This is a genomic window from Kitasatospora xanthocidica (genome assembly GCF_014656195.1).
Lineage (GTDB): Bacteria > Actinomycetota > Actinomycetes > Streptomycetales > Streptomycetaceae > Kitasatospora > Kitasatospora xanthocidica.
In genome coordinates, this window is record NZ_BNBY01000020.1 from 108,691 (window position 1) to 163,393 (window position 54,703).

General features: G+C 74.9%; 50 protein-coding genes and 2 pseudogenes. 20 read left to right on the forward strand and 32 right to left on the reverse strand.

The genetic code is table 11. From position 1 onward, the window contains the following. Positions 1-129: 129 nt before the first annotated feature. The 3 genes from IE332_RS28710 to IE332_RS28720 form a co-directional block, all read right to left on the reverse strand. On the reverse strand, positions 130-2,364 hold the full coding sequence (locus IE332_RS28710; protein ID WP_229928992.1) for an RICIN domain-containing protein: 2,235 nt from the start codon (positions 2,362-2,364) through the stop codon (positions 130-132). 439 nt (positions 2,365-2,803) lie between these two features. Beyond that, positions 2,804-3,241: a hypothetical protein gene (locus IE332_RS28715; RefSeq protein WP_189921913.1), complete on the reverse strand. Its 438-nt coding sequence runs from the start codon at positions 3,239-3,241 to the stop codon at positions 2,804-2,806. Between the two features lie 177 nt (positions 3,242-3,418). Then, a complete protein-coding gene (locus IE332_RS28720; protein WP_189921915.1) occupies positions 3,419-4,183 on the reverse strand; it encodes a sigma 54 modulation/S30EA ribosomal C-terminal domain-containing protein in 765 nt (254 codons plus the stop codon). 341 nt (positions 4,184-4,524) lie between these two features. Between IE332_RS28720 and IE332_RS28725 the strand changes: the two genes are divergently transcribed. Then, positions 4,525-7,017 carry a cytochrome P450 gene (locus IE332_RS28725; protein WP_189921923.1) on the forward strand — a complete coding sequence of 831 codons (2,493 nt, stop codon included), beginning with the start codon at positions 4,525-4,527 and terminating at the stop codon, positions 7,015-7,017. Positions 7,018-7,104: 87 nt separating this feature from the next. On the opposite strand, the gene IE332_RS41290 is transcribed toward IE332_RS28725, so the two are convergent. From IE332_RS41290 to pdxR (IE332_RS28750), 6 genes and pseudogenes are all read right to left on the reverse strand, one after another. Next, positions 7,105-7,236 carry a DUF6126 family protein gene (locus tag IE332_RS41290; RefSeq protein ID WP_229928993.1) on the reverse strand — a complete coding sequence of 44 codons (132 nt, stop codon included), beginning with the start codon at positions 7,234-7,236 and terminating at the stop codon, positions 7,105-7,107. Between the two features lie 44 nt (positions 7,237-7,280). Continuing rightward, a complete protein-coding gene (locus IE332_RS28730) occupies positions 7,281-7,625 on the reverse strand; it encodes an ArsR/SmtB family transcription factor (RefSeq protein WP_189921925.1) in 345 nt (114 codons plus the stop codon). A gap of 237 nt (positions 7,626-7,862) precedes the next feature. After that, positions 7,863-8,327, reverse strand: coding sequence for a hypothetical protein (locus IE332_RS28735; protein WP_189921927.1), 465 nt, complete (start codon positions 8,325-8,327; stop codon positions 7,863-7,865). Positions 8,328-8,605: 278 nt separating this feature from the next. Further along, positions 8,606-9,247 (reverse strand): annotated as a pseudogene (locus IE332_RS41295) (glycoside hydrolase family 3 N-terminal domain-containing protein); the annotation flags it as partial. Between the two features lie 676 nt (positions 9,248-9,923). Next, complete coding sequence (locus IE332_RS28745; RefSeq protein ID WP_189921929.1) at positions 9,924-10,526, reverse strand: hypothetical protein; 603 nt, start codon at positions 10,524-10,526, stop codon at positions 9,924-9,926. A 401-nt stretch (positions 10,527-10,927) separates the two neighbouring features. Next, the gene (pdxR, locus tag IE332_RS28750) at positions 10,928-12,427 is read right to left on the reverse strand and encodes a MocR-like pyridoxine biosynthesis transcription factor PdxR (RefSeq protein ID WP_229928994.1); all 1,500 of its coding nucleotides are present in this window, start codon (positions 12,425-12,427) and stop codon (positions 10,928-10,930) included. Positions 12,428-12,455: 28 nt separating this feature from the next. On the opposite strand from pdxR (IE332_RS28750), the gene IE332_RS28755 reads away from it, so the two are divergent. Further along, positions 12,456-13,289 carry a methyltransferase domain-containing protein gene (locus IE332_RS28755; RefSeq protein WP_189921933.1) on the forward strand — a complete coding sequence of 278 codons (834 nt, stop codon included), beginning with the start codon at positions 12,456-12,458 and terminating at the stop codon, positions 13,287-13,289. A gap of 10 nt (positions 13,290-13,299) precedes the next feature. Here IE332_RS28755 and IE332_RS28760 read toward each other — a convergent pair whose 3' ends face one another. Next, positions 13,300-13,797, reverse strand: coding sequence for a MarR family winged helix-turn-helix transcriptional regulator (locus tag IE332_RS28760; RefSeq protein WP_189921935.1), 498 nt, complete (start codon positions 13,795-13,797; stop codon positions 13,300-13,302). A gap of 111 nt (positions 13,798-13,908) precedes the next feature. Here IE332_RS28760 and IE332_RS28765 point away from each other — a divergent pair, with 111 nt between their 5' ends. The 3 genes from IE332_RS28765 (at position 13,909) to IE332_RS28775 (ending at position 17,343) form a co-directional block, all read left to right on the forward strand. Next, positions 13,909-14,841, forward strand: a complete 933-nt coding sequence (locus IE332_RS28765; protein WP_189921937.1) for an EamA family transporter — start codon at positions 13,909-13,911, stop codon at positions 14,839-14,841. A gap of 92 nt (positions 14,842-14,933) precedes the next feature. Then, positions 14,934-15,575, forward strand: a complete 642-nt coding sequence (locus IE332_RS28770; RefSeq protein ID WP_189921939.1) for an NAD(P)-dependent oxidoreductase — start codon at positions 14,934-14,936, stop codon at positions 15,573-15,575. A 157-nt stretch (positions 15,576-15,732) separates the two neighbouring features. Further along, on the forward strand, positions 15,733-17,343 hold the full coding sequence (locus tag IE332_RS28775) for an alpha/beta hydrolase (protein WP_268256634.1): 1,611 nt from the start codon (positions 15,733-15,735) through the stop codon (positions 17,341-17,343). Positions 17,344-17,390: 47 nt separating this feature from the next. Here IE332_RS28775 and IE332_RS28780 read toward each other — a convergent pair whose 3' ends face one another. Both IE332_RS28780 and IE332_RS28785 read right to left on the reverse strand, forming a co-directional pair. Next, complete coding sequence (locus IE332_RS28780; protein ID WP_189921941.1) at positions 17,391-17,711, reverse strand: hypothetical protein; 321 nt, start codon at positions 17,709-17,711, stop codon at positions 17,391-17,393. 18 nt (positions 17,712-17,729) lie between these two features. Beyond that, positions 17,730-18,113 (reverse strand): hypothetical protein, encoded by a 384-nt coding sequence (locus IE332_RS28785; protein ID WP_189921943.1) that lies wholly within the window; start codon positions 18,111-18,113, stop codon positions 17,730-17,732. 615 nt (positions 18,114-18,728) lie between these two features. Here IE332_RS28785 and IE332_RS28790 point away from each other — a divergent pair. Further along, positions 18,729-20,174 (forward strand): lytic transglycosylase domain-containing protein, encoded by a 1,446-nt coding sequence (locus IE332_RS28790; protein WP_189921945.1) that lies wholly within the window; start codon positions 18,729-18,731, stop codon positions 20,172-20,174. 133 nt (positions 20,175-20,307) lie between these two features. Here the strand turns inward: IE332_RS28790 and IE332_RS28795 are convergent, their stop codons facing one another. Then, positions 20,308-20,895 carry a TerD family protein gene (locus IE332_RS28795; RefSeq protein ID WP_189921947.1) on the reverse strand — a complete coding sequence of 196 codons (588 nt, stop codon included), beginning with the start codon at positions 20,893-20,895 and terminating at the stop codon, positions 20,308-20,310. Positions 20,896-21,041: 146 nt separating this feature from the next. After that, entirely contained in the window at positions 21,042-21,698 is a 657-nt protein-coding gene (locus IE332_RS28800; RefSeq protein WP_189921949.1) for a class I SAM-dependent methyltransferase, read from the reverse strand. Between the two features lie 307 nt (positions 21,699-22,005). Between IE332_RS28800 and IE332_RS28805 the strand changes: the two genes are divergently transcribed. Further along, positions 22,006-24,366 (forward strand): glycosyl hydrolase family 18 protein, encoded by a 2,361-nt coding sequence (locus IE332_RS28805; RefSeq protein WP_189921952.1) that lies wholly within the window; start codon positions 22,006-22,008, stop codon positions 24,364-24,366. 157 nt (positions 24,367-24,523) lie between these two features. On the opposite strand, the gene IE332_RS28810 is transcribed toward IE332_RS28805, so the two are convergent. Further along, positions 24,524-25,297 (reverse strand): bestrophin-like domain, encoded by a 774-nt coding sequence (locus tag IE332_RS28810; RefSeq protein ID WP_189921954.1) that lies wholly within the window; start codon positions 25,295-25,297, stop codon positions 24,524-24,526. Positions 25,298-25,526: 229 nt separating this feature from the next. On the opposite strand from IE332_RS28810, the gene IE332_RS28815 reads away from it, so the two are divergent. Then, complete coding sequence (locus tag IE332_RS28815; protein ID WP_189921956.1) at positions 25,527-25,832, forward strand: hypothetical protein; 306 nt, start codon at positions 25,527-25,529, stop codon at positions 25,830-25,832. Between the two features lie 1,087 nt (positions 25,833-26,919). Here the strand turns inward: IE332_RS28815 and IE332_RS28820 are convergent. From IE332_RS28820 to IE332_RS28830, 3 genes are all read right to left on the reverse strand, one after another. Further along, complete coding sequence (locus IE332_RS28820) at positions 26,920-28,326, reverse strand: family 2B encapsulin nanocompartment shell protein (protein ID WP_189921958.1); 1,407 nt, start codon at positions 28,324-28,326, stop codon at positions 26,920-26,922. Between the two features lie 534 nt (positions 28,327-28,860). Continuing rightward, positions 28,861-30,315, reverse strand: a complete 1,455-nt coding sequence (pdxR, locus tag IE332_RS28825) for a MocR-like pyridoxine biosynthesis transcription factor PdxR (protein ID WP_189921960.1) — start codon at positions 30,313-30,315, stop codon at positions 28,861-28,863. Between the two features lie 132 nt (positions 30,316-30,447). Next, the gene (locus tag IE332_RS28830) at positions 30,448-31,014 is read right to left on the reverse strand and encodes a universal stress protein (protein ID WP_189921962.1); all 567 of its coding nucleotides are present in this window, start codon (positions 31,012-31,014) and stop codon (positions 30,448-30,450) included. A gap of 475 nt (positions 31,015-31,489) precedes the next feature. On the opposite strand from IE332_RS28830, the gene IE332_RS28835 reads away from it, so the two are divergent. Further along, positions 31,490-31,885 carry a transglycosylase family protein gene (locus IE332_RS28835; protein WP_189921964.1) on the forward strand — a complete coding sequence of 132 codons (396 nt, stop codon included), beginning with the start codon at positions 31,490-31,492 and terminating at the stop codon, positions 31,883-31,885. A gap of 93 nt (positions 31,886-31,978) precedes the next feature. On the opposite strand, the gene IE332_RS28840 is transcribed toward IE332_RS28835, so the two are convergent. Together IE332_RS28840 and IE332_RS28845 are read right to left on the reverse strand one after the other, a co-directional pair. Next, positions 31,979-33,448 (reverse strand): MFS transporter, encoded by a 1,470-nt coding sequence (locus IE332_RS28840; protein ID WP_189921966.1) that lies wholly within the window; start codon positions 33,446-33,448, stop codon positions 31,979-31,981. 83 nt (positions 33,449-33,531) lie between these two features. Beyond that, positions 33,532-34,116, reverse strand: coding sequence for a pyridoxamine 5'-phosphate oxidase family protein (locus tag IE332_RS28845; protein ID WP_189921968.1), 585 nt, complete (start codon positions 34,114-34,116; stop codon positions 33,532-33,534). 131 nt (positions 34,117-34,247) lie between these two features. Between IE332_RS28845 and IE332_RS28850 the strand changes: the two genes are divergently transcribed. Next, positions 34,248-35,144 (forward strand): helix-turn-helix domain-containing protein, encoded by an 897-nt coding sequence (locus tag IE332_RS28850; protein WP_189921970.1) that lies wholly within the window; start codon positions 34,248-34,250, stop codon positions 35,142-35,144. Between the two features lie 208 nt (positions 35,145-35,352). On the opposite strand, the gene IE332_RS28855 is transcribed toward IE332_RS28850, so the two are convergent. After that, positions 35,353-35,787 carry a CBS domain-containing protein gene (locus IE332_RS28855; protein ID WP_189921972.1) on the reverse strand — a complete coding sequence of 145 codons (435 nt, stop codon included), beginning with the start codon at positions 35,785-35,787 and terminating at the stop codon, positions 35,353-35,355. Between the two features lie 230 nt (positions 35,788-36,017). On the opposite strand from IE332_RS28855, the gene IE332_RS28860 reads away from it, so the two are divergent. The 6 genes and pseudogenes from IE332_RS28860 to IE332_RS28880 all read left to right on the forward strand — a co-directional run bounded on the left by IE332_RS28860 (position 36,018) and on the right by IE332_RS28880 (position 40,131). Next, entirely contained in the window at positions 36,018-36,914 is an 897-nt protein-coding gene (locus tag IE332_RS28860) for an AraC family transcriptional regulator (protein WP_189921974.1), read from the forward strand. Between the two features lie 53 nt (positions 36,915-36,967). Then, complete coding sequence (locus tag IE332_RS28865; protein WP_189921978.1) at positions 36,968-37,393, forward strand: VOC family protein; 426 nt, start codon at positions 36,968-36,970, stop codon at positions 37,391-37,393. A 65-nt stretch (positions 37,394-37,458) separates the two neighbouring features. Continuing rightward, positions 37,459-37,794, forward strand: coding sequence for an MmcQ/YjbR family DNA-binding protein (locus IE332_RS28870; RefSeq protein ID WP_189921979.1), 336 nt, complete (start codon positions 37,459-37,461; stop codon positions 37,792-37,794). 107 nt (positions 37,795-37,901) lie between these two features. Beyond that, positions 37,902-38,774 (forward strand): annotated as a pseudogene (gene ligD / locus IE332_RS41300) (non-homologous end-joining DNA ligase); the annotation flags it as partial. 180 nt (positions 38,775-38,954) lie between these two features. Continuing rightward, on the forward strand, positions 38,955-39,809 hold the full coding sequence (locus tag IE332_RS41305) for an ATP-dependent DNA ligase (protein ID WP_229929001.1): 855 nt from the start codon (positions 38,955-38,957) through the stop codon (positions 39,807-39,809). 76 nt (positions 39,810-39,885) lie between these two features. After that, positions 39,886-40,131 carry a hypothetical protein gene (locus IE332_RS28880; RefSeq protein ID WP_189921981.1) on the forward strand — a complete coding sequence of 82 codons (246 nt, stop codon included), beginning with the start codon at positions 39,886-39,888 and terminating at the stop codon, positions 40,129-40,131. A 38-nt stretch (positions 40,132-40,169) separates the two neighbouring features. On the opposite strand, the gene IE332_RS28885 is transcribed toward IE332_RS28880, so the two are convergent. From IE332_RS28885 to IE332_RS28900, 4 genes are all read right to left on the reverse strand, one after another. Next, positions 40,170-40,781 (reverse strand): type 1 glutamine amidotransferase domain-containing protein, encoded by a 612-nt coding sequence (locus tag IE332_RS28885; RefSeq protein WP_189921982.1) that lies wholly within the window; start codon positions 40,779-40,781, stop codon positions 40,170-40,172. A 13-nt stretch (positions 40,782-40,794) separates the two neighbouring features. Further along, positions 40,795-41,091: a PRC-barrel domain containing protein gene (locus tag IE332_RS28890; RefSeq protein ID WP_189921983.1), complete on the reverse strand. Its 297-nt coding sequence runs from the start codon at positions 41,089-41,091 to the stop codon at positions 40,795-40,797. Between the two features lie 4 nt (positions 41,092-41,095). Next, positions 41,096-41,503 (reverse strand): DUF3040 domain-containing protein, encoded by a 408-nt coding sequence (locus IE332_RS28895; RefSeq protein WP_189921984.1) that lies wholly within the window; start codon positions 41,501-41,503, stop codon positions 41,096-41,098. A gap of 65 nt (positions 41,504-41,568) precedes the next feature. Next, the gene (locus IE332_RS28900) at positions 41,569-42,012 is read right to left on the reverse strand and encodes an HAD family hydrolase (protein ID WP_189921985.1); all 444 of its coding nucleotides are present in this window, start codon (positions 42,010-42,012) and stop codon (positions 41,569-41,571) included. 207 nt (positions 42,013-42,219) lie between these two features. On the opposite strand from IE332_RS28900, the gene IE332_RS28905 reads away from it, so the two are divergent. Then, positions 42,220-43,290, forward strand: coding sequence for a hypothetical protein (locus tag IE332_RS28905; protein ID WP_189921986.1), 1,071 nt, complete (start codon positions 42,220-42,222; stop codon positions 43,288-43,290). Positions 43,291-43,297: 7 nt separating this feature from the next. Here IE332_RS28905 and IE332_RS28910 read toward each other — a convergent pair whose 3' ends face one another. From IE332_RS28910 to IE332_RS28925, 4 genes are all read right to left on the reverse strand, one after another. Beyond that, the gene (locus IE332_RS28910) at positions 43,298-44,188 is read right to left on the reverse strand and encodes a DUF2268 domain-containing putative Zn-dependent protease (protein WP_189921987.1); all 891 of its coding nucleotides are present in this window, start codon (positions 44,186-44,188) and stop codon (positions 43,298-43,300) included. A 34-nt stretch (positions 44,189-44,222) separates the two neighbouring features. Beyond that, positions 44,223-44,840: a GNAT family N-acetyltransferase gene (locus IE332_RS28915; RefSeq protein WP_189921988.1), complete on the reverse strand. Its 618-nt coding sequence runs from the start codon at positions 44,838-44,840 to the stop codon at positions 44,223-44,225. A gap of 168 nt (positions 44,841-45,008) precedes the next feature. Next, the gene (locus IE332_RS28920) at positions 45,009-45,683 is read right to left on the reverse strand and encodes a TNT domain-containing protein (RefSeq protein ID WP_229928995.1); all 675 of its coding nucleotides are present in this window, start codon (positions 45,681-45,683) and stop codon (positions 45,009-45,011) included. A 207-nt stretch (positions 45,684-45,890) separates the two neighbouring features. Then, positions 45,891-47,174: a geranylgeranyl reductase family protein gene (locus IE332_RS28925; RefSeq protein ID WP_189921990.1), complete on the reverse strand. Its 1,284-nt coding sequence runs from the start codon at positions 47,172-47,174 to the stop codon at positions 45,891-45,893. A 443-nt stretch (positions 47,175-47,617) separates the two neighbouring features. Here IE332_RS28925 and IE332_RS28930 point away from each other — a divergent pair, with 443 nt between their 5' ends. Then, a complete protein-coding gene (locus tag IE332_RS28930; protein ID WP_189921992.1) occupies positions 47,618-48,628 on the forward strand; it encodes an LPXTG cell wall anchor domain-containing protein in 1,011 nt (336 codons plus the stop codon). A gap of 570 nt (positions 48,629-49,198) precedes the next feature. Here IE332_RS28930 and IE332_RS28935 read toward each other — a convergent pair. From IE332_RS28935 to IE332_RS28945, 3 genes are all read right to left on the reverse strand, one after another. Next, positions 49,199-50,299 carry a calcium:cation antiporter gene (locus tag IE332_RS28935; protein ID WP_189921994.1) on the reverse strand — a complete coding sequence of 367 codons (1,101 nt, stop codon included), beginning with the start codon at positions 50,297-50,299 and terminating at the stop codon, positions 49,199-49,201. Between the two features lie 91 nt (positions 50,300-50,390). Then, on the reverse strand, positions 50,391-51,842 hold the full coding sequence (locus IE332_RS28940; protein ID WP_229928996.1) for a serine/threonine-protein kinase: 1,452 nt from the start codon (positions 51,840-51,842) through the stop codon (positions 50,391-50,393). Positions 51,843-51,991: 149 nt separating this feature from the next. Further along, positions 51,992-52,753, reverse strand: coding sequence for a serine/threonine protein kinase (locus IE332_RS28945; protein ID WP_189921999.1), 762 nt, complete (start codon positions 52,751-52,753; stop codon positions 51,992-51,994). A gap of 342 nt (positions 52,754-53,095) precedes the next feature. Here IE332_RS28945 and IE332_RS28950 point away from each other — a divergent pair, with 342 nt between their 5' ends. Beyond that, entirely contained in the window at positions 53,096-53,503 is a 408-nt protein-coding gene (locus tag IE332_RS28950) for a hypothetical protein (RefSeq protein WP_189922001.1), read from the forward strand. Positions 53,504-53,840: 337 nt separating this feature from the next. Further along, positions 53,841-54,623: a glucosamine-6-phosphate deaminase gene (locus IE332_RS28955; protein ID WP_189922003.1), complete on the forward strand. Its 783-nt coding sequence runs from the start codon at positions 53,841-53,843 to the stop codon at positions 54,621-54,623. Positions 54,624-54,703 lie beyond the last annotated feature (80 nt).

Here is a 54,703-nt window from a genome sequence, read left to right on the forward strand (position 1 = left end):
GGCGTAGGGAGCCGAACGGCGTGCGGACTCATGGGAGCAACGACTCGCGACGCGACGACTCATGGAGCGACGGCTCGTCGGATCACGACGCGCGGGCGCACGGGCCCGCCGTCCGGCTCAGGGGCCGGATCAGGTGGTCTTCTGCAGCGACCAGTTCTGGTACGGCCGTCCGTTCGCCTGCTGCAGCTCCAGCAGCCAACCACCGTAGTACCAGCGGTTGCTGAGCCCCAGGACCAGCGAGCCACCGTCCGCGGTGACGGTGAACCCGCCCTCGGCTGCGTTCAGCTGCCACTTCTGCGCGGCCGCGTCGGAGCACGGCTGCTGGGCGACGTACTGGCCGGCCACCGGGGCGCCGCCGAGCTGCAGGCACTTGCCGGAGCGCGCGGACTTGATCCGCACCGCACCGTTCCCGGCGTCCTCGAACTGCCACTTCTGGTTGGCGTAGCCGGTGCGCTGGTAGGCGATGGCCACGGTGCCGTCGTTCATCGAGCTGCCCCACAGGTCGGCGGCCTGCCCGGTGAGCCCGTTGACCATGGTGTAGTGCGTGCCCGGCTGCGGGCGTCCGGCGTCGGTGACCGTACGGAAGGTGGCGGCGCGGCCGGGCTTGCCGACCGCACCGGCGGCGTCGCGGACGGCGACGGCCACGGTGTACGAGGTGCCGGGGGCGAGGCGGACCACGCCGACCACGGTCGAGCGGACGGTGCCGATCGCCTGGCCGTTCAGCAGGACGTCGTAGCCGGCCGCGGCGGGCGCGGCGGTCCAGCTCAGCATGGCGGAGTTCTGGGTGACCTGGCTGACGCTGACCGCGGGGCCGGTGTCGCCCGTCGTGGGGGTCGCGGTCGGAGTCGGGGTCGCAGTCGGGGTCGCGGTCGGCGACGGGGAGCCGGTCGGCGAGGGGGTGGTGCCACCGGTGGGCGTCGGGGACGGCGAGGGCGTGCGGGTCGGCGTGCCGGTCGGAGTCGGGGTGGCCGTGGGCGTGGGTGTGGGCGTCGGGTTCGGGCCGCTGCCGCCACCGGCGATGAGGAAGCGGTTGTTGGCGACGTTCCAGTGCGTGGTGAGGTAACTGCCCGGCGAGGGGGCGGTGTTGTAGTAGTCGTCGTGGTTGCAGTCGAGCCGGTCGTCATGGGCGCGATCCGGGCAGACGGTCCGCATCTGCGGGTAGTTGGGGGCGTCCGAGTAGCACATGATGTCCCACTCGTCGACGCAGTGCCCGGCCTTGCTGGAGTTGGGCGCGCTGTTGTTCACCGCGCCCAGGTTGTGGCCGAGTTCGTGGGCGGCGGTGCTGCCGCTCCAGCAGCCGGAGTCGGTCCGGCCGTACGAGGGACCGAAGTTGCTCAGGTTGTCCTGGCTGGGGCGCTCGTCGCCGGCGAAGGTGCCGATCCCGCAGTACACCTTGGCGTCGGTGAACATCATGTACTTGCGGTCCTTGCGGTTGAACCCCTGCGCGGCGAGGGCCCGGTTGCTCGCGTTGAAGTCCTGGATCTCGGAGTCGGAGATCTGCACGTTCAGCACCGAGGCGCTGCAGTCGGGTTCGGTGACGAAGCGGACGTGCCGTTCGCCGCCGGTCTCCGCGGCGCTGGCGTTGTAGATGACGTCGACGTCGGCGGCCCACTTCTTGAACGAGGCCAGGTACTGGGCGAAGCGGTCGTTGCCCGGGCCGTGCACGTACACCGCCTGGACGCGGTTGCCGCTGCTGCCGTCGCCCTCGCAGACCAGCTTCGACCCGGCGGGCGCGGCCGCACCGGCCGGCGCGGCGGCGGTGCCGGAGCCGGAGCCGCCGAGCAGCGCCTTCTGGGTGGCGTCCAGGACGGGCGCGACGCCCTTCAGCAGGTCGGCCGCGGCGGGCGGCTGGGCTCCGGCCGCGGGGGTGAGCGAGGGCGCCTGGGCGGCCGGGGCCGCGACCGGCGGGACGTCCTGGCGGATGTCGATGCCCTTGGGCGGCACGTCCGGGCCGTGGCTGCACTGGGTGCTGCCGGTGACCTCCAGCGTGCCGCCGCAGCGGTCGCTGCCCGGCAGGCTCAATCCGGCGTAGACCAGGCCCCGTTCGGGCTCGTCCTTGGGTATCGCCTTGAGCGGAGCGGCCTTCTGGTCCCGCTTCGGGGCGGGCGCCTGGGTGGCCCCCTCGGCGGTGCCGGTCTCCCCCGGCCCGCCGTCGTCGCCGACCAGCCCGGCCTGCGACCCCGAGTTGTCGACCGCGTCGGCCGCGGCCGAAACGGCACTGTGCATGGAGGCCGGCTCCAGCGCGGTGCGGATGCCGAGCGTCCCCGCCACCAGCCCTGCCGCCACCGCTGCGGCGACCAGGGCGCTCCTGCGGGTGAGCCTGCGGCGCTTGCGCCGGCGAAGCTCGCTGCTCCGGTGTCCCATCGCGTTCCTTTCCTCGTGCGATGGCCCGGGCCCTGTGGTGAGGGGGTCCAGGCCTTCCGACACTCCGGAGAGCAAACGGGACGACCGGCGATAACAGAAACCTCTTGCGAAAATCTTCGACGCGTTCGAACCGGGTGGCCGCGGCCCCGAGCGGGCACAGCCGGCGCGACCCTCGGCGGGCGCGGCGACCGGGGCCCGGACACGGCGGAGCCGGGGAGCGCATTCGGGGGGTGTGCGCTCCCCGGCACGGGGGTGGCGGCAGCCACCCGGACGGAGCCCCGGGGCATTGTGACTCCGTCGGCCGTGACGGAATGCTAGACCTCCCCGGAGGCCCTGACCAGCTCTCTGACCAGGCCGTCTTCCGACCCTGACATGCCATCGGCCACCGGCATATGACACACCGTCAGGTCGGTCGACCCCGTCGGATCCGGACCCGGAGTCAGGCCGCGGTCCGCACCGGTCCGGGGCCGAAGGGCGCCGCCGCCCCGGCGGGACCGCAACCGCCGTGCAGCCGGGCCAGCGCGCCCGCCAGGGCGACGCGGTCGCCGGCCAGCCAGAGCCGCAGGGCGGCGGAGAGCGCGGCGCTGGCCGGTCCGGCGGCCGGCCCACCGGTCCGGGCGAGCCGCTCGCCGAGCAGCGGCAGCAGGTCGGCGACCGGCGCGGGCAGCCACAGGGTGAGCGCGAAGGGCGCGGGTCTGGCCAGGACGCGCAGCAGCGGCAGCACGGAGGCGTCGTCGTGCAGCGCGGGGATGACCTCCAGCAGGCCGTCCACCGCCACCTCGGACACGTCGCCGCCGTGCCCGCGCGCGAGTTCGCGCAGCAGCGCCCGCTCGGCGGCGGTGATCCGGACGGTCAGCATGACCTCGTCGCAGTCCATGGTCCCGGCCCCCTGTCGTGGAGTCCGCGGCGTTCGCGGAGTTCGTTTCGTGGAGTACTGGAGTACTGGAGATACGTGGAGTAACTGGAGTACTGGAGCTCGTGTAACGGCGGGGCGCCCGAGTGCCGGAGGACCGACGTTCGTGGCGTACCCGTGTGCGGTCGTGTCGTCGCCGTGTCAGTTCGGTGTCGACAGGGTTCCTGCCCCGATCCGGCCGCCCGACACCGGTTCGATCAAGCCGTAATGGCCGTCGTAGCGGCGGTAGAGCACCCGGATCCGCCCGCCCTCCGGGGCGGTGTGAGCGACGAAGGGGCGTCCGGTGAGCCAGAGCCGGCGGGCCGCCTCGGTGAGGTCGAGCGGGGGCAGGGCGCCGCCGCCCGCCGTGCACGATCGCACGGCGCCGTTCGGCGGGCAGCGCCGCACCAGGCCGTCCCGTCCGGTCTCGCCGTCCGCGAAGAGGTGGAACCGCCGGTCCAGCGCGAGCAGTTCGCGTACGGCCTGTCCGGGGGCGCGGCGGGCGAGCACCACCGCCTTGTGCCGGGCGATCCGGCGCCGCGACAGCGGGCGGTCGGCGAACTGCGGCCGGTAGGCGCTCTCGTACGTGACGGCGAAGCCGATGTCGCCCTGTTCGCGCAGCCGGACGGCCCGCCCGGCGAGAGTTCCCAGCACCAGGTCGACGGACTCCCGCGCCGTCCCGGTGGCCAGTTGCACCCGTACCGGCCCGACGCCGTCCAGGTCGGCCTGCGCCTGGGCGAGCGCGGGCCGGGTGACCGACCGGTCGCGGGTGCGGGTCAGCCGCAGCCGCAGCGCGCGGGTGCCTGGGGCGAGGCCCCGGGCCGTTTCCAGCGCCCGGGCCCTGGCGTACTCGGCGTCCTCCCGGGGCAGTTCGCCGCAGATCTCCACCCGGACGTCGAGCGCGGGCCGGTGGCGCAGACGGGTCATCGGCTTCCTCCTTCTCCGGCACCATGCTGGCCCTCGCGCGGCCGTGCGGCGAGGGTCCAAAGACCCTCCGGTCCGGCCCTGCCGCGGGCCTTACGGCCCCTGACATCCGCGCAGGTCACACCGGCTCTGCGGGCGGGCGCGGACGGGTCGGGAAGTTCCGCCGTTGGAGTGATCCCCGCGCGTTCGGCGCAACGCCCGTGGGACCGGCGCGTTTGCCATGGCGTGCGCCCTCCAGCTGGGGTGCGCGCGGGGTCCGCGCTGGCCGGTCCCCGCCCCGCGGGCCGGCCCGCCGGCGCCCTCCCGGCACCGCCCGCACCGTCCCCTCCGTGAGAGGTAGTGTCATGACCCTGCTGACAGAGACCCGGAAACGGATCGTCCCCCCGAGAATCCCCCCGAGAACCGAGCCCCGCCCCGCCCCCCTGGCCCGCGCGGCCGTCCCCCCGCTCGCCCCCGGTGCGCTCCCCGGCCTCGGGCACGCCGCCGCCCTGCTGCGCGACCCGCTCGGCTTCCTCGGCTCACTCGCCCGCCACGGCGGCGTCGTGCGCATCCGGCTCGGACCGCGCACCGTCTGCGTCGTCACCGACGCCCGGCTGGTCCACACCCTGCTCGTCGCGCTCGCCCACGACTGCCCGCGCGGCGCCGTCCAGGACACCCTCAGGACGGCCTTCGGCGACGGTCTGCTGATGTCCGAGGGCCAGGCCCACCGCGACCGCCGGCGGACCCTCCAGCCCGCCTTCGGCCCGGACCGGATGGGCGAGTACCTGGCCGTGATGCACCAGGTCACCGAGGAGCGGGCCGGGCGCTGGCGCCCCGGCCAAGTCCTCGACGTCGCCAAGGAGATGAACCACCTCGCGCTGGAGATCGTGACCCGCTCACTGTTCGACGCCCGGCTCAGCGAGGACGCCACCCTCGCCTTCCACCGGGCGCTGCCGGACATGGTGAAGGGCCAGATCGTCCAGTCCCTCTACCCCAAGCCCTCGCTCGCCCGGCTCCCGCTGCCCGTCAACCGCCGCTTCGACGCCGCCGTCCGGGTGCTCAACCGGGTCGTCGACCAGGCCGTCGACGGCCGTACGGCGAGCACCCGATCCGAGGACGGCCGCGCCACCCTGCCCGCCCTGCTGCGCGCCGCGACCGACCCGGCCACCGGCCGTCCGCTCACCGAGGCCGACGTCCGCTCCGAGGCGATCACCATGTTCGGCGCCGGCACCGAGACCGTCTCCACCACCCTGACCTGGCTGCTCGACGAACTGCTGCGCCACCCCGAGGTGGAGGCCCGCGTGCTGGCCGAGCTCGACCAGCACCTGCCCGCCGGCACCGTCCCGACCCCCGAAGCGCTGGCCCGGCTCTCCTACACCCGCGGCGTCACCCAGGAGGTGGTGCGGCTGCACGCGCCCAACGCCTTCCTGATGCGCACCGCCCGGGTCCCGGTCGAACTCGGCCCCTACCGGATCCCGGCCGGCACCGAACTGCTCTACAGCCTCACCGCGCTGCACCGCGACCCGGTCCGCTACCCCGAGCCGCTGCGCTTCCGCCCCGACCGCTGGCGGGACGGCGGCGGTGCCGGCCGGCCCTCCTTCCTGCCCTTCGGGGCCGGCAAGCACAAGTGCATCGGGGAGGCCTTCGCCTGGGCCGAGCTGACGGTCGCGGCGGCCGCGATCCTGCGGCGCTGGCGGCCGGAGGCGCTGCCCGGCTCCCGGGCCCGGGAGGTGGTCTGGACGACCGTCCAGGCCCAGGGGCTGCGGGTCCGGCTGGCGCCACGCGAACAGCGGGCCACCGGCGGGGAACGAGCCGCCCGCGCCGACGGTGCGACCCGCAGCAGCGGCACCGGTGAGGCGCCCTCCCGCGACGAACCGGCGGTACCGGGTGGCCGCTGTCCGCTCACCGGCGCCCCCTCCGCCCTCGCGGCCCGGCCCCGGCCACCCCGCCCGGCCGGTGAACTGCGCGCCGCCGCCGACCGGCACGCCGACTGGGTGCTCCGCCACGGCCTGCTCACCCCGGCGGAACTGCCCGGCTACCAGGCCTACGCCCTGCACGAGCTGATCGGCCACTCCTTCCCCCGCGCCCGCGGCGCCGAACTCGACCTGCTGGTCGACGTGCTGGGCTGGTTCACCATCCTGGACGACCGCTTCGACGGCACCCCCGGCGGCCGCCCCGCCGAGGCGCACGCCCTGGTCGACCCGCTGATCGCCGTCCTCGACGACGACGGCACCGGGCCCGGGGGCCCGCTCGTCGACTCCTGGCGGGAGCTGTGGAGCCGCCAGAGCGCGTCGATGTCCCCCGAGTGGCGCGCCCGGGCCGCCCGCGAGTGGCGGGCCTGCCTCGCCACCTTCCCCGCCGAGGCCGACCACCGCGCCCGCGGCACCGTGCCCGCCCACGGCCTCGGCCTCCCCGACACCATGCGGCTGCGCCGGCACGGCAGCTGCCTCTACCCGTTCATGAACATACTGGAACGGGTCCACGGCGCCGATGCCCCGGCCGCCCTGCACGCGGAGCCCGCCCTGCACCGCCTGCGCGCCAACACCGCCGACGCCGCCACGCTGATCAACGACCTCTACTCGCTGGAACGCGAGGAACGGCAGTCGGCGGCGGCCTTCAACACCGTGCTCACCCTGCAGCGGGCCCGCGGCTGCACCCGCAGCCGGGCCGTGCGCGCGGTGCGGGACCGGGTGGCCCGGCTGCGCCGGGAGAACGAGGAGCTGCGCCGCGAGCTGCGGCACCGCCACCCGGCGGGGCGCTGGTACCTGGACGGCACCCGGGAACTCGTCGCGGGCGTCCAGGCCTGGACCAGCACCAGCGACCGCTACCTGGTGCCGGACACCGGGCCGCGCCGCTGAACGGGAGCGCCGTCCCAGGGAGAGCCACCCGGGGGAGAGCCGCCGCGAACGGGAGCGGCGCTTCGGAGCACGCCGGCCCCGGTCGCGCTACTTCCGGTCGCCGAGCGCGAAGAGCAGCAGCACGAAGCCGGCGAACAGGTGCGTGGCGAAGATGTAGATGCCGGCGCGGATCAGCATCGCCTTGCGGCGCCTCTTCTCCTCGTTCGTGCTGTCGCTCATCGCGGGTGGTTCTCCTCGGTTCGGGCGGACGGGACGGGCGCGGCTCAGCGGGCCGGCCGGCCGCCGGCCGCGCGCAGCTCGGTGAGCAGCGCGCCCTGGTCGGTGATCAGCTCGGTCAGGATCCGGCGCGCCGCGCGCAGTAGGTCGGCGACGTCCGGGGTGCTGAGCGCGTACACCACCGTGTTGCCCTCACGGGTGGCCGTGACCAGCTGGGTGCGTCGTAGCACCGCGAGCTGCTGGGAGAGGTTGGACGGTTCCACCTCGATCTCCGCCAGCAGCTCGCGCACCGGCCGGGGGCCGTCCTGGAGCAGCTCCAGGACCCGGATCCGCACGGGGTGGCCGAGGGTGCGGAAGAACTCCGCCTTGGCCTGGTACAGCGGGACCGGCATCGTCCGCGCTCCTCCCTCGAATCCGGCTGGGTGATCGTCCGGGCCGGGCGGGGTCGGTGCCGCGGCCGGTAGGCATCATCGCGACAGATGAAGATTTCTTCAAGTCGTCACAGTCGGGCGGCCCCCGGTGCCCGCGCCCGGGTGACCGGCGTCACAGCCGCGGCCGCGCCGGGGCAGCACGAAGCCGAGCCCGGGACGCTGCCAACTCCCGGGCTCGGCAGTCACGGTGACGAGCCGTCAGCAGACTACAGGCACATCGACCGTCACCGGGGACGGTCCCCGGTAGAACGACTCCACGGAGAAGGACGCGTGCACGGTCGAACCGCACGGCACGGTCGCGGTGATCCCGTCGACCCGCACGGTGCTGACCTGGAACACGGCGCGCCCGCTCACCGCACCGAGCGAGTTGCCCCCGGCCACGTCGGCCGTCAGCCGGGTCAGCAGCTCCTGCGGCGCCGGCGGCCACGGGGTGCCCGGCGACGGCGGCCCGGCCAGCCCGATCTGCCCGTACAGCACGACACTGTTGCCGGTGACGTCGGCGCAGACCTTGGTGGACAGCCCGGCCTGCAGACCGGACCACCCGCAGGTGGTCACGGTGGTGGCGGCAGCAGCGGCCGGCGCCGAGGCGAACGCCGGCACGGGCGCCGCGAGCAGGGCGACGGCACCGGCGGCACCGGCGGCGATCCTGGCGATGCGGTTCATGAGCTCCTCCTTGGGAGGGTTCGAGGACGGTTCAAGGACAGGTGGCGTGGCACATGTGACATTTCACAGGCCCACGACAGAGACTTTGCCATGCGATTCCTATCCCCTGATTCGCTTTTACCCTTGGAAGTGTCGCCTCGACCGAAATCTGACCTTCGATGGCGCGATCGCCCCGGGGCTGCCGAAGCTCCGGGGTCTCCCGGGTGACGTCCACGTCGAGCCCGGGTGAACGCCCGGGTCAGCCCGGGTCAGCGCAGGCCCGCCCAGGTCGGCCGCGGTCAGTCCAGGTCGGCCCGGAGGGCGTCGACGCGGGCCACGGCGGCGGTGAAGGCGGCGCGGTCGAGGCGGCCGGAGTCGAGGGCGGCGGCCAGGGCCTCGGTGGCGTCCTCGGCCTGCCGCGGGTCGCGGGCGGAGCAGAGCAGCAGGTCCATGCCGGCCTCGGCCGCGGCGACCGCGCGGTCGCCGGTACCGCCGTAGGGGGCGAGGGCACCGGCCTCCATGGCGTCCGTGACGGTGACGCCGCCGAAGCCGAGTCGGCCGCGGAGCTCGCCCTGGATGACGGCGGGCGAGAGCCCGGCCGGGCGCTCCGGGTCCAGTGCCGGGTAGACGGCCCAGGAGGCCATCACCAGCCGGACGCCCGCCGCGATGGCGGACCGGTAGGGCGCCTCGCCCCGGGACCGGAGCTGCGCCAGCGGAACGGTGACGGTGACCGGACCCGCGTCGGTGTTCTCGTCGCGGGCGGCGGCGCCGAGGCCCGGGAAGTGCTTGGCGGTCGCGGCCACGCCCAGGCCCTGCTGGGCCGCGAGGAAGGCACTGCCCAACTCCCCCACCCTGGAGGGGTCCTGCCCGAAGGAGCGCTCGGCGTGGTCGGAGAAGTTGTCCGGGGTGTCGTAGACGTCGAGCACCGGGGCGAGGTTGACGTTGAGCCCGGCGTCGGCGAGGGTCCGGGCCGCGTCGGCGCCGGTGGCCGCCGCGGTGGCGACCGGGTCGGCCGCCGATCCGGCGCGGCGGGCGGACCTTGCCGCCCTCCTGGTCGGTCATCAGCAGCAGCGCCCGGGGGTGCGGCGCCTCGGCCGCCGCCCGCTTCAATTCCTCCACGGCCCGCGCGAGTTGCTCCGGACCGGTGACGTTCTCGCCGAACAGGATCACCCCGGCCGCCCGGCCCTCCCGGATCGTCCGCAGCACCTCGGGCGGCGGCGTCGGGCCCGGGTACGAGAGCACGATCCGCCGGCCGGCGAGCACACGGGAGTCCTCCTGCTTCTGGGCGGCCATCGGCACGGTCCTCTCGGGGGTCGGCGTGCGGGAGACGAAGGCCGAGCCGAGCGAGGCAGACCCGAGCGCGGCGCCCAGGACCACCAGCACCGCCCCGAACCGGGCGACTCGTCGGAAGGGGGCCATCACGTCTCCTGGGTCGACAGCGGGCCCGGCCAGGATCCGAGGGGCGGGCCCTACGGGCCGTCAGCGTACCCAGCAGTCCGGTCCGCGAGTCCGCCTCGCACCGGATTCATCCGATATTCCGACATGAACGTCACGACTCCGGGCCGCAGAGGACGCCGCATCACCTATCCGTCGCCTCGGGGGCAGGCCTCCGGGCCCTCAGGACCGACGGAGCTCCACCGGCACGACCAGGCCGGGCAGGCCCTGCGGCTTCCCCTCCCAGTCCACGGCGGTGCCGCCGGGGTAGCGGGCGCACTCCGCGCCCGCGCTGATGCGGAGGTAGCCGCTGGTGTACGAGACGGAGACACCGCCGAGGACGCCGGAGCTCGGCGCCGGCGGCTTCAGGGCGAGAACGGGAGCGCCGAACTCCCGGGACGAGGTGACCGTCCAGCCCAGGCCGGCCAGGGTCCGGCCCGCGCGGTCGAGCGCCGCCTCCCCCTGCGGGTCGGTGAGCCCCTTGACGGCCAGGCGCGAGCGGATCGCCGCGGTGCGGGGCTCGGGCGGGGCGGAGCTGTCCAGGCCGTCGACGGCGTGCGCGAGCCCCCGGCGGTGGCAGCCGTAGACGTCCGCCTCGGTGCCGCCGCTGTCCTGCGGGTCGCGCACCACGGTCTGCGGCAGGCCGAGGGCGGCGTAGACGGCCAGCACCCGGCCGTTCAGCTGCTCGGCGGTGGCGGCCGGGTCGGCCGTCGGGTACAGCTCACCCGCCCAGGGCGTGTCTGACGATTCGCGTCGGATCAGCGTGCGGCGTTGGGGTGCGTGCATCGCAAGGCGGAGGATGGGGGCACCTCCCGGCCGAAGGCTGGGGGAGAGTCCATGCGGTGGGGGTACCTCCCGGCCGAAGGCTGGGGGCCATCGGCGACCGACGACAACGCGACGAGGTGCGTGCCCCGGCGTCGCACGCCCGGCGGGAATCGTCAGACACGCCCTAGGCGCGGCCGAAGGCCACCGCGCCGCAGACCAGCGCGGCCGACAGCCCCAGGCCGGTGAGCAGGTAGGCCGCCTTGCGGCCGCGTCCGATGGTGCGGGAACCGTTCTCCATGACCGGAATCCTGCCGGGGGCGGCCGGCCGCCACATGAGTAGCCGCCCGCCCGTGGCCTGAGTACGCGTACTCGACTCGGCACCCGGCGGGACCCACCGGCCCCGCTCACCCCACCGGCCGCGCTCACCCCGCCCGGCGGACCAGCCGGCCCAGGACGGCGATTCCCTCGGTCAGCTCGGGCGGCGAGCCCGCCGCGTAGCCGAGGACCAGGCCGGGCGGGTACGGGAGGCGGGTGTGCCAGGAGAGGGGCTGGGTCTTCACCCCGGCGGCCAGCGCGGCGGTGGCCAACTCCGTGTCGGTGCAGCCGAGTTCCTCCGGCAGGGTGAGCATCAGGTGGAGCCCCGCGGCCGCGCCGTGGACGGTGGCGCCGGGCAGGTGGGTGCGGATGGCCGCGATCATCGCGTCCCGGCGGCGGCGGTGACGGCGGCGCAGCAGCCGCAGGTGGCGGTCGAGTTCGCCGGATTCCATCAGGCGGGCGAGGACGAACTGCGGCAGGACCGGGTTGCCGAGGTCGGCGAAGCGCTTGGCGTCGAGGACGGCCTCCCGCAGCCGGGCGGGGACCAGCAGCCAGCCGGTGCGCAGGGCGGGGGCGAGCAGTTTGGAGACGCTGCCCGCGTAGCAGACCCGCTCCGGCAGGGCGGCCCGCAGCGCGGGGACGGGCGGGCGGTCGTAGCGGTGCTCGGCGTCGTAGTCGTCCTCGATGACCAGCCCGCCCTCGGCGGCCCAGCGCAGCAGTTCGCGCCGGCGGTCGCCGCCGAGCACGACGCCGGTCGGGTACTGGTGGGCGGGGGTGAGCAGGACGGCCGGGGCGCCGGTGGCGCGCAGGGCGTCGACCCGGATGCCCTCGGCGTCGACCGGGACGGGCGGGGTGGCGGCCAGCCAGTGCGCGAGGTGCTGACGGGCGCCGAGCGAGCCCGGGTCCTCGACCGCGACCTCGCTGATGCCCGCCCGTTCGAGGGCCCGGCCGAGCAGGGCGAGGGCCTGGGCCGTCCCGGCGACGATCAGGATCTCGTCGGGGTCGGCGCGGACGCCCCGGTTGCGGGCGAGCCAGTGGGCGACGGCCCGGCGCAGGGCGGGGGTGCCGCGGATGTCGCCGTAGCCGAGGTCGTGGGCGGCGAGGCCGTCCAGGACGGCGCGTTCGGCGCGCAGCCAGGCGGCGCGGGGAAAGGCGGCGAGGTCGGGCACTCCGGGGGTCAGGTCGATCCGGGCGGGGGTGCCGCGCAGGAGGTCGAACACCTCGGGGTCGGGGTCGGCGCGGTAGAGGGCGGGCGCCGTACGCCCCGGGGAGGGCGCCGCGGGAGCGGGCGCGGGCGGGGCGGCGGGAGCCGGGCCCGCGACCACGACCGTGCCGCCCCGCCCGTGCCCGGTGACCTGCCCCTCCTCGGCCAGGCGCCGGTAGGCGTCGGTCACCACGCCCCGGGAGATGCCGAGTTCGGCCGCCAGGACCCGGCTGGCGGGCAGTCGGCTGCCGGCCGGGAGCCGGCCGTCGGCGACGGCCTCGCGCAGGCGGCGGGTGAGCCAGTCGGTGAGGCCGCCGGGCGGGGCGTCGGCGGAGTCGAGCTGGAGGAAGTCGGCACCGGCCTCTTTGGACCTGTCCGATGCGACGGCTTTGGACCTGTTCACCGGACCATAGTGGCGCCAGGGTGGGGCCATGACCACGAAAACGGCTCGGCCCGAGCACCCGACCTACGTCCACGGCTACTCGGACACCGAGGCGCGACGCCTCGGCGACCAGGCCGACACCCTCGTCGAGCTGCTGCACGCGGACACGGCGTACCCGGCGGGCAGCCGGGTCCTGGAGGCGGGGTGCGGGGTGGGGGCGCAGACGGTGCACCTGCTGGCCGCCAGTCCGGGCGTCCTGCTGACGGCGGCGGACCTCTCGGCCGAGTCCCTGGCGCAGGCCCGCGCCCGGGTGGCGGAGCAGGCGCCCGCCGCGGACGTCGTCTGGCACCACGGCGACCTGCACCGGCTGCCGTTCCCGGACGGCGCGTTCGACCACGTCTTCCTCTGCTTCGTGCTGGAGCACCTGCCCGATCCGGCGGCCGGGCTGGCCGCGCTGCGCCGGGTGCTGCGTCCGGGCGGGACGATCACGGTGATCGAGGGCGACCACGGTTCGGCCTTCTTCCACCCGGAGACCCCGGCGGCCCGGCGCACCGTCGACCACCTGGTCCGGCTGCAGGCCGACGGGGGCGGCGACGGCCTGCTCGGCCGCCGCCTCCACCCGCTGCTCACGGCGGCCGGGTTCACCGGGGTGACGGTCCGGCCGCGCACGGTCTACGCCGACGGCGGCCGCCCGGCGCTCGCGGAGGGCTTCACCCTCAGGACCTTCGTCGCCATGGTCGAGGCCGTCCGCGCGGAGGCCCTGGCCGCCGGGCTGACCACCCCGGAGGACTTCGACCAGGGCATCGCCGACCTGCGCCGCACGGCCGGGCCGGAGGGGACCTTCCACTACACCTTCTTCAAGGCGGTCGCGGTCAACCCGTGAGGGGCGCCCCCTACTCCTCGCCGTCCCCCAGGGCCGCCAGCAGGGTGCGCATGGCGTCGACCAGGGCGGCCGTCCGGGCGTCGTCCAGCCCCTCCAGCAGGCCGACCTCGGTGGCGAGGTGGGCGGGGAGCGCGCGCTCGATCAGGGCGTGGCCCTCGGGGGTGAGGGCGACCTCGCGGCTGCGGCCGTCCTGGTCACTGCGGGTCCGGGTGACCAGGCCGCGGGCTTCCAGCCGGTCGAGGCGCTGGGTGATGGCGCCGGAGGTGACCATGGCGGACTGCATCAGGCCGGTGGGGGTGAGCCGGTACGGCGGGCCGCTGCGCTTCAGGGTGGCCAGGACGTCGAAGGAGGCGGCGTCCAGGCCGTGCTCGGCGAAGGTGCGGTTGAGTGCCGCGTCCACGACGCGGTAGAGGCGCTTGAGCCGGCCGAACACCTCCATCGGGGAGACGTCCAGGTCGGGGCGCTCGGCGGCCCACTGCGCGACTACGCGGTCCACATGATCTGCCACGGCTCCAGGGTAGGCGATCGCGCCCGGATTCCTTAGCAGTGAGGTAACTGTGAGCCACATCACCGGTCCGAACGGGCGAAGAATGTCTTAGCGCTGAGATACATTGGCTTAGTGCTAAGACATCGCCTCGCCATCGTGCTGGTGACGGCCCTCGCCCCCGCCGTCTGGGGGACGACCTACCTCGTCACCACCGAGCTCCTCCCGCCCCACCGTCCGCTCCTCGCCGCCGTCCTCCGCTGCCTGCCCGCCGGGCTGCTGCTGATCGCCCTCACCCGCCGACTGCCGCAGGGCACCTGGTGGTGGCGCTCGCTGGTCCTCGGCGCACTCAACATCGGGGCGTTCCAGGCTCTCCTCTTCATCGCCGCCTACCGCCTGCCCGGCGGCATCGCGGCCACCGTCGGCGCCGTCGGGCCGCTGATCACCGCCGGCCTCTCCGCCGCGGTCCTCGGCGACCGGCTCACCCTGCGCACCGTGCTGTCCGGCATCGCGGGTGTGGCGGGCGTGAGCCTGCTGGTCCTGCGGGCCGGCGCGAAGCTGGACGCGCTCGGGGTGGCCGCCGCGCTCGGCGGCGCGGTGGTCATGTCCGCCGGCGTCGTCCTCTCCAAGCGCTGGGTGTCCCCCGCGCCGCTGCTCGCCACCACCGGCTGGCAACTCACCGCCGGCGGGCTGATGCTGGTGCCGGTCGCGCTGCTCACCGAGGGTGCGCCGCCGACCCACTACAGCGCCGCCAACCTGCTCGGCTACACCTACCTGTGCCTGATCGGCGCGGCCCTCACCTACGCGCTCTGGTTCCGCGGGCTCCAGGCGCTGACCCCGACCTCGGTCTCCTTCCTCGCCCTGCTCAGCCCGGTGGTCGCCACCGCGCTCGGCTGGCTGGCCCTCGGACAGGACCTCAGCCCGCTGCAGGCCCTCGGCGCGCTGGTCGTGCTCGGCTCGCTGGCCGCCGCCCAGAGCCAGCGGCCCGGCACCGCCAAGCAGCCCGGGCCGGAGCCTGGGCCAGGGCCCGGGCCGGTGGCCCAGCCGTCCGTACGCGAGAACGCCTGACCCCACGCCCGCCGCGGACATCCCGATCCGCGGTCCGCGCCACGCACCACACCACGCACCAAGCACCACGCATCGAATCCGAGGAGAACCCCATGCGCATCACCGTGTTCGGCGCCACCGGCAACGTCGGCGGCCGGGTCGTGGCCGAGGCGACCGCCCGCGGCCACGAGGTCACCGCCGTCGTTCGGGACCCGGCCAAGCCGCACGGCCTGCCGGCCACCGTCACCCTCGTGGTCGGCGACGCCCGCAACCCCGAGGACGTCGCCCGGATAGCCGCCGGGCAGGACGTGCTGGTCACCGCCACCCGCCCGGCGCCCGGCAGCGAGCACGAACTGGCCCTCGCCACGAAGGGGTTGCTGGCGGGCGTGGCCGGTACGGGCGTGCGGCTGCTGGCGGTCGGCGGCGCGGGCAGCCTCGCCGTCCCGGGCGCCGGCGGGATGACCCTGGTCGAGGACCCCGGCTTCCCCGACGCGATCCGTCCGATCGCACTGGCCTGCACCGAGCAGTACGAGGCCTACCGCGCGGCCGGCGCCGAGGTCGACTGGACCTACCTGAGCCCCGCCGCGCTGCTCGAACCGGGCGTGCGCACCGGCCGGTTCCGGCTCGGACGGGACGAACTGCTGGTGGACGCCGACGGCAACTCGGCGATCTCCATGGAGGACCTGGCCGTCGCGCTCCTCGACGAGGTCGAGACGCCCGCGCACCGCCGTGCCCGCTTCACCGTGGGCTACTGACCGGCCGCGGCGGCCTCGACGGGGGTGAGGCCGCCGCGGTCCGCACCGGTCGGACGCTGGAGCCCCCGCCCCGGCGGGGGTGTACCCAGCACCACCCCGAAGACTGATGCGGGCATGATCGATCGTCAGGTCGGGGTCGGACAGGATCGATCCCGTGATGAACACCGCAGACACCACAGACACCACAGGCGCCGCAGCAGCCGTCGCGGACACGACCGCGGCCGCCCGGGCCGCCGCCACCGCACCCCGCGCCCGGCGCGTCGCCCTCGTCGCGGCCGCCGCCGTCCTCGCCGGACTGGCCCTGCCCGCCACCGCCGGTGCCGACACCGCCCGCGACCCGGGCGACGCCGACCCGGCACCCGCCCGCTACACCCACCAGATCCTGAACTGGCAGCCCTGCGCCACCCAGCCCGCCCTGGACTGCGCGACCATGGCCGCCCCGCGCGACTGGCACCACCCCGGCGTCGGGGCCGACCTGACCATCGCCGTCTCCCGGCACCGCGCCACCGACCCGGCCGAGCGCAAGGGCACCCTGCTGATGGCGGCCGGCGGCCCCGGCGGCACCGGCCTGCTGCGCCCGGCCGGGCTGGCCAAGGCGGCGCCGGCCGTCGGCGCCGCGTACGACATCGTGGGCTTCGACCAGCGCGGGGTCGGGCAGAGCACCAAGGCGGTGTGCCAGACCCCGGCGGAGTTCCAGGAGTTCCTGGCCGGCGACTACCGCGACCGGTCCCCCGCCGCGATCGACCGTGTCCTCACCAACTCCAAGAAGCTGGCCGCGAGTTGCCAGGAGCGCAGCGGCGACCTGATCCCCTACCTGAACACCGAGCAGACCGCCCACGACATCGACCTGTTCCGCTCCCTGCTCGGCGAGCGCAAGATCAGCTACTACGGCCCGTCCTACGCCACGATGATCGGCGCCTACTACGGGACGCTCTTCCCGCACCGGGTGGAGCGGATGGTGCTGGACAGCAACATCGGCTTCGACGGCACCTGGGAGACGTTCCAGCTGGGCCAGCCGATGAGCTTCCAGCGCCGCTTCGACGAGGACTTCGTGCCCTGGCTGGCCGCCCGGGACGCCACCTACCACTGGGGCTCGACCCCGGAGCAGGTCCGGGCGCACTGGGAGCGGCGGCGGGCCGCCCTGCACGACTCGCCCATCGTCGAGGGCCCGCTGACGATCGGCCCGAACCAGCTGGACAACCTGGCGATCTCGGCGATCTACTCGGCGTCCCACTTCCCCGACCTGGCCGGGCTGCTGACCACCCTCGACACCTGGCAGACCGCCGACGCCGCCACCAGGACGGCGGCCGCGACGGCGTTCAACAGCTACCTCAGCCCGGAGTTCCTCGCCGAGTTCTTCGCGGTGACCTGCTCCGACACCCCGTGGACCAAGGACCTGGACACCTGGGTGAAGCGCGGCGCGGAGAACACCGCCCGGCTGCCGCTGGTCGGCTCCCGGACGCTGGCGTTCGGCGCGGTCTGCGCCTCCTGGCCGGTCGCCCCGGCGCCCAAGGTCAAGGTCACCGGCGCCCACCTGCCGACCACACTGATGCTCAACTCGGTGCACGACCCGGCCACGTACTACGAGGCGGCGCTCGGCGCCCACCGCGCGCTGCGCGGCTCGCGGCTGGTCACCGTCACCGGGAACGGCGACCACGGCCAGTACCCCGGTCCCGACTCCTGCGTCACCGACGTCGTCGAGCGCTACCTGCTCGACGACGAGGCGCCCGCCCGCGACCTCACCTGCGCCTCGCCGCAGACCAGTTGAGGCAGCGGCCGGTCAGCTGCTGCGGAGCCGGTCAACCCTCGGGCCGGTCAGCCCTTGGGCCGGGCCCGCAGCTTGGACCGGAGCCAGGAGAGCCCGACGGCCAGCCCGGCGAAACCGCCGACGGCGAGCTTGATCCCGCCCTTGGCGACGATCCAGCCGATCCACGGGACGCCCCACCCCAGCCAGTGGAACACGGCCAGCAGCACCGCCGCACCGCACAGCGCGGCCAGCACGGTGACCACGACGGCGGCGGTCCGCGAGAGCTCCTGCGGGCCGTCGGCGTTCACCTCGGCACCGGCGCTCGCCTCGGCACCGCCCGTGCCCTCGGAGCTCTGCTTCACCACGTCGTTCGTACCCCCCTCGTTCATAGGGGTGATGATACGACCTCAGCGCCGAGCGTGATGGGTGTCGCCGACGTACTCGCCGGTCTCCCCGTCCGGGAAGCTGACGGCCATGGTGACGCGGTACTCGTGGACGTCCTCGCGGTGCCCCGGCACCCGGGCCCAGGCCAGCGAGTGCACCTCGGCCTCGGGGGCCTGCCGGCACCAGGCGGCCGCCTCCTCCAGGGCGCGGGCGGCCGACGGTCCGGTGCACACCACGGCGGTGTACGCGGCGACCGCGACGTCCCCGCCGGTGCGACAGGTGCGCGACACCGCCCGGACGGCGGCGGCGGCCTGGGTCAGGTCACGGGCCAGGTCCTCCACGACCCGAGGGGGTGCCGGCAGGACGACCGCTCCCTCGACGACGGTCTCCGGCAGGTTCGCGCTCACGGGCTGGACCTCCATCCGCATCATCACGCGGCACAGCATGCCGGGCGGCGATTCCTGGCATGCCCACTTTCACCAGAACGTCACCCGTCCAGGGCCGAGTTGGGGACGCGCTCTGGCGTGCACGGGCCCGTCCTGCTAGAGGGGTCGTCCGGTGCGCCGGGCGTTCCGGCAGGTCAGAGGGGGCGGCCGTGGGCGCCCTCGGGAGCCCGAAACGCCGCGCACGTACCACCCCCGCGCTCCGAACCGCCGTCCGGGGCCCGGGGCTGCCGTCCCACCGCCGTTGGGGCCTTGGTCGACTCCGCGTACCGGAACGGGAGCTGCCGCCGGCCCCGGAGGCCGGGAACCGCAGGCCGGGGGCCCGGCTCGACGGCCCGCGGAGCGCCCGCACCCCCGCTGAAGTGCCGAGTTAACCCCTCGGTGGGCGCCGGGCCGCCTCCCGGTCACCCTGTCCCTGTCAGATCGTCGTGATACTAATCGTGCCGGTGGCGGATGCCGTCACCAGGTGGGCGGGCACCACGCGGGCGCGACGCAGGCACGACACGGGCATGACGCGGGCACGATGACGAGGGCTCAACCGTTCCGGGAACGTCCGGACGGCAAGGGGAGGGGACACGGATGACGGCGAGGTTCGGCAGCACCCAGGGCGGGCGCAGGCTCCGGATCGGCAAGCGGGTCACGGGTACGGCGGCGGCCTTCGCCGCACTGGCCGCGCTGACCGGGTCACAGGTGACGGGCCTCGGGCTCGCGCCGGTCGCGGCCGCCGACACCGGCCCGGCGAACGGCACCACCACCCAGGGCAGTGACCGCTACCGGACCGCCGCCTCCCCGTTCGGCACCCCCGCTCCCGGCGTCCCCACTCCCGGCATCCCCGGCGGCGGCCTCCCGGCCGACGGCGGCGGCACCGTCCAGCTGCCCCAGCCGCCCGGCGCGCTGCCCGGCGCGCCGGACGCCGGCCCGTTCGCGGCCACCGGGCCCGCACTGCCCGCCACCGTGCTCGCCGCCTACCGCCAGGCCGAGACCTCGCTCGCCCAGCGCACCCCCGGCTGCCACCTGCCCTGGCAGCTGCTGGCCGCGATCGGCCAGGTCGAGTCCGGCCAGGCCAACGGCGGCCGGGTGGACGCCGCCGGCACCACCCTCACCCCGATCCTCGGCCCGGCGCTGGACGGCAACGGCTTCGCCGCGATAGCCGACACCGACGGCGGCCGCTACGACGGCGACTCCCGCTGGGACCGCGCCGTCGGGCCGATGCAGTTCATCCCGTCCACCTGGGCCTCCTGGGGCGTGGACGCCAACGGCGACGGCAAGGCCGACCCGAACAACGTCTTCGACGCCGCCGAGTCCGCCGGCCGCTACCTGTGCGCGGGCGGCCGCGACCTCGCCGACCCGGCGCAGCTCGACCGGGCGGTGCTCAGCTACAACCAGTCGGGCGAGTACCTGCGGACGGTCCGCAACTGGATGGCGCACTACGGCAGCGGCACGGTCACCACCGTCCCGAACCGCCCGGGCCCCTCGCTGCCGTCGCCGTACCTCCCGGTCGGCGGCGGCACGACGGGCGGCGGCCCGACGGACACCGGCGCGACCGCGACGCCGACGCCCACCCAGCAGCCGACCACGCCCGCCACGCCGACCGGCTCGCCCTCGCCGACGGCAGAGCCGACGACGCCCCCGAGCCCCACCACGACGCCCACGCCCACCGGTTCGCCCTCGCCGACCGCGCAGCCGACGACGACGCCGACCGGCACGCCCAGCAGCACCCCCACGGCGACGCCGACCACCACGCCCACCGGCACCCCGACCGGCACGCCCACGGCCTGCCCGGACCCGACGGCCACCCCCACCGGCACGCCCACCGGCACGCCGTCCGGCACCCCCACGGGCACGCCCACCCCGACGGGTTCCCCGTCCCCCGCCGCCACGCCCACCGGCACCCCGACGGCGACGCCCACCACCGCCCCGGGCTGCCCGACCCCCGCCCCGACGGCCACCGGCACCCCGAGCGCCGCGCCCGGCGGTGCGACCCCGGCCCCCTCCCTCTCGCCTTCGGCGGCCCCGAAGAAGTGATCCGAGGGCACGACACGACGGAGGCGCGGTTCCGCATCGGGAACCGCGCCTCCGTCGTGTCGCACCAGGGTCGGAGCAAGGAACGAACCCCCGGCGCCCGGCCCGCGTCGGCAGCCGTGCACCGCGGCCGTGCTCAGAGGTGCTTGACGAGCTCCGGCATCAGGTCCTGGAAGGTCCGCCCGCTGGCCGGCTGGCCGATCGCGGTCATCTGCCAGCCGGTCTCCGTGCGCTGCACCTTGGCCATGATCTGCGCGGTGTACGGGCCGCCGCCGGTGAGCGTGTAGCGGGCCAGCTCGGCACCGGTGGTCTCGTCCACGAGCCGGCAGAACGCCGCCTCGACCTCCTGGAAGGTCTGGCCGGTGAAGGAGTTGACGGTGAAGAGGATCTGGTCGACCTCGGACGACACCTTCGTCAGGTCGACCGTGATCGACTCGTCGTCGGCCGCCTCGCCCGCGCCGCCGACCAGGTTGTCCCCGCTGTGCCGCACCGAGCCGTCGTTGCTGGTGAGGTGCTGGAAGAAGACCACGTCCACGGGCCGTCCCTGGGCGAACAGCACGGCGGACGCGTCCAGGTCGATCTCCCCGCCGATGGCGAGCAGCTTGGCGAAGAACCCCTTGCGCTGCGCCGCCTTCCAGCCGAGGCCCATCCGCACCACGCTCAGCTGTCCACCGCCCGGCTTCTCCAGGCTGATCTTCTGTCCCTTGGCCAGCGAAACGCTCATCGTGCCCTCCTCGTTCTGCCACCGCCCGCGTGCCGCGAATCTACAGCACTGTAGAAACCTATGATCATCCGACGGCGTCCTGGGAGCACCCCTACCCCGCACTCGCCCGCCCCGCACCCCCGGACGGCACGAAGCCCCCTGCGGGCTCAGTCGGCAGGCCGCTCCAGCCGGACCAGCGCGTCCACCGCGACGCGGCCGCCGCCCCCGCGCCCATCCCCGCCCCCGCCCTTGTGCCCCGGCTCCCCACCGACCGTACGGTGCACCCGCTCGGCGCGGACGGTGTGCAGCCCGAGGTCCGCGAGGTCGGCCAGGACGTCCTCCGGGGTGAACAGCACGGCCGGGTCCTGCGGGCCGCCGACGCCCTCGGTGAGGTTGCTCAGGTCGTGGCCGACGACCAGCAGGGTGCCGCCCGGGGCCAGCGCGCGGGCGGCGCGGCGCAGCGCGGTCCGGCGGTCCCCGGCGGGGAGCTGCAGGTAGGCGACCAGGACGAGGTCGTAACCGGCGGCGGGAGCCTCCAGGGCGCGGGCGTCGCCGTGGCGCCAGGTGAGGCGGTCGGCGACCTCGTCGGGCAGGTCGGCGGTGAGCCGTTCGGCGCGTTCCAGGGCGACGGCGGAGAAGTCCAGCCCGGTGACCTCCCAGCCCCGGGCGGCCAACCAGATGGCGTTGCGGCCCTCGCCCGCGGCCAGGTCGAGGGCGTGGCCGGAAGCATGGCCGGTCAGTTCACGGACCACCCACTGGTTGGGCGCGGTGCCCCACACCAGTTCGCTCGCGGCATAGCGGTCGTCCCAGTCCCGGCTGTCCATCGCGCCTCCTCCGTTCGACGTTCGTTCGACGATTGTTCGACGGGGCCCGCCCGTCCCGGTCAACCTACCGGCCGCCGCGGCCCGGGCCCGGAACGGCCCGGCGGACGGACACCCTTGACGGCGCATATTGGTCCAGTCCAATCTGTTCAGTCGTGACGTGCCCGGGTCCGGTCACCCGCCGCGTCCGCGCACGCCCCTCAGCACGCGTCACCCGCCCCCGCGCCCCCACCGCGCCCGGGCCGGCTCCCCACGGCCCGTCCGGGCCACCGCACCGCCGGAACCCCCACACATCCGGAGGACCCACCGCATGCACGACCGCGTCCTGCCCGCACGGCCCGACCGCTCCACCGAGGAGCGCACCGGGCGCCGGGCCACCCACCGCAGAAGAGCCACCGCACTGGCCCTGGCCGCCACGCTCACCACCAGCGGCGCCGCCCTCGCCCTCACCTTCGGCCCCGCCTCCGCCGCCCCGGTCAACCTGCTGGCCAACGGCGACTTCGAGACCGGCACCCTGTCCGGCTGGACCTGCGCCAACGGCTCGGTGGTCACCACCCCGGCGCACGGCGGCACCCACGCGCTCAGCGGCGCGGCCTCGGCCTCCGACACCGCCCAGTGCCAGCAGACCGTCACCGTCCGGCCCAGCACCACGTACACCCTGGCCGGCTGGGTGCAGGGCAGCTACGTCTACCTGGGCGCCACCGGGACCGGCGTCAACGCCTCGGCCTGGACGCCCGGCGGCACCGGCTGGAACCAGCTGAGCAGCACCTTCACCACCGGTGCCACCACCACCTCCGTCACCGTCTTCACCCACGGCTGGTACGGCACCGGCGCGTACTACGCGGACGACCTCACGCTGACCGGCCCGGCCGGGCCCACCTCGTCCACCAGCCCGACGGCCACCTCCAGTCCCACGGCCACCTCCAGTCCGACCGCCACCGGCAGCCCGACCGCGACCGGCAGCCCGACGGCGACCCCCAGCCCGACCGGCACTCCCACCACCGGCACCCCGACGCCCACCGGCACCCCGACGCCCACGGGCACCGCGAGCGGCCCGGCCGGGGACGGCAAGGTCACCACCCCGACCGGCCTCGCGGTGACCAGGACCACCGCCGACGCCGTGGTGCTCACCTGGCAGCCGTCCACGCTCACCACCGGCGACGGCCCGGTGGCGTACAAGGTGTGGTCCAACGGGCAGCTGGTCGCCACCTCGATGGGCACCTCGGTCGCCGTCAGCTCCCTGCTGCCGGGCCGGAGCTACACCTTCAGCGTGCAGGGCTACTCGGGCGGCCACGCCTCGGCCCAGTCCGCGCCGGTGAGCACCACGACCGCCGCCGCGCCCGCCCAACGGCCCGTCCGCTCGGCCTACTTCGACCAGTGGGGCGTCTACGAGAACGCCTACTACCCGAAGTCCGTCGCCACCAGCGGCGCCGCGGCCAAGCTGGACCTCATCCACTACGCCTTCGCCAACATCGACCCGACCAGGTTCACCTGCTTCCAGGCGGTGAAGGCCTCCGACTCGGCCAACGAGTCCAATCCCGACGCCGGTGACGGCGCGGGCGACGCGTACGCCGACTACCAGGCCGACTTCAACCCCGGCACCAGCGTGGACGGCAGCGGCGACACCTGGGAGCAACCGCTCAAGGGCAACTTCAACCAGCTGCGCCAGCTCAAGGCCAGGTACCCGAACCTGCGGTTCACCATCTCCATCGGCGGCTGGACGTACTCCAAGTACTTCTCCGACGCGGCGGCCACCGACGCCTCCCGGCAGAAGTTCGTCTCCTCCTGCGTCGACATGTTCCTCAAGGGGAACCTGCCGACCGGCGTCGCCGGCGACGCCTCGGGCGGCCCGGCCACGGCCGCGGGCATCTTCGACGGCATCGACCTCGACTGGGAGTACCCGGGCTCGGCCGGTGGCCACACCGGCAACCACTACTCCCCCGCCGACAAGCAGAACTTCACCCTGCTGCTCAAGGAGTTCCGCACCCAGCTGGACGCCCTCGGCGCCGCGCAGGGCAAGCGCTACCTGCTGACCGCCGCACTGCCCAGCGGCCAGGACAAGATCGCCCAGCTGGAGACCGACAGGATCGGCGCCTACCTGGACTACGCCGACGTGATGTCCTACGACATGCACGGCGCGTGGGACGCCAAGGGCCCGACCAACCACCAGGACCCGCTGCACGACAGCCCGGCCGACCCGACCACGCCGATCACCCCCGGCACCCGCAAGTACAACGTGGACACCACGGTCGCCGCGTACACCACCGGCCTGCCCGAGTACGGCATCCCCGGCGGCTTCCCGGCGAACAAGCTGGTGCTCGGCATCCCGTTCTACTGGCGCGGCTGGACCGGCGTCCCGGCGGGCTCGAACTCCGGCCTCTACCAGAACGCGACCGGCCCGACGGCCGCCAAACCGCTGAGCCAGGAGGCCGGTCTGGCGGCCTGGAAGGAGCTCAACCCGACGGCGGCGCAGACCCACTGGGACCCGGTCACCGAGAGCAGCTGGGTCTACGACGGCACGAACTTCTGGACGGGCGACACCCCGCAGGCCGTCCAGGCCCGCGGCGCCTACGCCAGGAGCAAGGGGCTGGGCGGCCTGTTCGCCTTCTCCCTGGAGAACGACGACGCCTCCGGCAGCCTGCTCAACGCGATGGACGGCAGCCTGCGCTGACGGTCCGCGTCGGGTCGGACACGGCTGCTGATCCCCTCGCTGCCCCTCGATGCGTACGCCGGGTACGAACCCCGACGATCCGGGCCGGATGATCCGACGATCATCTGCCCGGATCGACCCGGCGTGCGGCAGCGGCCCGACCCGTCCGCCGAGGTGCTCAGTCCTTGAGGTTGAGCATGGGGAACAGGTCCTGGAACGGCTGGGTGGTCACCGAGACGCTGCGGGCGAACGGGTTGTCGAAGTCCCAGATCATGAACAGCAGGAAGGCGATCAGCGAGCTGAAGCAGAGCGCCAGGACCAACTCCCTGGGCGTGCGCCGGATCTGCAGGGCGAACAGCATGCCGACGGTCACCACCGCGCCGCCGACCAGGCCGAACCAGACGATCCCCGGCATCGTCGGACCGGCGCTCTGGCCGCGGGCGTCGCGCGAGTTGGACGCCTGGCTGATCCGGTCCATGATCGGCTGATAGGCCTGCGACTCCAGGTCGGAGGCCGGCGGCCGGGTGGCGACGTCCGTCTGCAGCTTCTGCAGCAGTTGGTCGCCCTTCTCGGTGACCTCGCCGTTCTTCTGCATGTAGTCCCACTCGGTGTTCACCACGTACGTGACGTAGGCGTCCACGTCGGCCCGGACCTGGTCGCGGAACTCGACGGGGTAGACCACCGCGCGGTCGCTCACCTCGCGCAGCGACTGCGCCTCGCGGAACAGGTCGTCCTGGGCGACGCCGCGCGCCTCCCAGACACCCGCGATGGCGAGACCGAGGACGATCGCGTAGACCACGCCGATCATCATCGTGATGTACTCGATGACGTCCGGGGTCTCGTCGGTGTTCTCCTCGGCGGTGCTCACCCTGCGGTTCCTCAGCAGCACCACCGCCACCACGACGGCACAGGCCGACGCCATGGCGATGGTCAAAGCCACCCACTCGGACATGGGAACTCCTCTCTCTGGCTTGGCTTGTGACGGGACGGAAAGATCTGCGGGCGGTCCGGGCCCGGGGCCGGACCGGTGCCGGGCGCGGGACCCGACCGGTGCCGGGCGCAGGGCCCGACCAGCGGCGGGCGCGGGGCCCGCGGCCGGTCAGGACCGGCTCGAACGGCCCCGACCGCTGCCGCCGCCACGGCCCGGACGCAGGGCCACCGCCGCGAGCACACCGGGCACCATGATCATCAGGACCGTGGTGGTCATCGGCATTCCCCCGTGGCGCTCCGGCGAGGCCATCGGCTTCGCCGCCGGGACGGGGAACACCGGACGCCCCGCCGGAGTCGGCCACAGCGGACTGTGGCGCACCGGGCTCGGTGAGGCCGCACTCGGGGGCGCCGGGCTCGGGGGCGCCGACACGACGGGCGGCGGCGGGTCCGGCACGGGAGCGGGCGGGACCGGAGCGGGCACCACGGGGGCCGGGACGGCGGGCGCTGCCTGGGGTGCCGGCGGCAGCGGTGCGGGCGCGGGTGGCGCCGGAGGCTGAGGCGCGGGCGACGCGGGCGGCGGGGTGGGCGGCGGTGGGGTCGGGGACGGTGTAGGGGTCGGCGTGGGGGTGGGTGTCGGAGTCGGGGTCGGGCTCGGCGTGTGGGTCGGAGTCGGAGTTGGCGTCGGAGTCGGGGTGGGCGTGCGGGTCGGCGTCGGCGTGGGCGTCGGCGTGCGAGTCGGGGTCGGTGTCGGCGTGCGGGTCGGCGTCGGGGTCGGAGACGGCGTCGGGCAGTGGGGGTGGTGATGGTGGTGATGCCAGTCGTGCCAACCGTGGCCGTCGTGCCAGCCGTAATCGTCCTGCTCGTCCTCCGGCCGGCCGTGCTCCGCTCGGAGCCCCGCCGAGGACGAGGGTGCCGCCGGTGCCGGGGTGGCCCGGGGCGTGTGGCAGGGGTGGTGCTTGGGCGGGGGCTTGTGGTCGTGGTGGCCCGTCCCGGCGTTCGGGGCGACGCCGACCCCGACCTGGACGTCGACGCCCACGCCGACGTCGACTCCGCCGCCCGGTCCGATCGAGACGTCCGTCCCGGTGCAGACGCAGATGTCCACGCCCGGGCCGTGCGGGTGCCCTCCGCCGTGCTCGGCCCCCGCCGCGGTCGCGCCGGTGACCAGCGCGCACATCGCGACCACGCCGACCGCCGCGCCGATCAGTCGCGCCCTCCGCCCGGAGGCCGCCGTCCCACCGCCGTGCGGCGGTATCCGTCGGAACTGCCGACGCTGGGACATGGGCTCCACGCACCTCTCGGGTCGTCTGGGAGAACGGGACTGGCTCGGGTGGAACGGCCGCCGGGTCGAACGCCCACCGGGTCGTAAGGCCGCCACAGCGAAAGGCCGCCGGGGCAACCGGCGGAGAGGTCGACATCGGTCGACGGCCGATCGGCAATCGATTGGGTACGACCAGAAATGATCAGACACGATCAGGCGGACGGCCCGCCTCCGGGGGCGGACCGTCCGTCATCAGGTCAAACGATCTTCGCGCCGACCGGTTACGGCCCACGCTCGCTGTTCCGCGCGCTCAATCGGCTTCGACGGCGCGCTCGTTGGCGACCCTGCGCCCAGTGGGGGCGGCGCGCTCGGTCGCGACGACGCCCTCAGTGGCGGCGGTGCGCGATCTCCACGTTCTCCAGCACACCGACCGCGTCCGGCACCAGGATCGCGGCCGAGTAGTAGGCGCTGACCAGGTACGAGATGATCGCCTTCTCGTCGATCCCCATGAAGCGGACCGAGAGCGAGGGCTGGTACTCGTCCGGGAGGCCGGTCTGGTGCAGGCCGATGACGCCCTGGTTGTCCTCACCGGTACGGATCACCAGGATCGAGCTCGTGTTCTCCTTGGTGACCGGGATCTTGTTGCAGGGCAGGATCGGCACCCCGCGCCAGGCCGGCACCTGCTGCCCGCCGAGGTCGACGTGGGTGGGGTACAGGCCCCGGGCGTTGAACTCGCGGCCGATCGCGGCGATGGTCCGCGGGTGGGCGAGCAGGTAGTCGGGGTCACGGCGGCGGCTGAGCAGCTCGTCCAGGTCGTCCGGGGTGGGCGGGCCGGAGTGGGTCTGGATCCGCTGGTCGAAGTCGGCGTTGTGGAGCAGGCCGAACTCCGGGTTGTTGACGATCTCGTGCTCCTGCCGCTCGCGCAGGGCCTCGATGGTCAGCCGGAGCTGGTGCTCGGTCTGGTTCATCGGCTGGTTGTAGAGGTCGGCGACGCGGGTGTGGATCTTGAGCACGGTCTGCGCGACGCTCAGTTCGTACTCGCGCGGCTTGAGCTCGTAGTCCACGAAGGCGCCGGGCAGCTCGAACTCGCCGTGGTGGCCCGCCGACATGGCGATCTCGGCCTCGCCGCGCTCGTTCTGGGCCTGCAACGGCAGGGCCAGGAAGGCCTGCAGGTGCTCCTGCAGGCTCGGCGCGTTGTCCCGGATCGCGGCGAAGTCCGCCCGGGTCAGGGTGAGGGCGACACCGGAGGTGGCGGTCTTGGCGGTGAAGTCCCAGGCCGCGTCCGGGTTCAGCAGCGCGTCGTCGCCGAAGCGGTCGCCGTCCGCGGCCACGCCGATCTCGGTCTCGTCACCGTACTTGCCGGTGCCCACCAGGTTGACCCTGCCATGGGCGATCAGGAAGATCCGGTCGGCGGCCTCACCCTGGGTGGTGAGGACCTCGCCGGGGCCGAAGTCCAGCTGCTGGCAGCGGTCGGCCAGCGCGGTGAGCACCTCGTCGTCCTCGTAACCGCGCAGCAGGGCCAACTCGCCCAGCTCGCCCGGGATCACCCGGACCTGCGAGCCGGTCTTGATGAACTCCACCACGCCGTTGCCGACGGAGTAGGTGAGCCGTCGGTTGACCCGGTAGGCGCCACCGGCGGCCTGCACCCAGGGGAGCACCTTGAGCAGCCAGCGGGAGGTGATCTCCTGCATCTGCGGTGCGGACTTGGTCGTGGTGGCAAGGTTGCGGGCAGCTGCCGTCGCAAGGCTCTGCTGCTTGACCTGCTCTGTCTCCGGGCTCGTGTCCACGGGCATCGGCAGGGTCTCCATTCCTGTGGTCGGGTCACGCGGCCAGGGCCATCGGGCCGCCCTGGGCGCTTGCCGTGACGGATCATCAGATCCGCAGGCTGGTGGGGGCGTCGGCTACGTGTCGCGAATGCGGCCACCGTTCACCCGGCGGCCCATCCGGAACCCTAGATCACCAGGACCCGGCCAAGGCCGTACGGACGCCCAGTACCCCCCGATAGGGTGAATCTCGCCCGGTCCGCTTCCATCGGCACTACAAGGTGTGGAACACGCGTTCGCGACTGCGATCCCCGTACCGGCACGGGCCTTCGGGCGTCCTCCACCACCCCGCGACACCCCTCGGGGAGGCCCGGAGCCCGGCGCCCGGCGTCAACCCGGCACACCGGTCGGACGGTTCGAAGGCGCCCCCGGACGGTACCGCACGTGGTCGAACCGATCGGAGCGATCGGAGCGGCCGGATCGGTCGGGGCAGCTGAACGGACCCTGCCGAGGCGCCCGAAGACCTACGCCCCCGGTCCGACGGCCGGGCCTCGCCCAGGGTGTTCAGACCGACGGCGGCAGGATGGCGCAGAGTGCCTCGACCGCCGCCGCGTAGGCGTGGTCGGGCGGCGTGGCGTAGCCGACCACCAGGCCGTCCACGGCGGGCATGGCCGCCGGGTCGATCTCCGGGTGCCGGAAGTCGGCGAGGCCGTCGACGGCCAGGCCCCGGTAGGCGGCGGCCTTCAGCACCGAGCGCTCGGTGCCCGGTTCCAGCCGCAGCACCGCGTGCAGACCGGCTGCGATGCCGGACACCTCGACGTGCGGGGCGCTCGCCGCGAGCGCGGCCACCAGCTGGTCGCGGCGGTCCCGGTAGCGGCGGCGCATCCGGCGCACGTGCCGGTCGTAGCCGCCGGAGTCGATGAACTCGGCGAGGGTCAGCTGGTCCAACGCGCTGGCCCAGCCCTCGCGTTCGCCCTTGGCGGCGAGCACCCGGTCGACCAGGTGGTCCGGCAGCACCATCCAGCCGAGGCGCAGCGCCGGGGTGAGGCTCTTGCTGGTGCTGCCGAGGTAGACCACCCGCTCGGGGTCGAGCCCCTGGACGGCGCCGACCGGCTGGCGGTCGTAGCGGAACTCGCCGTCGTAGTCGTCCTCCAGGATCAGTCCGCCGCGCCCGCGCGCCCAGTCGACCACGGCGGCGCGCCGGCCCGGGTGCAGCGGGCCGCCGGTCGGGAACTGGTGGGCGGGGGTGAGCAGGGCCGTACGGACGTCCCGGTGCCGGGCCAACTCGTCGACGAGGGCGCCCTGTTCGTCGATCGGCAGCGGAACCGCGGTGACCCCGGCGGCGGCCAGCAGCCCGCGGTGGAAGCCCAGCCCGTACGCCTCGACGGCCAGCGGGCCGTTCTCGGCGGGCGGCAGCACGGGCCGCGCGCCGTCGAAGAGCAGCCGCAGCGCGTGGGCGAAGCCGGAGCAGATCACGATCCGGTCCGGGTCGGTGCGCACCCCCCGGGCGCGGGCCAGGTAGTCGGCGAGGACGGTGCGCAGCTCGTGCCGGCCCTGCGGATCGCCGGGGCCGAAGGCCTCGTTGGGCGCGACGGTGAGTGCCCGGCGGGCGGCGGCCAGCCAGCCGGTGCGGGGGAAGGAGGAGGCGTCGGGCTGGCCCTGACGCAGGTCGTGCCGGGGACCGGGGCGGGGCGAGGGCCGGCGGGCCCGGGCGGGCGGGACGGGTTCGGCGCGTTCGGCGACGGTGGTGCCGGAGCCCTGGCGGGCGGTCAGCCAGCCCTCGGCGACGAGTTCGGCGTAGGCCTCGGCGGCGGTGTTGCGGGCCAGGCCGAGATCGGTGGCGAGCGCGCGGTACGGCGGAAGCCGGGTGCCGGGTGCCAGTCTCCCGCTGCGGATCGCCTCGCGCAGCGCCGTCATCAGCGCGGCACGGCGGCCGCCGGTGGCGGGGAGGTCGAGGTGAAGGTCGTTTCCGGTCGGGCCAGCGGGCTCGGAGGGGTGCGTGCCCCGCGTCTCCGTCATGTTCACGCACCCTACCCGCCGCCCCGACCGCGCCCTGCGGGTGCCCCGCCACCGCCCCCGGGGCGCCCGGGCGGCGACCGAAGGACGGGACGGGTGCACAAGAGGGGTGTACGTACCGAGGGGCCGCGCGGGTCAGGGGACGACGGTCACCGGCCAGCGGCCCGCCTTCACCAGCCGGACCGCCACCGATCCGATCACCTTGTGCCCGGCCTGCTCGGAGACCCCGACCACCACGGCGTCCGCGCGCAGCTCGTCCGCGAGCTTGGCCAGCCCGCCGTACGGGTCGCCGCGCATGGTCAGGAAGCGCCAGTCCACCTTCCACACCTCACGGACCCGCTGCTCGGCGTCGCGCAGGGCGGCCAGCAGCTCGTCGGCGATCTCCTGGGTGGTCTCCTCCACCGCGGCCCCGGCCAGCGCGGTCGCGGCACCGAGGATCGGCTGGACGTAGGCCACCGCGAGGACGGCGCCCTGCCGGCGGGCCTGTCCGGCGGCGTAGGCGGTGGCGCGCCAGGAGGAGTCGGAGCCGTCCAGCCCCACCAGGATCACCTTGGGCCCGTCGGTCCCCAGCTCGAAGCCGCTGGGCGCGGCGGCGACCTCGTGGTCCCCGGCTCCGGTGGCTCCTCCCGGGTTGGCCCCTCCCGCGGCGGCGTCCGCCGCTCCCGCGCCCGCCGTGTCCGCCGCATCGCTCTCGTTGCTCATGCGCCCGAGGCTATGCCCGGCACCGTGCGTGAGTGCGGGGGGCACTCCGGGTGAGCCCTGTGGCGCGGGCCACCCGGAGCCCCGTCGGGCCGGACGGATTCGGCACCGGCCGCTCGGTGATCGTGACGCGCTGTCGACGATGTGCGCGGCCTCACACGGCTTCGGGAGTGGTGCGGGCCACTTCCGGGGGGATTTTGATCTTGGAAATAGGTGCAAATCAGGCGAAATCTGCACAATTCCTTGATCCTTACCTCCGGTAACAGGCCGCTGACGTGCCTAAACCTTCGAATCCTTGAAACGGCCACCACCTCCCCCGTAACTTCGAACCCGTTGCACCGAGCGATCCGCTCCGGACGGGCCTCACCGCCCACCGAGTCGGCACGGTGCCGGACCACGCGAGCGACGTGTCCCCGAAACCTACGGCCTTCCGAAGGCCTGGTTCCGCGTGCTCGCAGCCCCCTCCGAAAGGAAATTCATGACCTTCCGTAACGAGACTGCCGCTGCCACCACCACTGCCACCCCGAAGCGCCGCAACCGCGTCCGGATGGCTCTGATGGCCGGGGCGCTCACCGCCCTCCCGGTGGCCGGCCTCGTCACGGCCACCAGCGCCTCCGCCGCGCCGGCCACCGTCTGGGACAAGGTCGCCTCCTGCGAGGCCACCGGTAACTGGGCCATCAACTCCGGCAACGGCTTCTACGGCGGCCTGCAGTTCACCTCCAGCACCTGGGCGGCCTTCGGCGGCACCTCCTTCGCCCCGCGCGCCGACCTGGCCACCAAGGACCAGCAGATCTCCGTCGGCGAGAAGGTCCTCGCGGCCCAGGGCCCGGGCGCCTGGCCGGTCTGCTCCGTCAAGGCCGGTCTGAGCAAGTAAGACCCCCACGAAGCCGCCGCACCCCTGCCGGGTGCGGCGGCTTCGTCGTGTCTCCACGCGGGGGCGAGCCCCGGACGGGCAGGACCGGCCGGATCAGTCCGACCCGCTGCCGGCCCCGGCCCGACCGGCGAGCCCGACGACCAGGACGCACGGCACCAGCAGCAGGGCGAAGACCGCCGTGTACGCGCCGGCGCCCCCGCTCCCGCCCCCGCCCCCGGCCAGGCACAGGTTGAAGAGGGCGGAGCTCACACCCATCACCACCACCTGGCCGAGGTTCTGCGCGGTCTGCATCTCGCCGCCGGTCCGGCCCTGGCGGCCGGGCGGGCTGTGGGCGATGGAGAGCAGGGTCATGCTCGGCGCCGCGACCCCCATGCCCGCCGCCGCCACCACCAGCGCGGCACCGGCCGTCACGGCGGGTGACCCCGGCAGGGTGCCGACGCCCGCGATCAGCACCGCCAGGACGCACACCCCCATCCCGCCCGCCAGCACCCGGTGCCGTGCCCGGTGCTCCAGCAGGTGCCCCTGCACCCAGTTCGCCGCCGCCCAGACGACGGCCGCGCCGGTGAAGGCCAGCCCGGTCACCGCGGCCGGGACCTCACGGACGGTGTCCAGGAGCAGCGGGACGAAGGCCTCCAGCGTGAAGTACGCGCCCGAGGACAGCCCGCGCAGCAGTACGGTCGCGGGCAGTCCGCGGGCCGCCCGCCCGGTGCCGCCCGGCAGCAGCCGGGGGGCGAATGCGCCCAGCAGCCCGAGCCCGACGAGGGCCGCCGCCAGACGGCCCGGGTCCCAGCCGGACACCCCGTACTGGGCGAGCGCCGCACCCCCGCTCACCGCCGCCGCGACGGCCAGCGGCGGACGGGCGGCGGTCTCCGCCAACCCTTCCGCCCCTTCCGCCCCTTCCGCCCCCGCGGCACCGGGGCGGCGCAGCAGCGGCAGCACGGCCACGATCGGCAGGACGGTGATCGCCGCGAGCCCGAGGAACACCGCCCGCCAGGACCACCACCCCGCCACCAGCCCGGCCAGCGGCGGGCCGACCAGCGAGGGCACGATCCAGCAGGTGCTCATCAGTGACAGCGCGTGCGCCCGCAGCCGCCCGGGGTAGGCCCGCGCGATGGCGGTGGTGATGGCCACCGCCGTCATCCCGGCCGCGATGCCGTCCAGGAACCGCCCGGCGGCGAGCTGCCAGACGGTGGTGCTCGTCCCGGACACCACCAGGGTCGCCACCCCGAGCAGGATCCCCGCCACCAGCGGACGCCGCGCACCCGCCCGGTCCGCCCAACTCCCGCCCAGCACACCGCCGAACAGGCTGGCCGCCGTGAAGCAGCCGGCGACCAGCGGGTAGAGCGCCACCCCGTCGAGGTCGCTCACGGCCGCCGGCAGCGTGGGCACCACGGCCAGGGCGGCGAACCCGGTCAGGAACATCACCGCCGCGAACCCCGCCGTGGCGGCGGCGTACGGCCGCGCGTACAGGCTCGCGGCGGCCTCCGGCCCGGGGTCTCCGGGGTGTTCGGCGCGTCCAAGGTGTCCGGCTTGTCCGGCGCGCTCCGGCGCCCGGTCAGACATCAGCAGTCACGGGCCCCCAAGCTACGCGCGACAGCCCCGGGCGCACCAGGGGTTTCAGCTACGAGGTCCAGACCAATTCGGGTTCAGGCGGGCCGGGGCGGGAGCGGCAGCGGAAGGGCGGGCAGGCCGTCGATGCTGGTGCCGACGAGCGGCTTGCCCTCGCAGTAGGCGCCGAACTCCGTCTCGCCCTTGCGCTCGAAGTACTGGGCATGCAGGTCGCGGTCGCCGCGGTAGTCCATGAACGGCACCGCGTAGCCGCACGAGTCGCTCACCCGCTCCGCCCTGACCAGCACGATCGCCCGCAGGGCCGACCCGTCGGCGTCCGGGGCGAAGTGGCCGAGCAGCTCGGCGAAGCGCGGGTCGTCACGGAAGACCGGCTCGCCCCGGCCGTGCACCCGGACCACGGTGGGCGGGCCCTCGAAGGAGCACCACATCAGGGTGATCCGGCCGTTCTCCCGCAGGTGGGCCACGGTCTCGGCCTGCGAGCCGCCGAAGTCCAGGTAGGCGAGGGTGAGTTCGTCGATCACCGCGAGGGTGCCGGAGCGGCCCTTGGGCGAGAGGTTGACGTGCCCGTCGGCGGCCAGCGGGGCCGTCGCGACGAAGTAGACCGGCTGGCTCTCGATGAACCGGCGGAGCCGGCCCTCGATGCGTTCGTACTGCTTTCCCATGTGCGCGATTGTGCCCGCATCTCGGCTGGCAAGAAAGAAAAATCCAGCTCATGAGACATCCCCGACGGCCGGCGGACCGCCTAGGATAATCCGTGCACATGTCACCCGCCCGGCCGAGCACGGGAGTTGAGATGGCCCGCAGCACCCTCCTGACGACCGCACCCGGGATGGTCCTCGGCACGCCCGCGCCGCCGCTGCGCCGCTACGTCCTCGGCTACCGCGGCTACCGGCTGGACCTGCGGCAGCCGCGCCGCCGGCTGGAGGTGCCCACGGACGTGGTCACCGTGGCGCTCGCCTTCGAGGGCACGATGCGCCTCGTCGACGCCGTCGCCCCCGCGGCCGCCGCCTCCTTCGGCTCGGTCGCGGCCGGGCTGCGCCGCACCGCGACGATCGCCGAACACTCCGGCGTCCTGCACGGATTGGCGGTCTCGCTCACCCCGCGCGGCGCCTACCGGGCGTTCGGCCCGCTGGCCGGCGACCTCGGCGGGCAGTGGGCCGAGGCCGGGGACGTCCTGGGCCCGCGGCTGCGGGCGCTGACCGACCGGCTGGCCGACACCCCGAGCTGGCCGGCCCGGTTCGCCATGCTCGACGGGTACTTCGCCGCACTGTTCGCGTACGGCCCGGACTGGGACCCCTCCGTCCGCTGGGCCTGGCACCAACTCCGGCGCTCCCACGGGCAGGTACCGGTCCCCGCCCTGGTCGAGGGCACCGGGTGGAGCCGCCGCCGGCTCGAACTGCGCTTCCGCGAACACCTCGGAGTCGCCCCCAAACAGGCCGCCGGGATCCTCCGGCTCCAGCACACCCTGGCCCTGCTGGCCGCCGGCCCGGACCGCCCCGCCGGCGCCGACCTCGCCGCGCTCTGCGGCTACTACGACCAGTCCCACCTCGACCGCAGCTTCCGCGGCATGGTCGGCTGCTCCCCCCGCGCGTTCCTGGCCTCCCGCGACACCGCCGCCGCCCTCCCCGACCCCACCGACCGCGTCGCGGGCCGGGTGACCAGCGCCGTCCTCGACGCCGGCGCCGCCTAGGGACCGGGCGGCACGGGTCCGGCCAGCTCCGTGCGGGCCGTTCGGGGTCGGGCCGTCGACGCCCGGCACCCGGCCTGGTGCGCATTTGTACAAGACGTGCGGCGGCCCCGTCCGGCACCGTCGAAGGACCCGGCCGGTACGGGGGGCCGGCCGGTCACGGCGGTGGGGACGGGGCCGGGGCTCGGGGCGGGACGCCGGCCGAGCCCGGTCACTGCTTCATGTAGACGCCGTCCATGAAGTCGATGATCTGCTGGTCGGTCAGCCGCTGGCCGTCGCGGTGGCCCATCGCCAGGTCCGCCTCGCTGATCATGCCCACCAGCCGCTCTCCGTCGATCACCGGGATGCGCCGGATCTGGTGCTGCTCCATCTTGCGCAGCACCGCGTCCATGCTGTCGTCGGCGCGCACGCAGTGCAGGTGGCCGGAGAGCTCCATGGCGGTCATCGCGGCCGGGTCCTTGCCCTCCGCGATACATCGCAGCACGATGTCGCGGTCGGTGATGATGCCCTTCAGCTTCTGGTCGTCGCCGCAGATCGGCAGCGCGCCCACGTTCTTGTCGCGCATCATCCTGGCGGCGTCCGCGAGGGTCTGGTGGGCGCCGATGCACTGGGCGCCGGTGTGCATGATGTCTCGGGCAGTGGTCACGAGGACTCCTTCGTCGGTGGTTCCCCCCGTGTCCCCCCGGGCGGTGCGCCCCCACGCGCCCGACACGGCGCGGGCTGGGTGACCGCGCCCTCACCATAAGCAACACCGTGCCCGCCCGCGACCGCGCCGGGGACCCGCCCGGCCGCACGCCCCGCACCGTCCGCCCCGCCCCGCACGCCCCGCACCGTCCGCCCGGCACCGCCGGGAGCGGGAGCACCGATACTGGGAGGGTGACCACGGATACCGGGGAACCCGGCGCCGGGACCGTCGACGAGGCCGTCCTGGCCAGGCCCGCGACCGCGCTGCGTCCGTACGTGGCCTGGTACTCCGGCTACCGGCAGCGCGGCCTCGCCCCCGCGGTGCACCGCGGCCTGCCCTCCCCGTACCTGACCTTCATCCTCACCCTGGACGAGCCGCTGGTGATCGCCGGGCACCCCGACCCGGCGCAGCCGCCCGGGAGCTACCCGACCCTGCTCGGCGGCCTGCACACCGCCCCCGCGCTGATCACCCACGACGGTGCGCAGTCCGGGGTGCAGATCGCCGTGCACCCGCTCGCCGCGCGGACGCTGTTCGGGCTGCCCGCCGGGGAGTTGGCCGGGATCGACCTGCCCGCCGACGAGGTGCTCACCCGGCTGGACCCGTACCTGCGGGAGCGGCTGCAGGCCGCACCCGGCTGGGCGGAGCGGTTCACGGCCCTGGACGGGGCGCTGCTGCGGGCCGCCCGGCCGTCCGGGCGGGTGCCGCCGGAGGTCGGCTGGGCCTGGCGGGCGCTGCGGCGCAGCGGCGGCGCGCTGCCGGTGGCGGAGCTGGCCCGGGAGACCGGCTGGAGCGCCCGGCACCTGCAGGAGCGGTTCCGCCGGGAGACCGGGCTGACCCCGAAGGCCGCCGCCCGGGTGATCCGCTTCGACCGGGCCCGGCACCTGCTGGCCGCCACCGACGCGCCGCCCCGGCTGGCCGAACTGGCCGTGCGCTGCGGTTACTTCGACCAGGCGCACCTGGCCCGGGAGTTCCGCGCGCTGGCCGGGGCCGCGCCGAGCACCTGGCTGGCGGCGGAGGGGCCGGAGGCGGCGAAGTTCCGAAACGTCCAAGGCGGGGAGGTCGGGGCGGCCGCAGAGTGGGAGGCGTAGCGGAACCCCGCACACCGCCGGCGCTCCCGCGCCCGTCCCGAGGAGAGAGAGCCATGGACGCCACCGAGACCCCCGCCCCGCAGGTCTGGCCCAGCCTGCGCGCCACCGACGCCCGGGCGCTGATCCGCTTCCTGGTCGAGGCCTTCGGCTTCCAGGAGGTCGTCGCCTACGGTGAGGGCGATTTCGTCGCCCACGCCGAACTGGCCTGGCCCGAGGGCGGCGGTGTGATGCTCGGCTCCGGCCGCGAGACGCCGGACGGCGCCGCGCCCTGGGCGGGCAAGCCGGGCGGCTTCACCGCGTACGTGGTCACCGCCGAGCCGGACGCCGTGCACGCCCGCGCGCTGGCCGCCGGCGCCGAGATCACCACCGCGCCGCACGAGACCGAGTACGGCTCGCGGGACTTCGCCGCCGCCGACCCGGAGGGCAACCGCTGGTACTTCGGCACCTACCCGGGCGCGCCCCGGCCGGTCGCGCGGTGAGCCCGGTGCCCTCGCCGGGTCCCGCACCCGTTCCCCCGCCGGGGTCCACGCCCGGGTCCACGCCGGTGGAGCGGCTGCGGGCGCTCTGCCTGGCGCTGCCGGAGGCCGAGGAGCGGGTCAGCCACGGGGAGCCGAGCTGGTTCGCGGGCTCCGGCCGCCGGGCCCGGATGTTCGTGATGCTCTCCGACCACCACCACGACGACCGCCTCGGCTTCTGGTGCGCGGCGCCCGGCGGCGCGCAGGAACGGCTGACCGGCGAGGACCCCGCGCGCTACTACCGCCCGCCGTACGTCGGCCACCGGGGCTGGCTCGGCGTGTACCTGGACGGGCCGGCGCCGGACTGGGCCCGGATCGAGGGCCTGGTCGCGGACGCCCACGCCCTGGTCGGCCCGGGGCTCTGACCAGGGCCCGGGGCGCCGGCCCCGGCCCCGGGCGCCGGCCGCCGAACCGGGGCAGACTGACAGCGGGGGCCACCCACCGGACGCTTCGGAGACGGACCGTGCCGCAGATGACGGTGGACGGGCGCACCCTCGCGCTCTCCCACCTCGACAAGGTGTACTACCCGCGCACCGGCACCCTCAAGGGCGACGTGCTGCGCTACTACGCCGCCGTCCACGCCGCCCTGCTGCCCCACCTGCGCGACCGCCCGGTCTCCTTCCTGCGCTGCCCGGACGGCGTCGAGGCGCAGTCCTTCGTCGCCAAGAACCCGCCCCCGGGCACCCCGGACTGGGTGCGCACCGTCGACGTCCCCAGCAACACCGGCGAGCTGCGGCAGGTGGTCCTGGAGGACGGCGCGGCGCTGCTCTCCGTCGCCAACCTGGGCTGCCTGGAGCTGCACGTCCCGCAGTGGCACGCGGCGGCGCCCGCGCTAGCCGACCGGCTGGTCCTCGACCTCGACCCCGGCGAGGGCGCGGACGTCCTCACCTGCCGGACGGTCGCGCTGCTGCTGCGCGACCGCCTGGCGGCGGACGGCCTCACCGCCTGGGTGAAGACCTCCGGTTCCAAGGGCCTGCACCTGCTGGTCCCGATCGAGCCCACGCCCAGCGCCAGGGTCTCCGCCTACGCGAAGGCGCTGGCCGCCACCCTGGAGGCCGAGCACCCCGAACTGGCCGTACACACCATGGCCAAGGCCCGGCGCCACGGCCGGGTGCTGGTCGACTGGTCGCAGAACAACGCCAAGAAGACCACCGCCGCGCCGTACACCCTGCGGGCCCGGCCGCGGCCGACGGTCTCCACCCCGCTGTCATGGGCGGAGCTGGAGCGGGCGGGCGACGAGCGGGAGCTGACCTTCACCCTCACCGAGGTGCCCGACCGGCTGGCCGCCGACGGCGACCTGTTCGCCCCGCTGCTGGACCCGGAGCGGGCCCGGCCACTGCCCGCCGCACCCCCGGCACCGACGGCACTCCCGACGCCGACGGGTCCGAAAGCTCCGACGTCTCGGGCAGCTCCGACGTCTCGGGCAGCTCCGACGTCTCGGGCAGCTCCGACGTCTCGGGCAGCTCCGGCAGCGCACGGGCGGGTGCGCGGGCCGCGCCCGGTCCTGGAGCCGCCGGTCGAGGTGATGCGCCCCGCCGCCGTCACCGCCGTCCCGCCCGCGGACGGCCTGGGCGGCGGTGGCGTGCAGTACGAACTGAAGCTGGACGGCTTCCGCTGCGTCGCCTTCGCCCGCGGCGACCGCCCGCCGTTCCTGCAGTCCCGTACCGGCCGCGACCTCTCCCCCGAGTTCCCGCCGATCGCCGCCGCCGTCGCCCGGCTCCCCGAGGGCCTGGTCCTGGACGCCGAACTGGTCGCCTGGCGCGGCGGCCGGTTCGCCTTCGGCGAGCTGCTGCGCACCCGCCGGGCCCGCGCCGCCGCCCCGGAGGTGGCCCTCGGCCTGATCGCCTTCGACCTGCTGGCGCTGCCCGGCCGCGACCTCCGCCGGCTCCCGCTCACCGACCGCCGGCGCCTGCTGCTCGCCGCCCTCGCCGACGTCCCGCCACCCGTCCAGCCGGTGCTGGCCACCACCGACCGGGCGGAGGCGCTGGAGTGGATGGCGCAGCTCGCCGACACGGGTGTGGAGGGCCTGGTCTGCAAGGCCGCCGCCTCCCCCTACCGCCCGCGCGGCGCTGGACACGCCTGGGTCAAGTACCGCCGGAGCGACACCCTCGACGCCATCGTCCGCGCCGTCACCGGCCCGGCGAACCGCCCGCATGCGCTGGTCCTCCAGTTGGAGGACGGGCGGGTCTTCCTCACGACTCCCCGGCTCACCCCCGTCCAGGCCCGTGAGGTCGCCGAGCTCGCCGGCCCCCTGCTCGGCCCGCCCGCCACCGACCCCGACCACGGCCCCGTCCACCCCCTCAACGGCCCCCTGCGCGCCGAGCTCACCCTGACCGGCCGCCCGCCAACCGCCACCTTCGTCCGTCTCCGGGGCGACTGACACCACCCGCCGACGGCCCGCTGTCGGCGCCCACTGCCGGCGCCGACTGTCGGTGGCCGCCCGTAGGATCCGCGCCATGACCGTACGTGACCACCGCGCCGAGGCCGCCGCCGCGCTGCGGGAGCGCGGGCCGGCCCTGATCGCCCGGCTGCGCTCGGCCGACCACGCCGACGAGGCGGAGGGAGACGCCCTGCTCGAGGAACTCATCGCGCTCTACCCGTACTACCCGCACTGGGCCGACCTGCTCTTCTGGCACACCCCGGACGCGACGGACGAGGAGGTGCTGCGCACGGCGCTCACCCACCGGCCGATCGCGCTCTGAAGCACGCTCCGAAGCCGATCACGCTTCGAAGCCCGGTCCTACCAGGGCCACTTCCGCCGCTTCGTCGTCGCGTGGGCGAACTCCGTCACGAACGCGTCCTCGAACAGCGGCAGGTCGTCCGGCTTGCGGCTGGTCACCAGGACGCCGGGGCCGTCGTGGCAGACGTGCACCGGCTCGTCGACCCAGTGGGCGCCGGCGTTGACCAGGTCGGTGCGCAGGCTGGGCCAGGAGGTGACGGTCCGGCCGCGGACGGCATCGGCCTCGATCAGCGTCCAGGCGGCGTGGCAGATCGCCGCGACCGGACGGCCCGCGGCGCAGAAGCCGTGCACGAAGGCCACCGCCGGACGGTCCAGGCGCAGCCGGTCCGGGTTGGCGACGCCGCCGGGGAGGACCAGTCCGTCGTAGTCGGCCGGATCGGCCCCGGCGACCGTGACGTCCACCGCGAAGGTGTCGCCCAGGGCGCGGTGCCGGACGGCCTGGACCCGCCCCTCGGCGGTGGACAGCAGGCGCGGGGTGCCGCCGGACTCGGCGACCGCCTGCCAGGGTGAGGTCAGTTCGACCTGCTCGACGCCGTACGGCGCGACCAGGAAGGCGATCGTCCGGCCGGTGAGCGTGGTGGCCGGCCAGCGCTTGGTGAGCGGCCGGGGCATGGGTGGCTGCCGCTCAGCGCGGACGGAGCGCGGCCAGGTCGACCGCGGCGGGCGGGGCGGAGCTGAGCCTGGCCCGCGGACAGTCGAGGTGGACGGCGCGGACCAGGTGGTCGACCCGGGCGACCAGGCCCACCGGGACGAGCACCCGGGTGCCCGGCACCCAGGGCTCGGCGTCGACGAGCAGGCGGTCCCCGGTGTCCTGCTCGACCCGGCCGACCGGGCCGTCGGTCGCCAGCACCTCGTACCCGACCAGGCCGAGGTCGGCGGCGGGGTGCGAACCCGGGCGGTGCTCCCACAGATCGGTGCTCATGGCGCTACGCCTCCGGCCGGTCCCAGGGCCGCCGTTCGCGGCGCTCGGGGTGCTCCTCCGGCTCGGCGACGACGGCCCGCCCCGACCGGGAGGCGCTCCGGCGGCGCAGCAGCTCCGAGGTGGCCACGGCCGCCGACACGGTGGCCGCCCAGACCACGCCGAGCGCGACCAGCACGGCCGTGTTCGGGGTCCGCACGCCCACCCCGAGACAGATCGCCGTCATCACCAGGGCGGTCAGCACCACTCCGGCCGTCACCCGGCGCCCGACGGCACGGAGCACGCGCCGGAGCCGGCCGGGCCGTTTGGCGCCCATCGTGCTCAACTTCCGGTCGAGCTTCGTGTCCTGGCGCAGATCGGACTCGATCTCCTCGAGGAGCCGCCGCTCCCATCCGCTCAAAGCGGGTCCGTCCATCTCGGTCACCTCCGACACTTCCGGTGACGTGCTCGCACCCGGGCGGTTCCCGGTACGGGCCGGCGCTAACCGTTCCGGGGACCACCTGTTCCGGCTCCCACGGGTCCGAAGGCCCGGGGACGGGCGAGCAGGCTGTCGTCCAGGACGTGCAGCAGGGCGGCGGCGTCGCGGTGGACCTCGGCCGCACCCGCCGCCCGCAGCTCCGGGCCGGCGTCGCCGCCGGTCTCCAGGGCGACGCACGGCACCCCGGCCCGCCGCGCCGCCCGCACCTCGCGCACGCTCCCGGCGACGGCCACGGCGTGCGGGGGCCCGCCGTCCACCAGCGCCAGGGCGGCCCTCAGCGGGTCTCCCCCGGGATCCGCCACGGTCAGGGCAGGGGCCCCGACGGGCCCGGGCCCGGTCAGCACGACCGTCCAGCCCCGGGCGGCGCACTCGCGCAGCAGCTCGGCACCGCCCGGCAGCGCGGGCCGCCAGTCCGTACCGAAGAGAGCCGCCGAGATCACCGTCATGGCCACCGCTTCCGTTCGCAGGCCACGCACCGTACGCGCCCTTCCAGACTAGGGCCTGTCCGCGAACTCCCGCCTGCGGGCGGACGCTCCGCCGTCCTCCGCCGGGAGCCGCCCCCACCCTCCGGCCGACCCGCGGTGGCGAAAACGGCTTGGCGGCCGCTCGTGGCGCCGGGATACTCCGGGAGTCCGTGGGCGGGGGGAGAGTGTGTGGCGGTGTTCGCGTGCGCCGGGTGCGGTGCCGGGCTGAGCGTTCCGGTGGCGCGGGTGGCGCTGCCGGCCCATGCGTTCCGGAGCGGGGGCGAGCGCTACCTGCCGCCGGTGCTGCCACCGGGGGCGTACGCCGTCGACCCTGAACCGCACGGGCCGCCGTTCCGGCGGTGGGCCGAGGTCGGAGCGGGGGAGGCGGCCGCGCACGGGGTGTACGCGCCGGTGCCCCACGTGTCCTTCGGTGCGCCCGGCCGGATCCTGCTCGCGCCCGGTGACACCTGCGGCACCGTCCTGATCCCCGAGCGCTGCGACGGCTGCTGCGGCTCGGACGGCGGGGTCGGCCCGAACCTGGCCTGCGCCCGCTGCGGGCGGGAGGTCGGCACCCGGATCGACGACTGTTACCGGTGGCAGGCGGTGTGGCTGGAGCCGGGCGCGGTGCGCGAGCTGCCCGTCGAGGGGCCTGGCCGGCCGCCCGGGGACGGCTGGACGGTGACCGGTCTGCCGCCGGTCGAGCCGCTCGGCTGGTGGAGCGACCAGTGGTCCGCCGCGGTCGGCACGGCGCTGGCGCACCTGCTGGCGGCCTCGGCGGGCGGGCCGCTGGTGCTGCCCGACGGCCTGGTCACCGCGGTCTTCGGCCGGGTGCCGGCCTCCGTCCTGCCGAGCCCGCTCGCCGCGGGCGCCTCGGCCCGGACGGTCGCCCTGGTCGGCCCCGGCCTCGACCCCCGACCGGGACCGGGACCGGGTACGGGACCGGGTCGGGCGCCGGACATCGCGCTGGTCCCCCGGCACCCCTGGACCGGCGAGACCTGGCAGCCCTCCGGCGGCGCGGTGCCCGTCCCGCTGGACGCCGAGGTGTGGACGTACCTGGCCGCTCCCGAGACCGCGTCCACGACCCGCCTGCCCGAGGGCGTCGAACGCGACGACCCGCTCCCGCTGCGGCCGAACTGGCTGTTCCAGCCGGACCGGTGGCTGCTCCTGGACCGCCTGGCACGCCTGCCCGCCGTCCGCGAACCGTGGTTGCGCGCGGTCTACGACCGACTCGCGGCCGACGTCCCGGGCTTCCACCTCTGACGTTCCGTCATGCGACGGTGGGCACGCCCGCGTTGGCGAGGACCTCCCGGGCCGGCAGCGCGACGCTCGCGGCGGCGGTGAGACCGGTGGCCTCCAGGTGGGCGTCCGCGATCCGCAGGCCGGCCGCGTACCCGGCGAAGTCCGGCAGCCCCACCGGCTCGCAGCCCATGAGGCGTGCCGTCGCGTCGCCGTAGACGTACGGGGGCAGGTTCCGCATCCCGGCCACGTCGATCCCGGCGGTGACCTTCCGGCAGGCGTGCTCCAGCTCGGCGCCGGTCAGCGTCGTCGACCACGGGCCGAGGGCCTGTTCGCCGGCCAGCTCCCGGACGAAGGCCTCGGCCAGCCCTTCGGCGACGACCTGCTCGCCGACGGTGACGGTCATCGGATTCCAGGCCACGTTGGCGTAGCGCACGTTGTGGTGGAGCTCGTGGGCCGCCGCGTGGCCGATCTTGGCCAGGGCGGTCTCGGTCGGCCACATGAGCAGCTGGATCGCGCCCGGGAAGCCGCCCATGCCGAAGTAGCCGCGGTTGCGGACGGTCAGGTGCTCGTCGTCGGGGTCGCCGAGCACCACGACGACGTGCACCGTGTCGGCGTGCGCGACGCCGGGCACCGCGCCGTCGATCCGCTCCCACGCGGCGGCGAGCGAGTCCTCGACCCGCTGCCAGACCCCGGCGTCCCGCATCCGGCGCACGGCGGCCGGGTACCGCGGGTCCTCGCGGTCGAGCCGGAAGCCGCTGCCCATCCGGTGCATCGCGACCAGGTCGGCCTCCCCCGTCACCGCGGCCATCACGCCCTCCATCGGGCGGTACAACTCCCGCAGGGCGTCCGGCCGCTCCTCCACCGGAAGCCGGAGCAGTTCGAGCATGGCGCTCGCCGTGTCATGAACGATGATCTTCATGCCACGGACGCTAGGTCCTCCCGCTACGTGAGGGTCAAGCGGACCGGCCCGGCTCGGGGTAGGGGTCCGAGGCGAGGCGGGCGTGGAGGTGTTCGTCCTGGTAGTCGCGGCCCTCGAAGCGCCAGGAAGCGCGCAGCGTCCCCTCGTGGGGGAAGCCGGCGCGTTCGGCGACCCGGCAGGAGGGGTCGTTGCCGACGGCGTGGAACAGCTCGATGCGGCGGGCTCCGGCGGTCTCCACGGCCCAGCGGGTGACGGCGGTGGCGGCGCGGGTGGCGAGGCCGCGGCCGCGGGCGGCGGTGAGCAGCCAGTAGCCGACCATCGCGATGCCGTCGGCCCGGTTGCTCCAGCGCAGGAAGGCGTTGCCGAGGAGGGCGCCGCCGGGGGCGTCGGTGATGGCGAAGGCTGCCATGGTGCCGTCGGCCCAGTGGGCGTCACAGCGGTCCAGGTAGGCCTCGGCGGCGGCCGGGTCGGTGGAGTCGAGCGGGTTCCAGCGGGCGATCTCCGGGTCCGTCGAGGCGGCGACGAGCGCGGGCACGATGCCGCCAGGGACGTCGAGGGCGCGCCCCCAGGGCCGCAGCAGGGCGTCGCCGAGGTCGATCACGGCGGGACGGAACACCCGCTGGTCGACGGCGGGTTCACTGGTGGTGGTCATGCCGTCTTCCTATCCCCGGTCCCCCGCGCCCGCCAGCGATTTATCCCGCCGGAGCCCGGCGAGCCCGGTCAGGCCCGGTCGGCGCTCGGTGAGGCCAGCCGGCGTCCGGCCGGCGTCCGGTGACCGCGCGGGGCGGGTGCACCGGACGCCACCGCCGGAGGGGCCGGGTCAGATCCGGGACAGGTAGCCGTTGTCCACCAGCCAGAGCACGTTCAGCTTGGCCGGGCCGCCGGGCACCAGGGTGGTGTCGAGCTGGTACTGCAGGCCCCACCCGGGCTGGTTGAACCAGGGCGCGATCGGGCCGGCGTGCACCTTGAAGGGCTTGACCACCTTGTAGTCGTGGTAGTTGCAGGCGGCCGCCGGGTTGCCGTCCAGGCTCTGCGGCGGGATCGCGCGGTTGGCGTAGGGCAGGCCCTCGGGGGCGAGGAAGGCGCCGTACTCGCTGCCGTAGCGGTCGATGTTCTGGTTGGGGTAGAGGGTGATGTCGAACTCGACCGGGCTGCCGTCGGGCAGGGTGACGTAGCCGTCGGCGGGCGGGTACTTCCAGCCGCCCTTGCCGCCGTTGGCGGCCGCGTCGTAGTAGGTCGCCAGGAAGTCCTGGTCGCTCGCGCCGCCGGTGCGCTGGTAGCCGACCAGTTGGCGGCCGACCCGGCCGGTGGTCGGGAGGTCCTGCGGGCCGAGGCGGGCGTCGTCGTGCCGGAAGGCGGCGGAGCACTGGTCGGCGGGGGTACCCGTCGCCCCGGCGGTGGCGGCCGGGGCGGCCGCGGCGGCCGGGAGGCTCGGGGCGAGTACGGCGGCGGCCGCGGCGAGGGGCGCGGCGAGCAGGCGAAGGCGAAGGCGCACGGTGTCTCCGTCGATCGGGTCAGCGGTCGAGAACGGAGCCACGGGGGTGTGTTTCGCTCACCCTCCGTGGCTGGTTCGACACCAGGCAATCGGATCATCTGATGATTCGTCAACATGATCCGAACGACAGCCGGTCGTACTCCGCCCTTTCGGCCAAACCCGGGACACCGCGACCGCCCACCCGCGAGGATGAACGGTCCGGCCCCCTCAGCGGCCCGGGGCGACCCGCCCGATCAGGTGGAGCAGCCGGTCGAGGGAGTCCTTCGAGTTGGGCTCGGTGAGGTTGACCATGAGCCGGAACGCCACCTTCAGCAGCGCCGGGTGGCCCAGCCCGGCGCCACCGGCGGCGCCGAGCAGCTTGGGGCGGCCGAGCAGGTCGGCGGCCAGCCGGCCGAGCGCGAAGTACCCGGCATAGGCGGAGCGCAGCGCCTGCGGGTAGGCGCGCAGGGCGAGCTCCCGGCCGCGGTCGGTGCGGCGGGCGAGGGCCTGGACGATCGTCTCGGCGGCGTAGCGGCCGGATTCCATCGCGTAGGCGATGCCCTCGCCGGTGCCCGGGCTGACCGTGCCGCCCGCGTCGCCGACCAGCAACAGGCCGTCCGCGTAGTGGGGTTGCCGGTTGAGGCCCATCGGGAGGGCGGCGCCGCGGATCGGCTCGGTGACGCCCTCGGGGGTGTAGCCGTACTCGGGCGGCAGGTCCTCGCACCAGTGGCGCAGCAGTTCCCGCCAGTCCACGTCGACCTTGGCGGTGTCGAGGACGCCGAGGCCCACGTTGGCGGTGCCGTCGCCCATGCCGAACACCCAGGCGTAGCCGGGCAGGAGGCGCCGGGCCGGGTCGTTCGGGTCGCGCAGGTCGAGCCAGGCCTCCAGGTAGCGGTCCTCGTGGCGCGGGGTGGTGAAGTAGGTCCGGTAGGCGACGCCCATCGCGCGGTCGGCGCGACGGTAGCGCTTCATCGCGACGGAGAGCCGGGTGGAGTTGCCGTCGGCGGCGACCACGATCGGGGCCCGGTAGGCGACGGGCTTGCGGTCCTCGCCCAGTTTGGCCGTGACGCCGGTGATCCGGCCAGTCCGTTCGTCGACCAACGGACCCGCCACATTGGCGCGTTCGACGAGCCGGGCGCCGTAGGAGGCGGCCTTCCGGGCGAGCAGCTGGTCGAAGTCGGCGCGGCGGCGGACCAGCCCGTAACCGGGGAAGGCGGACAGCTCGGGCCAGTCGAACTCGATCGAGCGCCGACCGGCGATCAGCCGCAGGCCGCGGTTGTGCAGCCAGCCGGCCTCCTCGGAGACGTCGATGCCGAGGTCCGTCAGCTGCTTGACGACGCGCGGGGTGAGCCCGTCCCCGCAGACCTTCTCGCGCGGGAAGGCGGACTTCTCCAGGAGGAGGACGTCCAGGCCGGTGCGGGCCAGGTGGGCGGCGGCGGTGGAGCCGGCCGGGCCGGCACCGACCACGATGACGTCGGCGCTCTCCTCGGCGGTCTGCTCTGGGCCGGGCATCGCTCTCTCCCACGGGTCGGATCGGCTGCTCACGCAGCGGAATCGGCGGACTGGGCGGTTCCAGACGGACGATAGAGAAACCTGGCACCCGCCCGCCGCCCCGACACGCAGGCCGCCCCCGATGACCGGTCAATACCGGCCACCTCCGCCGCCTGGGTTCACCCGCCGGGTCGGGTAACGGAGTTGACCGCCGCCACCCTCGCCACCGGGTGCACCACACACGAAACCATGACAACAGGGTGATCGGATCGTTGTAACGAACTCATCGGACCAACCCACCACAACGTCACATTCCGGCCAAACTTCCCTTGCGTCACGTTTCCCACTGCGGGAACTTTTGAGCCCCTCCCGTCGCACGGCACCGGCCCCCACCGAACGTCCGACCCGAGGCTCCCTCCCACCGCGCAGGCTCGTCCCCGCCTGCCGTACCCGATGGATCGCCCATGCACATCCGTTCCACCGCCGCGCGCTCCCTGGTGGCCGTCCCGACCGCCGCCGCCCTGATGCTGCTCGCCCCCGCCGCCGCTCACGCCGTCGCCGGCGGCGGCAAGGGCGGTGCTCCCGGCAACAACGGCACCGTCAAGATCCACGACTCCGCCACCGGCCAGGAGGACGTCCGCAACGAGCCCAAGGTCTGCACCTTCTACCTGGACTCCTTCGGCTTCGACGCCAACCAGGACGTCATCTGGGCGATCACCACCGTCGGTGGCGGCCCCAACGAGAAGCTCGTCGCGTACGGCGACATCCCGGTCGACGGCCACGGCCACGTCCGCACCGAGGACATCCACCTGCCGGACGGCCACTACAAGCTGTACTGGCAGTCCGTCGAGCTGGTCGACGGCGAGCTGCCGGAGGACACCAAGCTCAACAACCCCAAGCACAAGGTCTTCAAGGTCGACTGCGGCGGCGAGACCCCGGCCCCGACCGGCAAGCCCTCCCCGACCGTGAAGCCGACCCCGGCCAAGACGCCGTCGCACGGCCCGACCTCCGTGCCGACCACGCCGTCGCACAGCCCGTCGGCGCCGGCCACGCCCTCGGCCACGCCGTCCGCCCCGGTCACGCCGAGCGCGAGCACCAGCACCAAGCCGTCGGAGACCCCGAGCGCCACGCCCACCACCCCGGCGGCCACCACCCCGGCGCCGACCACCCCGGCGACCGCCGAGCCGACCGTGGCCCCCACGGACGTCCCGAGCGCGGGCCCGTCGACCCCGCCGACCGCCACCGTGCCGGTGCACACCCCGACCACGGAGACCCCGGTCAACCCGGACGCGCCGCTGCCGCTGCCCACCAAGGTCAGCGTCCCGACGCCGATCCCGGGCGCCGCGTCGGACGGCAAGAAGCTGGCCAGCACCGGTAGCGACGGCACCCTGCTGTACGCGGGCGCCGGCACCGCCCTGCTGGTCGCCGGCGCGGGCGCGGTGGTCTACACCCGCCGTCGCCGCACCACCTCCTGAGGCACCACCTCCTGAGGCACCGGGCCCGTCCGGGGCGCTGACCCCGCCCCGGACACCCGCCCCGGACACCCGCCCCGGGTACCCGCCGTGACTGAGCCACGGCACCACCGAGCCCCTGGACCCGCGAGCAGCAGCGGGCCCAGGGGCTCGTTGTCGTACCACGGCGCCCGCGTCCCCTGGGGTACGCGGCCGACGGCGCCGCCGTCCGACGATGCGGGCCCCGGTCACGGGGGTGGAACCGGGGCCCTCATCCCCTTCCACGGGCGGCCCGCCGTCCCGGGTTCACCACTGGCACCACCGATCCCATCCGCCCGCCCCCGGACGAGCGCCCCACGCGGCCCCCGACCGGGTGCGGGGCGCGAGGGCGACGTCCCCGGCCGCCGCGCCCCGGGCCGCGCGGGCCGACCGCCGCCGCTGCGGCGGGGCGTAGGGGGCGGGGCTCCGGTCGCCGGGCGGGGCCCCGCGCGGCCCCGGCCCGGGACGCCGTCGGCCTCCGGGAACGCCGGAAGCCCCTGGCCGCACGGGGGAACGGGCCAGGGGCTTCCACCGTGGACTACGGCCGGCCCGCCGTCACGGGTTCACCGCCAGGACCACGTACCCCGCCAGCACCGCCAGGTGCACCGCGCCCTGCAGCGGCGTCGCGCGGCGCGGGATCACCGTGAGGGTGCCCAGCACCACCGTCAGGGTCAGCAGCACCATGTGGGCGGGCTCCAGGCCGAGCACGAGCGGGCCGGACAGCCAGGTGGAGGCGATCGCGACCGCCGGGATGGTGAGGCCGATGCTGGCGAGCGCCGAGCCGAGGGCCAGGTTGAGGCTGGTCTGCACCCGGTTGCGGACGGCCGCGCGCAGCGCCGCGATGGTCTCCGGCAGCAGCACCATCAGGGCGATCACCACGCCGACGACGGCGTGCGGGAGTCCGGCGTCCTCCACCGCCTGCTCGATGGTCGGCGAGACGCCCTTGGCCAGGCCCACGACCGAGACCAGCGCGACGCCGAGCAGCAGCAGGCTGACCCCGGCGGCGCGGACGCTGGGCGGGCTCACGTGCTCCTCCTCGTCCATCACCCGCCCCTCGGGGGTGACGGCCAGGAAGTAGTCGCGGTGCCGGACGGTCTGGGTGGCCACGAACAGCCCGTAGACCACGAGCGAGGCGGTGGCCGCGTAGGTCAGCTGGGTGGTGGAGAACTGCGGACCGGGCGAGCTGGTGGTGAAGGTCGGCAGCACCAGGCTGAGGGTCGCCAGGGTGGCGATGCAGGCGAGTGCGGCGCCGGTGCCCTCGGCGTTGAAGACGGCGGTGCGGTACTTGATCGCGGCGACCAGGATGGACAGGCCGAGGATGCCGTTGCAGGTGATCATCACGGCGGCGAACACGGTGTCCCGGGCGAGGGTGGAGGACTTGTCCCCGCCGTCGGCCATCAGGGTCACGATCAGCGCGACCTCGATCACGGTGACCGCCACCGCGAGCACCAGGGACCCGAAGGGCTCCCCCGACCAGTGGGCGATGACCTCGGCGTGGTGCACGGCGGACAGCACGGCGGCCACCAGGAAGCAGGCGACCACGCCCACCACCCAGCCGGGCAGGTCTTCGTGCCAGGTCAGGGCGAGGACGACGAACGACACCACCGGAACGACGACGGTCCATTGCGCGGCGGCCGCGCGGAGCTTCGTGATCATGCCGCCGAGGATCCCAGACCGGGGGCCCGCCACCCGGGTGCCCGCGCCGGGACACGGAGGGATGTGGCAGGACTCGTCCCCTTTTGGCCACTCACCCTCCGTAGTCGGCGAGGTACCGGACGACCTTGTCGACATGGGGACGCACCCGCTCCGGGACGCCCCCGGCCGCCTCCACGGTCTTGTCGCTGGTCCGGTAGCCGGCCGCGAGCAGGGCGGGCAGGTCGCGGGTGAGGCCGGCCCGTTTGAACTGCTGGTCGAGCCAGCAGACGTAGTTGCCCATGGCCGCGATCGCGTCCCCCGGGTCCAGGTACGACTTGGGGCCGCCGTGCGTGGCGGCCTTGCCCCAGGCCTCGAAGACGGCGGGCGTCCACATGGCGATGCCGTACTCGCCGGTCTCCGGGTGGGCCGCGTTCGGGTCGAAGCCGCTCTCGGCCTTGAGCATCGCGGCCAGCAGGACCGGGGTGACCTCCGGCTCGGGGCAGCGCCGGGCGGCGGTGTCGATCATGCCCCGGTAGGCGACCGGGACGTCCGAGCCGACCGGGATCGCCCCGGGCAGCGGGATCGCCCCGGGCGGCGGGGGCGGCGCGCGGTGGGCGCCCGGCCCGGCGGGCTCCGGCGCTCCGGTCAGGACGAGGACGGCGCACGCGCCGGCCAGCAGTCCCGCACCGGCCCGGACGGCGGCGCGGCGGCGGCGCCGGGCCGGACGGGCGGTGGCCCGGGCGACCAGCGCGTCCAGGTCGGCGCGGGCCCGCTCCTCCCGCCCGGGGGCGAGGCAGGCGGCGACCACCGGCCGCCAGCGCGGGGGCAGTGCCTCGTCCAGCCGCAGCGGCGCCGCGCCGCGCGCGTAGGCCTGGGCGGCCAGCGAGCGGGCCCGGGCGGTGGCGCCGAGGAAGGGGTGCAGGCCGCCGGTGAGCAGCTGGTGGGCGATCACGCCGAAGGCCCAGAGGTCGGCGCTGGGGCGCACGGCGACCCCGCGCGCGCCGGTGCGCTGGGACCACCACTCGGGCGGGACGTATTCGGGCGAGCCCAGCGGCGGGGCGTAGGCGTGGGTGCCGTCCAGCTCGGCGGTGAGGCCGAAGTCGGCGATCTTGGCGGTGCCGTCGGGCATCAGGAGGATATTGGCCGGTTTCAGGTCCCCGTGCACCCAGCCGGACCGGTGCATGTGGGTCAGTCCGGCGCAGACCTCGGCGAGGAGGCGCTCGGCGCCGGGCACCGCCGTACCGGGGCGGGCGGCGGCCAGGACGTCCTGGAGGCTGCGGGCGGCGCGCTCCATCACCAGGGCGACGGCGCCGTCCAGTCCGGGGTGGTCCGGGTCCTCGACGGTGGCCACGGCGAGGGTGCGGATCAGGTGCGGGTGGTCGGCACTGCGGCTGAACCGCTGCTCGCTGCGGGCCATCAGGGCCACGGTGCGGCGCTGGCCGGGGCTGAACCGGGCCGCGCCGAGGAGCTTGACCGCGACCGGGGTGCCGTCCGGACCCTCGGCGGCGTGCACGCTGCCCCAGGCGCCCGCGCCGAGGAAGGCGCCGAGTCGGTAACCGGCCACCGGGTAGCCGTCCGGGACCTCGAACGGCGGGCCCTCCCCGGGCGGCGAGGCTTCCGGGGGCCGGGCCCCGGGCGGCGCACCGGCCTGGGGCGCGCCGGCCGACTGCGCACCGCCCGGCAACCGCCCCGCCGGCGGCTCCGGAGCGGGCCTCACGGCCGGGCGGCCGCGCGCCGCGGCGGGAGCAGGGCCAGGTGCTCCTCCCGGACGAGGTCGAACCTCAGGGCCAGGGCGGCGAGTTCCTCGCGCTTGCCGCCGCCCGGCCCCTCCTCGTACGGCTCGCGCAGCCGCAGTTTGGTCTCCACCAGGTAGTCGATGTGGTAGTTCACCGCCGAGCGGGTCAGCCCGCGGCAGGAGGGCAGGCCGCGCAGCCGGGCCAGCACCTCCGTCACGCCGGGGACGACGGCCGCGGAGGGCGAGCGCAGCCGGGGCTCGCAGAGCGCGAGCAGCACCAGGAAGTACTTGGCGGTCGGGTCCAGGGCGAAGGGGCTGACGGTGTGCTCGCCGTCGGCGCCGCCGGGCCGCCCGTCCAGGTAGGCGTGCTGCGGGGCGAAGACCTTGAAGGTGGCGGGTTCGCCGAGCGCGGGCAGCAGCACCCGGGAGAGCTCGAACGGCACCGGTGCGCCGAGCCGGCCCGGCGCCACCTTGATGTGCTCGCCCGCGCCCTCCAGGTTCTCCACCACGTAGGTGGCGGAGGCGCTGAAGTTGGACAGCCGCCAGTAGTCCTCGGCGGCCACCACCTCGCCGGCGCGGCGGGAGACGCCCTGGTCGGGCAGCGGGACGGCGACCGGCCGGCCGGGCTCGCCGCGCCCGAACACGGCGGTCTCGCCCGGGCCCATCCGCAGCAGTTCGGGCGCTTCGCGGGGCGCCATCTCGGGCCCCGGACAGGGAAGTTGCACGATGACCGTGTCCACGCAGCCACCTCCGTGGGATCGGACCGATGGTATCCGTCCGATTCGCCCCGGAGGCAAACCGCCACTCGGACGAGTGATGGGACACCGCCAACCCGTTCCGGCCGGGCCGGAGTTGCCGTCCGGTCGGCACCTTCGCTCGCGCCCTCGCCCTTGCCCTCGCCCACGAACTGATCCCCTGTCAGGACAGGAGCTGTCCGGATTCCGAACACTCGGCGAATGGTTGCAGCATGTAGTTGAACGGTCACCATGAGTGTGACGCAACGCACACACGCAGTGTTCACAATGTGTGCAAGACTCATCCCAAGGAGTGAGATTCCCTTACTTTCCAAGGAGGTTCGCAACATGCGCACTCGGATCGCAGCTGTGATGATGACGGTGGCAGGGATCGCCGGGCTGACGGCAGGCCCGGCCATGGCCGCCACGGCAACGTCCGAGGCCGACACCGTGGCCTGCGCCACGGTGCTCAACCGCCCCTGCATCTCGCACCAGGCCGACGGCGCGGGCGTCGTCGGCATCGCCCAGGTCACGGCCGACCCCGCCCAGCTGACGGTCGTCAAGGTCGAGGTACGCACCCAGGCCGCCTGGGGCAGCCCGTGGGAGACCGCCGCCTCGGCCACCACCGTCAAGCTCGGCTCCGCCAAGGCCGTCACCCCGCGCGTCACCACCACCGACCTGCGGATCATCTGTGCCACCGCCGGTCCGGCGCTGGACGCGACCAAGCAGGTCACCACCTGTACCAGCCCGTTCTGACCGCCCGGCCCCTGACGGGCGGCATCCGCACCACCCGCACCACCCGCACCACCCGCACCATCCGCACCGCCGGGCAGTAGCCCCACGAACGAGCCGGGATCCCCGCCCGGCTCCGGGCCGGTCGCCGGGACCCCCGTTCCCGGCGACCGGCCCATCGGCGTTCACCGCCCGGAAGCACCCCGCGAGCACCGCGCGCCACCCCCCACGAGAGGAAGAGGACGAGGTGAGGCGCCGCCTCCGACCAGCCCCGGGTGGACCTGGGGCACCCGTTCACGGCAAACTGGTCTAGACCTCGGAGGTCTAGACCTCAGACTCGCCTCAGAACGGTGGACCCAGTATGGAAATCGTGATCGTCCCTGACGCCCCAGCGGCCGGCGAACTCATCGCCGCGGCGATCACCGATCTGCTGACCGACAAGCCCGACGCCCTGCTCGGCGTGGCGACCGGCTCGACCCCGCTGCCGATCTACCAGGCCCTCGCCGCGCGCGTCGGCGACGGCCGGCTGGACGCCTCCCGCGCCCGCGTCTGCCAGCTCGACGAGTACGTCGGCCTGCCCACCGGCCACCCGGAGTCCTACCGCTCGGTGGTGCTGCGCGAGGTCGTGGAGCCGCTCGGCCTGACCGAGGACTCCTTCCTGGGCCCGGACGGCAACGCCACGGACATCGCCGCCGCGGCCACCGCCTACGACCGCGCGCTGACCGAGGCCGGCGGCGTCGACCTCCAGCTGCTCGGCATCGGCACGGACGGCCACATCGGCTTCAACGAGCCCTGCTCCTCGCTCGCCTCCCGGACCCGGATCAAGACCCTGACCCGGCAGACCCGCGAGGACAACGCGCGCTTCTTCGACAGCATCGACGAGGTCCCGCACCACGTGATCACCCAGGGCATCGGCACCATCCTGGAAGCCCGCCACCTGGTCCTGCTCGCCACCGGCGAGGCCAAGGCCGAGGCCGTGGCCCTCTCCGTCGAGGGCCCGCTCTCCGCCGCCGTCCCCGCCTCGGCGCTCCAGCTGCACCCGCACGCCACCGTGGTCGTCGACGAGGCCGCCGCCTCCCGCCTCAAGCTCGCCGACTACTTCCGCGACACCTACGCGGCCAAGCCCGCCTGGCAGAAGCTCTGAGCACGTTCTGAGCGAACGCTGCTGAGCGCTGCCGCGCAGCCGTGACGGCCGGGGCGCCGGTCACCGATGGACTCGGTGAC

Bases quoted from the DNA above. Each gene is read 5' to 3' on its own strand.
- IE332_RS28710 (WP_229928992.1), bottom strand. From the start codon at position 2,364: ATGGGACACCGGAGCAGCGAGCTTCGCCGGCGCAAGCGCCGCAGGCTC.
- IE332_RS28715 (WP_189921913.1), bottom strand. From the start codon at position 3,241: ATGGACTGCGACGAGGTCATGCTGACCGTCCGGATCACCGCCGCCGAG.
- IE332_RS28720 (WP_189921915.1), bottom strand. From the start codon at position 4,183: ATGACCCGTCTGCGCCACCGGCCCGCGCTCGACGTCCGGGTGGAGATC.
- IE332_RS28725 (WP_189921923.1), top strand. From the start codon at position 4,525: ATGACCCTGCTGACAGAGACCCGGAAACGGATCGTCCCCCCGAGAATC.
- IE332_RS41290 (WP_229928993.1), bottom strand. From the start codon at position 7,236: ATGAGCGACAGCACGAACGAGGAGAAGAGGCGCCGCAAGGCGATGCTG.
- IE332_RS28730 (WP_189921925.1), bottom strand. From the start codon at position 7,625: ATGCCGGTCCCGCTGTACCAGGCCAAGGCGGAGTTCTTCCGCACCCTC.
- IE332_RS28735 (WP_189921927.1), bottom strand. From the start codon at position 8,327: ATGAACCGCATCGCCAGGATCGCCGCCGGTGCCGCCGGTGCCGTCGCC.
- IE332_RS28745 (WP_189921929.1), bottom strand. From the start codon at position 10,526: ATGCACGCACCCCAACGCCGCACGCTGATCCGACGCGAATCGTCAGAC.
- IE332_RS28755 (WP_189921933.1), top strand. From the start codon at position 12,456: ATGACCACGAAAACGGCTCGGCCCGAGCACCCGACCTACGTCCACGGC.
- IE332_RS28770 (WP_189921939.1), top strand. From the start codon at position 14,934: ATGCGCATCACCGTGTTCGGCGCCACCGGCAACGTCGGCGGCCGGGTC.
- IE332_RS28775 (WP_268256634.1), top strand. From the start codon at position 15,733: ATGAACACCGCAGACACCACAGACACCACAGGCGCCGCAGCAGCCGTC.
- IE332_RS28780 (WP_189921941.1), bottom strand. From the start codon at position 17,711: ATGAACGAGGGGGGTACGAACGACGTGGTGAAGCAGAGCTCCGAGGGC.
- IE332_RS28790 (WP_189921945.1), top strand. From the start codon at position 18,729: ATGACGGCGAGGTTCGGCAGCACCCAGGGCGGGCGCAGGCTCCGGATC.
- IE332_RS28795 (WP_189921947.1), bottom strand. From the start codon at position 20,895: ATGAGCGTTTCGCTGGCCAAGGGACAGAAGATCAGCCTGGAGAAGCCG.
- IE332_RS28800 (WP_189921949.1), bottom strand. From the start codon at position 21,698: ATGGACAGCCGGGACTGGGACGACCGCTATGCCGCGAGCGAACTGGTG.
- IE332_RS28805 (WP_189921952.1), top strand. From the start codon at position 22,006: ATGCACGACCGCGTCCTGCCCGCACGGCCCGACCGCTCCACCGAGGAG.
- IE332_RS28810 (WP_189921954.1), bottom strand. From the start codon at position 25,297: ATGTCCGAGTGGGTGGCTTTGACCATCGCCATGGCGTCGGCCTGTGCC.
- IE332_RS28815 (WP_189921956.1), top strand. From the start codon at position 25,527: ATGATCATCAGGACCGTGGTGGTCATCGGCATTCCCCCGTGGCGCTCC.
- IE332_RS28820 (WP_189921958.1), bottom strand. From the start codon at position 28,326: ATGCCCGTGGACACGAGCCCGGAGACAGAGCAGGTCAAGCAGCAGAGC.
- pdxR (WP_189921960.1), bottom strand. From the start codon at position 30,315: ATGACGGAGACGCGGGGCACGCACCCCTCCGAGCCCGCTGGCCCGACC.
- IE332_RS28830 (WP_189921962.1), bottom strand. From the start codon at position 31,014: ATGAGCAACGAGAGCGATGCGGCGGACACGGCGGGCGCGGGAGCGGCG.
- IE332_RS28835 (WP_189921964.1), top strand. From the start codon at position 31,490: ATGACCTTCCGTAACGAGACTGCCGCTGCCACCACCACTGCCACCCCG.
- IE332_RS28840 (WP_189921966.1), bottom strand. From the start codon at position 33,448: ATGTCTGACCGGGCGCCGGAGCGCGCCGGACAAGCCGGACACCTTGGA.
- IE332_RS28845 (WP_189921968.1), bottom strand. From the start codon at position 34,116: ATGGGAAAGCAGTACGAACGCATCGAGGGCCGGCTCCGCCGGTTCATC.
- IE332_RS28850 (WP_189921970.1), top strand. From the start codon at position 34,248: ATGGCCCGCAGCACCCTCCTGACGACCGCACCCGGGATGGTCCTCGGC.
- IE332_RS28865 (WP_189921978.1), top strand. From the start codon at position 36,968: ATGGACGCCACCGAGACCCCCGCCCCGCAGGTCTGGCCCAGCCTGCGC.
- IE332_RS41305 (WP_229929001.1), top strand. From the start codon at position 38,955: ATGCGCCCCGCCGCCGTCACCGCCGTCCCGCCCGCGGACGGCCTGGGC.
- IE332_RS28880 (WP_189921981.1), top strand. From the start codon at position 39,886: ATGACCGTACGTGACCACCGCGCCGAGGCCGCCGCCGCGCTGCGGGAG.
- IE332_RS28885 (WP_189921982.1), bottom strand. From the start codon at position 40,781: ATGCCCCGGCCGCTCACCAAGCGCTGGCCGGCCACCACGCTCACCGGC.
- IE332_RS28890 (WP_189921983.1), bottom strand. From the start codon at position 41,091: ATGAGCACCGATCTGTGGGAGCACCGCCCGGGTTCGCACCCCGCCGCC.
- IE332_RS28895 (WP_189921984.1), bottom strand. From the start codon at position 41,503: ATGGACGGACCCGCTTTGAGCGGATGGGAGCGGCGGCTCCTCGAGGAG.
- IE332_RS28900 (WP_189921985.1), bottom strand. From the start codon at position 42,012: ATGACGGTGATCTCGGCGGCTCTCTTCGGTACGGACTGGCGGCCCGCG.
- IE332_RS28910 (WP_189921987.1), bottom strand. From the start codon at position 44,188: ATGAAGATCATCGTTCATGACACGGCGAGCGCCATGCTCGAACTGCTC.
- IE332_RS28915 (WP_189921988.1), bottom strand. From the start codon at position 44,840: ATGACCACCACCAGTGAACCCGCCGTCGACCAGCGGGTGTTCCGTCCC.
- IE332_RS28925 (WP_189921990.1), bottom strand. From the start codon at position 47,174: ATGCCCGGCCCAGAGCAGACCGCCGAGGAGAGCGCCGACGTCATCGTG.
- IE332_RS28930 (WP_189921992.1), top strand. From the start codon at position 47,618: ATGCACATCCGTTCCACCGCCGCGCGCTCCCTGGTGGCCGTCCCGACC.
- IE332_RS28935 (WP_189921994.1), bottom strand. From the start codon at position 50,299: ATGATCACGAAGCTCCGCGCGGCCGCCGCGCAATGGACCGTCGTCGTT.
- IE332_RS28950 (WP_189922001.1), top strand. From the start codon at position 53,096: ATGCGCACTCGGATCGCAGCTGTGATGATGACGGTGGCAGGGATCGCC.
- IE332_RS28955 (WP_189922003.1), top strand. From the start codon at position 53,841: ATGGAAATCGTGATCGTCCCTGACGCCCCAGCGGCCGGCGAACTCATC.